Source organism: Deltaproteobacteria bacterium, from assembly GCA_016183175.1.
Taxonomy (GTDB): domain Bacteria; phylum UBA10199; class UBA10199; order UBA10199; family SBBF01; genus JACPFC01.
Map to the genome: position 1 here is coordinate 1 of JACPFC010000037.1, position 42,709 is coordinate 42,709.

34 protein-coding genes, 4 tRNA genes and 1 pseudogene are annotated in these 42,709 nt (G+C 54.8%); 20 read left to right on the forward strand and 19 right to left on the reverse strand.

The window, feature by feature from the left end; translation table 11 throughout:
- Window positions 1-70 precede the first annotated feature (70 nt).
- From HYU99_04395 to HYU99_04445, 11 genes are all read right to left on the reverse strand, one after another.
- Window positions 71-143, reverse strand: a tRNA-Thr gene (locus HYU99_04395).
- Between the two features lie 17 nt (window positions 144-160).
- Window positions 161-233: transfer RNA gene (locus tag HYU99_04400), tRNA-Gly, on the reverse strand.
- Window positions 234-346: 113 nt separating this feature from the next.
- Window positions 347-429 (reverse strand) — tRNA-Tyr (locus HYU99_04405).
- A 104-nt stretch (window positions 430-533) separates the two neighbouring features.
- Window positions 534-606: transfer RNA gene (locus tag HYU99_04410), tRNA-Thr, on the reverse strand.
- Window positions 607-970: 364 nt separating this feature from the next.
- Complete coding sequence (locus tag HYU99_04415) at window positions 971-1,294, reverse strand: hypothetical protein (GenBank protein MBI2339598.1); 324 nt, start codon at window positions 1,292-1,294, stop codon at window positions 971-973.
- A gap of 179 nt (window positions 1,295-1,473) precedes the next feature.
- On the reverse strand, window positions 1,474-2,175 hold the full coding sequence (gene pyrF / locus HYU99_04420; protein MBI2339599.1) for an orotidine-5'-phosphate decarboxylase: 702 nt from the start codon (window positions 2,173-2,175) through the stop codon (window positions 1,474-1,476).
- Between the two features lie 144 nt (window positions 2,176-2,319).
- The gene (gene proS / locus HYU99_04425) at window positions 2,320-3,579 is read right to left on the reverse strand and encodes a proline--tRNA ligase (protein MBI2339600.1); all 1,260 of its coding nucleotides are present in this window, start codon (window positions 3,577-3,579) and stop codon (window positions 2,320-2,322) included.
- Window positions 3,580-3,668: 89 nt separating this feature from the next.
- Complete coding sequence (locus HYU99_04430; protein ID MBI2339601.1) at window positions 3,669-5,120, reverse strand: hypothetical protein; 1,452 nt, start codon at window positions 5,118-5,120, stop codon at window positions 3,669-3,671.
- Window positions 5,078-6,337 carry a hypothetical protein gene (locus tag HYU99_04435; GenBank protein MBI2339602.1) on the reverse strand — a complete coding sequence of 420 codons (1,260 nt, stop codon included), beginning with the start codon at window positions 6,335-6,337 and terminating at the stop codon, window positions 5,078-5,080. The genes HYU99_04430 and HYU99_04435 overlap by 43 nt, the downstream gene beginning before the upstream one ends.
- A gap of 143 nt (window positions 6,338-6,480) precedes the next feature.
- Window positions 6,481-7,923, reverse strand: a complete 1,443-nt coding sequence (locus tag HYU99_04440) for a hypothetical protein (GenBank protein MBI2339603.1) — start codon at window positions 7,921-7,923, stop codon at window positions 6,481-6,483.
- Window positions 7,924-7,925: 2 nt separating this feature from the next.
- A complete protein-coding gene (locus HYU99_04445) occupies window positions 7,926-8,519 on the reverse strand; it encodes a hypothetical protein (protein ID MBI2339604.1) in 594 nt (197 codons plus the stop codon).
- Between the two features lie 109 nt (window positions 8,520-8,628).
- Here HYU99_04445 and HYU99_04450 point away from each other — a divergent pair, with 109 nt between their 5' ends.
- On the forward strand, window positions 8,629-11,451 hold the full coding sequence (locus HYU99_04450) for a PDZ domain-containing protein (GenBank protein ID MBI2339605.1): 2,823 nt from the start codon (window positions 8,629-8,631) through the stop codon (window positions 11,449-11,451).
- Between the two features lie 39 nt (window positions 11,452-11,490).
- On the opposite strand, the gene HYU99_04455 is transcribed toward HYU99_04450, so the two are convergent.
- Window positions 11,491-13,437 carry a tetratricopeptide repeat protein gene (locus HYU99_04455; GenBank protein MBI2339606.1) on the reverse strand — a complete coding sequence of 649 codons (1,947 nt, stop codon included), beginning with the start codon at window positions 13,435-13,437 and terminating at the stop codon, window positions 11,491-11,493.
- A 235-nt stretch (window positions 13,438-13,672) separates the two neighbouring features.
- On the opposite strand from HYU99_04455, the gene HYU99_04460 reads away from it, so the two are divergent.
- Window positions 13,673-14,992 (forward strand): inositol-3-phosphate synthase, encoded by a 1,320-nt coding sequence (locus tag HYU99_04460; GenBank protein MBI2339607.1) that lies wholly within the window; start codon window positions 13,673-13,675, stop codon window positions 14,990-14,992.
- Here the strand turns inward: HYU99_04460 and HYU99_04465 are convergent.
- Both HYU99_04465 and HYU99_04470 read right to left on the reverse strand, forming a co-directional pair.
- The gene (locus tag HYU99_04465) at window positions 14,958-15,554 is read right to left on the reverse strand and encodes a hypothetical protein (GenBank protein MBI2339608.1); all 597 of its coding nucleotides are present in this window, start codon (window positions 15,552-15,554) and stop codon (window positions 14,958-14,960) included. The genes HYU99_04460 and HYU99_04465 overlap by 35 nt on opposite strands.
- Before the next feature lie 3 nt (window positions 15,555-15,557).
- Window positions 15,558-16,313: a nucleotidyl transferase AbiEii/AbiGii toxin family protein gene (locus HYU99_04470; protein MBI2339609.1), complete on the reverse strand. Its 756-nt coding sequence runs from the start codon at window positions 16,311-16,313 to the stop codon at window positions 15,558-15,560.
- A gap of 97 nt (window positions 16,314-16,410) precedes the next feature.
- On the opposite strand from HYU99_04470, the gene HYU99_04475 reads away from it, so the two are divergent.
- The 3 genes and pseudogenes from HYU99_04475 to HYU99_04485 all read left to right on the forward strand — a co-directional run bounded on the left by HYU99_04475 (window position 16,411) and on the right by HYU99_04485 (window position 19,558).
- Window positions 16,411-18,186 (forward strand): AarF/ABC1/UbiB kinase family protein, encoded by a 1,776-nt coding sequence (locus tag HYU99_04475; protein ID MBI2339610.1) that lies wholly within the window; start codon window positions 16,411-16,413, stop codon window positions 18,184-18,186.
- A 4-nt stretch (window positions 18,187-18,190) separates the two neighbouring features.
- Window positions 18,191-18,575 (forward strand): annotated as a pseudogene (locus tag HYU99_04480) (acyl-CoA thioesterase).
- 107 nt (window positions 18,576-18,682) lie between these two features.
- The gene (locus tag HYU99_04485; protein ID MBI2339611.1) at window positions 18,683-19,558 is read left to right on the forward strand and encodes a TonB C-terminal domain-containing protein; all 876 of its coding nucleotides are present in this window, start codon (window positions 18,683-18,685) and stop codon (window positions 19,556-19,558) included.
- 128 nt (window positions 19,559-19,686) lie between these two features.
- On the opposite strand, the gene apaG is transcribed toward HYU99_04485, so the two are convergent.
- Window positions 19,687-20,064 (reverse strand): Co2+/Mg2+ efflux protein ApaG, encoded by a 378-nt coding sequence (gene apaG, locus HYU99_04490; GenBank protein MBI2339612.1) that lies wholly within the window; start codon window positions 20,062-20,064, stop codon window positions 19,687-19,689.
- A gap of 8 nt (window positions 20,065-20,072) precedes the next feature.
- Complete coding sequence (locus HYU99_04495; protein MBI2339613.1) at window positions 20,073-20,426, reverse strand: cytochrome c; 354 nt, start codon at window positions 20,424-20,426, stop codon at window positions 20,073-20,075.
- A gap of 144 nt (window positions 20,427-20,570) precedes the next feature.
- Between HYU99_04495 and HYU99_04500 the strand changes: the two genes are divergently transcribed.
- The 15 genes from HYU99_04500 to HYU99_04570 all read left to right on the forward strand — a co-directional run bounded on the left by HYU99_04500 (window position 20,571) and on the right by HYU99_04570 (window position 38,649).
- On the forward strand, window positions 20,571-21,980 hold the full coding sequence (locus HYU99_04500) for a hypothetical protein (protein MBI2339614.1): 1,410 nt from the start codon (window positions 20,571-20,573) through the stop codon (window positions 21,978-21,980).
- A 1,078-nt stretch (window positions 21,981-23,058) separates the two neighbouring features.
- The gene (locus HYU99_04505; protein ID MBI2339615.1) at window positions 23,059-23,601 is read left to right on the forward strand and encodes a cytochrome c3 family protein; all 543 of its coding nucleotides are present in this window, start codon (window positions 23,059-23,061) and stop codon (window positions 23,599-23,601) included.
- A gap of 10 nt (window positions 23,602-23,611) precedes the next feature.
- Entirely contained in the window at window positions 23,612-26,818 is a 3,207-nt protein-coding gene (locus HYU99_04510) for a TAT-variant-translocated molybdopterin oxidoreductase (protein MBI2339616.1), read from the forward strand.
- 30 nt (window positions 26,819-26,848) lie between these two features.
- On the forward strand, window positions 26,849-28,252 hold the full coding sequence (gene nrfD, locus HYU99_04515; protein MBI2339617.1) for a polysulfide reductase NrfD: 1,404 nt from the start codon (window positions 26,849-26,851) through the stop codon (window positions 28,250-28,252).
- Between the two features lie 3 nt (window positions 28,253-28,255).
- Window positions 28,256-28,792 (forward strand): DUF3341 domain-containing protein, encoded by a 537-nt coding sequence (locus tag HYU99_04520; GenBank protein ID MBI2339618.1) that lies wholly within the window; start codon window positions 28,256-28,258, stop codon window positions 28,790-28,792.
- A complete protein-coding gene (locus tag HYU99_04525; GenBank protein MBI2339619.1) occupies window positions 28,737-29,327 on the forward strand; it encodes a cytochrome c in 591 nt (196 codons plus the stop codon). The genes HYU99_04520 and HYU99_04525 overlap by 56 nt, the downstream gene beginning before the upstream one ends.
- A 17-nt stretch (window positions 29,328-29,344) precedes the next feature.
- Window positions 29,345-30,517 carry a molybdopterin oxidoreductase gene (locus HYU99_04530; GenBank protein MBI2339620.1) on the forward strand — a complete coding sequence of 391 codons (1,173 nt, stop codon included), beginning with the start codon at window positions 29,345-29,347 and terminating at the stop codon, window positions 30,515-30,517.
- Window positions 30,518-30,519: 2 nt separating this feature from the next.
- Window positions 30,520-31,335 (forward strand): SCO family protein, encoded by an 816-nt coding sequence (locus tag HYU99_04535; GenBank protein MBI2339621.1) that lies wholly within the window; start codon window positions 30,520-30,522, stop codon window positions 31,333-31,335.
- A gap of 85 nt (window positions 31,336-31,420) precedes the next feature.
- Window positions 31,421-32,425 carry a cytochrome c oxidase subunit II gene (gene coxB / locus HYU99_04540; protein ID MBI2339622.1) on the forward strand — a complete coding sequence of 335 codons (1,005 nt, stop codon included), beginning with the start codon at window positions 31,421-31,423 and terminating at the stop codon, window positions 32,423-32,425.
- Between the two features lie 3 nt (window positions 32,426-32,428).
- Window positions 32,429-34,042 (forward strand): cytochrome c oxidase subunit I, encoded by a 1,614-nt coding sequence (ctaD, locus tag HYU99_04545; protein ID MBI2339623.1) that lies wholly within the window; start codon window positions 32,429-32,431, stop codon window positions 34,040-34,042.
- A 4-nt stretch (window positions 34,043-34,046) separates the two neighbouring features.
- On the forward strand, window positions 34,047-34,679 hold the full coding sequence (locus HYU99_04550) for a cytochrome c oxidase subunit 3 family protein (GenBank protein MBI2339624.1): 633 nt from the start codon (window positions 34,047-34,049) through the stop codon (window positions 34,677-34,679).
- A 7-nt stretch (window positions 34,680-34,686) separates the two neighbouring features.
- On the forward strand, window positions 34,687-35,457 hold the full coding sequence (locus HYU99_04555) for a cytochrome C oxidase subunit IV family protein (GenBank protein MBI2339625.1): 771 nt from the start codon (window positions 34,687-34,689) through the stop codon (window positions 35,455-35,457).
- Between the two features lie 133 nt (window positions 35,458-35,590).
- Window positions 35,591-36,568: a COX15/CtaA family protein gene (locus HYU99_04560; protein ID MBI2339626.1), complete on the forward strand. Its 978-nt coding sequence runs from the start codon at window positions 35,591-35,593 to the stop codon at window positions 36,566-36,568.
- Window positions 36,569-36,595: 27 nt separating this feature from the next.
- Window positions 36,596-37,450, forward strand: a complete 855-nt coding sequence (gene cyoE / locus HYU99_04565; GenBank protein ID MBI2339627.1) for a protoheme IX farnesyltransferase — start codon at window positions 36,596-36,598, stop codon at window positions 37,448-37,450.
- Window positions 37,450-38,649, forward strand: coding sequence for an MFS transporter (locus HYU99_04570; protein MBI2339628.1), 1,200 nt, complete (start codon window positions 37,450-37,452; stop codon window positions 38,647-38,649). Before cyoE ends, HYU99_04570 begins: the two co-directional genes overlap by 1 nt.
- On the opposite strand, the gene HYU99_04575 is transcribed toward HYU99_04570, so the two are convergent.
- The 3 genes from HYU99_04575 to HYU99_04585 form a co-directional block, all read right to left on the reverse strand.
- On the reverse strand, window positions 38,631-39,818 hold the full coding sequence (locus HYU99_04575; GenBank protein ID MBI2339629.1) for a hypothetical protein: 1,188 nt from the start codon (window positions 39,816-39,818) through the stop codon (window positions 38,631-38,633). The two genes, HYU99_04570 and HYU99_04575, sit on opposite strands and share 19 nt — an antisense overlap.
- 45 nt (window positions 39,819-39,863) lie before the next feature.
- Window positions 39,864-41,498, reverse strand: coding sequence for an Ig-like domain-containing protein (locus HYU99_04580; GenBank protein MBI2339630.1), 1,635 nt, complete (start codon window positions 41,496-41,498; stop codon window positions 39,864-39,866).
- Window positions 41,499-41,582: 84 nt separating this feature from the next.
- Window positions 41,583-42,709: hypothetical protein (locus HYU99_04585; GenBank protein ID MBI2339631.1), on the reverse strand; the 1,127-nt coding region annotated here is incomplete at its 5' end.

The following is a 42,709-nucleotide window of genomic DNA, read 5'->3' on the forward strand; positions in this document are numbered from 1 at the left end:
TAAAGCGTCTCGCATGCGCGAGACGGTAGAGCAACTCCATCTCTAGTCTCTGCCTAAGCAATCTCCCTTGAGCCGATGACCGGAATCGAACCGGTGACCTACTCCTTACCATGGAGTTGCTCTACCAACTGAGCTACATCGGCAAATTCCAACTCCCTTGAGCGGGAGACGAGGCTCGAACTCGCGACCCTCAGCTTGGAAGGCTGATGCTCTACCAACTGAGCTACTCCCGCAGAATCCGCCTCCGGCGGCTTGTTGCTGGTTGATTGTCGATGGTTGATGGAGGAAAAAACCTCTATCGACTATCACCCATCAACGATCAACCATCCCGACATAGTCGGGATTGTGGAGGGGGAAGGATTCGAACCTTCGAAGGCATAAGCCGGCAGATTTACAGTCTGCTCCCTTTGGCCGCTCGGGCACCCCTCCCCTGAACTGCAGGGCGTAGGGTTTAGGGCTTAGAGTTTAGGGAATAAAAAAATTCTGAATCTCTCTACGCCCTAAGCCCTATGCCCTAAACCCTGCCGTTGATGAGCCGACGGCCGGGGTCGAACCGGCGACCTACTGATTACAAATCAGTTGCTCTACCAGCTGAGCTACGTCGGCAAAATCGAAACCCCCGGGTGTCAATCATCTCCGCCCCCACCTCGCTCGAACCAGTGGCGCTCGGCGGGGACCCCCCAGCTGAGCTACGTCGGCAAGCAACTGCAGGGCATAGGGTTTAGAGCGTAGGGCTTAGGGTTTCTCGTATTCCCTAAACCCTATTCCCTAAACCCTGCTTTTAATCACCCTTCCAAATCAAAATCTCAAAGAACAAAAAAATCGCCCAAGACCTCCCCCTACGTGGCAGACATAACCAACCGAATTTATTAATTATTTTTAAATGGCCCTCCGGCCGAATCCGGGTAATGGAAAAAAGTCGGCCGACCTTATTTAAAAAGGGCTTTTATGTCAAGAACAAAGGAGTGATTCAATGAAGTGTAACCGGGGTGATCGCGGGAGAAGAATCGAGAAGGGCATTTTTCTGATCCATGAGCCCTTGTTCGACCTTGCAAAGCTTTTCCGGATTCAGACGTCCCAGCAGTTCGCGGGCCCGAAAATAGACCTTTTTATGCTCGTCAATCTGGTCCAAAAGGGACTGGCGATGGGCAAAAGGAAGGGGCTGTTTGAGATTCAAAATGGCATATTCGAATCCGAACGACGATTTGGTGAGGGTGGCCTCCAACTGCACCGTTAATTCCTCAACCTGTGCCCCATCACTTCCCGCCGACTGAATGTCTCTTTGAAAATTCATCTTTGCCTCTGTACCCCTTAATAGAAGCAAAGACTCGGCCATCCCGCGTTGAATGAAGATTAAATTACATAACTTATTGAATTTATTTATAATTATTAATGTGTCGTGGAACGGAAAATGGGCCAACAAAAGAGGGTTTTGGGGGGTGTACCCCACAATAATAAGTTAAATTTAAAGATTCAGGGTAGTAGACTCGCCATGACATTTTCGATGACTTTTAGAGGACGCTTGGCCTCGATAACGGGGCGGCCAATCACCAGATAATCGCTTCCGTTCTGAAGGGCCTCTGCGGGAGCGAGAATCCTTTTCTGGTCGTCCGATGGACTATCGGGAAGACGAATGCCCGGCGTCACGATGCAAAAATTCCTTCCCGCTTTCTTGCGGATCGCCCCCGCTTCCAGGCCGGAGGCAACCACGCCATCAAGCCCCGATTTTTGTGACAAAGAGGCGAGGGAGGCAACCTGATCGTCAACCGAAAGAGGAATATTCAATTCGTGAAGATCTTCGAAACTTGTCAACACCGTGACGCCGACCGCCAGAGGCGGGGCCATATGCTTTTTTTCGGCTGTTTCCAGAGATGCCTCTTTGGCCCGCCTCATCATTTCGGAACCGCCGGAGGCATGAACATCAAACATCCAGATCCCCATTTTTGTCGCTGTCTCGGCAGAGCGGGCAACGGTATTTGGAATATCGTGAAATTTCAGGTCGAGAAAAACCCGGACCTCCTGGTTGACAATCCGCTCCACAACACGCCGGCCAAACGAAGTAAACAGTTCAAAACCGACCTTGAAGGCGCATCCCGTCACCTTGAGCTTATGAACCAGATTGAGCGCCTTGAGGGAAGACGAGGTGTCGAGGGCAATGATGAGGGGGTTATGCATAAGGCAAATTCCAAATCCCAAATCTCAAATCCCAAATAAACTCCAAAAAAACAAATTCCAATGCCCAAAACAAATGCGTTTTGGAAATTTGAACTTTGAAATTTGGATTTTGTTTGGAATTTGGAATTTGGTCATTGGAATTTATTATACCTGGAGTTTAAAACTTAACAACGATATCGCCTGATCCACCGGCACGACTTCCTTCTTTCCGGTCCGGCGTTCCTTGATTTCCACCTCGTTTTTTTCCAGACCACGGGGACCAATGACAAGCTGGTACGGAATGCCGATGAGATCGGCGTCGTTCAATTTGACCCCCGCCCGTTCGTCCCGTTCATCCCAGAGAACATCCACTCCTTTGGCCCCAAGTTCCTCATAAAATTTTTTCGAGGCCTCCATGACCTTCACATCGGAAGACAAAGAGACGATGTCAACGGCATAAGGGGCGAGGGCCGGCGGCCAGATGATTCCCTTTTCGTCATGGTTCTGCTCGATCGCCGCAGACGCCGTCCGGCCGATGCCGATGCCGTAGCATCCCATGACGATCAATTGCTCCGCCCCTTTTTCGTCGAGATAAATCGCCTTGAGCGCCTTGGAGTATTTTGTGCCGAGGTAAAACACCTGCCCGACTTCAATACCGCGGTGGGCCTCCATGACCCCTTTGGAACACCGGGGGCATTTTTCGCCCTCTTTGGCCTCCGCTTTTTCGATATTGGCGGCGTAGTCGCACTTGTCGCACGAAAAAACGGCGTCTTCTCCGGAGGAGGCCAGGACCTGAAACTCATGTGAAAGGGTCCCGCCGATGACGCCGGTGCCGGCCTCCACGGCGCGGAATTTCAATCCGGAACGCCCGAAAATTTTCCGATAGGCCTCATAGTACCGCTGATAGCTCTTTTTGGCCTCTTCTTCATTCAAGTCGAACGAGTAGCAGTCCTTCATGATAAACTCGCGCCCGCGCATCAGGCCAAAGCGCGGCCTTATCTCGTCGCGGAATTTTGTCTGAATCTGATACAGGCTCAACGGAAGCTGGCGGTACGACCGGATTTCCCTGCGGACCATGTCGGTAATCACCTCCTCGTGCGTGGGGCCGAGGCAAAAATCGCGGTCGTTCCGGTCTTTGACCCGCAGGAGCTCCTTGCCGTAAACATCCCACCGCCCTGTCTCTTTCCAGAGCTCCGCCGGAAGGACCACCGGCAAAAGCACCTCCTGCGCGCCGACAGAGTTCATCTCTTCACGAACGATTTTTTCGATTTTTTGTATGACCCGTAGACCCAAAGGGAGATAGTTGTAGATACCGGAGGCCAGTTTGCGGATAAAGCCGCCGCGGAGCAGGAGCTTGTGGCTTATGACTTCCGCCTCGGCGGGCACCTCGCGGAGCGTGGGCATGAAAAATTGGGAGGCGCGCATGGAGAGAAAGGTTTACCCGACTGTCGGGGAATGTCAAATGTCAAAGTCCAAATTTCAAAAAAATTCCAAAAATACAAAAGACAATGAGTTCATTTGACATTGTCTTTTTTGAGTTTCTTTTGACATTTGAACTTTGACATTTGAACTTTCAGAAAGAGCAAGCCGGCAAGATTCAGCAAGATCAAGATGAGTACCCACTGGCCCAACACCCCAGACCCCCGAGCCCGCTCCAGACTGCAACCGATCAGCTCCTCGCAATTGTCGAAATTCCCGCCGTCACCGCAGGTGGTAGAGGAGCCGGAACTGTCGTCACCATCGCCGCCGGAGGAGGTCCCCCCCGACGATTCGGTGGAAATGGTTCCGAGGTCGGTTGTGCTTCCCGCCGTGCAGTCGGTGACGGTGCCGATTTCTTCCTCCTCAATGCCGGTCAACTGCCCCGACCCGCAGGGACCGACGCTACTGCCGCCAACCCACGAGGAGTCAATCGGCCTGACGGTAATGGTGTAGTCCTTGGCCGGATCGAGACCCCGCAACGTAAAGGCGCCGCAATCGGACAGACATTCCCCATCGCCGTCGGTATAGCTGTCGCCATCGGTATCCTCCGCGGCGGCAAAGGCGCCGGAGACGACGGCGATCGCGTCGGCCTCATCCACCGTCTCGGCCTGCACATCGGCGCACCGCAGATCATTGCCGTCGGTATCCTGAAGAACGCCGGTGACGGCGCAGAGTTCATCTTCCCATGTCGTCACACCGTAGAGCGTCAGCGCGGCCACCTCGTCGTCGCGGGAGGGGGTGATCTGGTCGGGGGAGTCGTAGGCAACCGGGAACATGGTGGGAAGGGCATCGCAGTCGCCATCGCTGTCCGTATCGCATCCCGATTCGGCCAGATCCTGGTTGACCTGCGTGTGGTCGAAGCCGATCATGTGGCCGATTTCGTGAACCATGGTGAAATCGAGATCGTCCTCGGTAAACTCCACCGCGGCATCGGCGCACTCGTCGTCGGTATCGTTGGGATTGTCGGCCAGGCAAAAGCAGTTGAAAAGGGCCTGACCGTCAACAATCTCCGAGCCGTCGTCGTTAAAGGCGTCGGCCCCCGCAAACCCGAGGACATAAAGTTTGTTGGCGCTTCCGAAGACATCCTCCACAATCTCCCCGTCATCGTCGAAGATGACCGGATTGAGGCTGTCGGTCTCCCCCGTGTCTCCGTCAAACAAGACAATAAAATCGGTGTAGTTGGAACCGTCCACCGATCCGATGGCGCCTGTCTCCAGATCGAAGGAGAACTGAATTTTTTCGATGGAACTCCAGTTTTCCAGATTGTCCGAGAGTAGGGTCAGCATCTGGGCATTCGTGAAGGTGGCGCATGCGCCCGATTCGGGGTTGAGTTCCACATCCCCCGAATTGTCCCAGGCGGCGGCCACCCCTTCCTCGTTCACAGCAAGCGGCCCACCGGCGAAAACGGGTGAGGAAAAAAGAATTAAAAAGAAAAGAGGACCGATCAGGCCGAGGATGAATTTTTCTTTCTCTTTAGCAGGGCGCACCGGACATATAGAATACCAGCTATCATCAAAAAAAACATCAAATTTTCTTTTTCACCGGATGAAGGGATCGAACAGCCGCAACCCCCTCCTCCCTCATCGCTTCCGACGCAACCGTCCTCGTCGGGACAGGAGATGGTCGCCACCGCTTCGAGGGCCCGTGTCGATCCTCCCACACAATCCCCCGCGGTCACTTCGTCGATTTCCTCCTCCTCCACATAATCGAGTTGCGCCGAATTGCAGGGGTTGATCCCGGAACCCCCCCTCCATTGCGAATCGATCGGCTTGACGGTGATGGTGTAGCTTTTGGAAGGGTCGAGGCCGCGGAGAATAAAATCGCCACAGTTCGAAAAACATTCGCCGTCGTCTTGCGTGTCGCCGTCGCCGTTTGAGTCTCTCTGCGGCGAGAAGGCCCCCGAGACGACGGCAATGGTATCGGCGGGGGTACCGGTTTCCGCCTGAATATCGGCGCACCGGAGCGGGTCGCCATTGGCATCCTCGAGCGTCCCGGTGACGGTGCAAAAACTTGAGGCGAAGGCCGATCCACCGTACAGCGTCAAAGCGGCCACTTCATCATCCCTCTGCGGGGTGATCTGGTCGGGGGCATCCACCGACTGCGGGTACATGGCAGGAAGGGCGTCGCAATCCCCTTCCGTGTCGGTGTTGCAACTCCCCTCCCCAATCGACTGGTTGACCTGCGTGTGATCCAGCCCCAAAAGGTGGCCGAATTCGTGCATGATGGTGAAATTCAGATCGTCCTCCGTAAAGACAACCCCGCCGGGGCACGAGCCGGAAGGGCTTCCCGTCTGGCACCGGCAGTTGAAAAAGGCCTGCCCTTCCAGGATTTCGGAGCAGTCGTCGTTGAAAATGGCGGGGCCCGCGAAACCAAGGACGGAAAAACGGTTCCCGGCCCCGAAGATGTCGTCCGTAATGGTTCCGTCGTCGTCAAAGACGACCGGGGTGAGGTCATCCCCATCATCGCCGCAGTCGGATGAGGCGGTAAAAAGAGAGGAGTAATTCGAATTATCAATTGAACCGATGATTCCCGTTTCGGGGTCAAACGAAAGGGTAATGTCTGTGATGCCGGACCATTGCGAAAGATTTTCCCCGATCTTTGTCAGCATCGCGCCGTTGTCAAACGAACCGCACGATCCCGATTCGGGGTGATAGGCAATCGCCGCGGAATTATCCCAGGCGGCGGGAACCCCCTCTGTGTTCACCAGAAAGGGGCCGCCCGCCCGGCCGACAGTTGGCGTCAGTAGAAAAAAAGATAGTAAGATAATGACGGAATGTTTTGAACATTGAAATTTGTTTTTTGAAATTTGTTTGGAATTTGGAATTTGAAATTTGAAATTTTGCGCCATCACGGGGTTTTTCGCAGGCGCCATGGTACCATCACCGCAAACGCCAGGATAATGATCCCAATCAGCGGCAAAGGAGAAGAATCCACCGCGCCCATACTGCACCCGAACGCCGACGACACGCTATCATCATCATCATCGTCGCGGTCCCCTTCAACGACACCTCCTTCGGAGGTGGTCTGAATCGTGCCGAGGTCTTCCGTCTCGCCGGCGCCGCAGTTGACACTACCGGCAATCACCTCCTCGTTGATGTCCAACTGCCCATTCGCGCAGGGGCCGACGCTACTGCCGGCGATAAATTCCTCATCGATAGGCCTGACCGTAATTGTATACGTTTTGTCCGGGTCGAGGCCGCGGAGGATGAAATCGCCGCAACCGGAGATACATTCCCCCTCGCCATCGGTGTAGCCGTCGGCCGGGTTGTCATCCTCGGCCTCCGCCAAAGCGCCCGAGACAAACGCAATGGCATCCGCGGGATCCCCCGTTTCCGCCTGCACATCGGCGCACCGGAGGGGATTTCCGTCCACATCGGTCAGACTGCCGGTCACCGTGCAAAAGGAATTGAGACTGGAACCGCCGTACATCGCCAAAAGGGCCACCTCGTCATCCCGCGTCAGCGAGATCTGATCGGCGGCGTCTTCCGAGATGGGATACATGGCGGGGAGATCGTCGCAGTCGCCGTCAGTATCGAGGGAACACCCGTCACCCGTTGTCGCAAGATCGCCGTTCACCTGGGTGTGGTCCAGATTGAGCAGATGGCCTATCTCGTGGGTCATGGTAAAATCCAGGTCGTCCTCGGTGAACTCCGTTTCACCACCGCCGCAAGCAGGCGTAACCGTGCACCCTCCGACACAAAGGCAGTTAAAAATCGCCTGTCCATCGATAATGGATTCGACAATACCGTTGCCGTCGAGCAAAAAACCGTCCGGGCCGGCGCCGCCCAACGTGCCATACTCGTTGCAGGCGCCAAAATAGGCCGAGATGATCTCGCCGGTATCGTCGAAAATGACCGGATTGATTCCATCGTTGATCACATCCACAAATTCTTCGAAATTATCCTCGTCAACCGATCCGAGTTCCCCTTCCACAATGGCAAAGGAAAGGTTGAGGCCGCCGATATCCGACCAGACCGCGATATTTTCGTCGAGCTTGTCGATCGTTTCTGAATTGCTGAAGGCGGCGCAACTCCCCGATTCGGGGTTTAGGGTGATGGGGCTGGAATCGGAGGTCTCCCAGGTGGAGGCCTCGCCGTTCTCGTTGACATACAAGGGGCCGCCGGCCCGGCCCACGGCCGGCGTCAGAAAAAGAAGCGATAAAAAGACAATAATGGCCGGGAAATTCCAAATTCCAAGCGCCAAATTCCAAACGGCATTTTTGGAATTTTTGAATTTGGAATTTGGAATTTGTTTGGAATTTGGAATTTGGAATTTGGAATTTGTATTCATTGTTATTTCTCCAGAATGGCATTGATGACCGATTTGAATTCCTCGTAATCGCCGGATGAACCGGATGAGCCGAGCTTTTTCAGCATCGCGCCCTTGCCGGGAAGTTTTGCCTCCATATTCTTAAAGAGCGTTTTGCGGGTATGCAGGTCGGGAATCGTCCACTTGCCCCCTGTTTTTTCCATCGGGAAATGCCCCTGAAAAACCCCCATGGGCGCCGTCAGGCCGGTCTTGTCCGAGTCGCCCGCCAGAAACAGCAGATATGTCTTCCCCACTTCGTACTCCGGAAGGCCAAAATTGACGCGGGCCATGGAGTTCCCCGAGCTTTCGGTCCCTTGGGCGACCTGTTTGATGGTGAGGTGCTCCGGGCAATCCCCCTTGAGGCATTCAAGCACTTCAAAGGTATACCAGGTGACCGAAAGTCCGCTCTCCGCCTCATCCAGTTCCACCTGTTTATCCTCGCAGGTCACCTGCACAATCCGCGGCGCCATGCGGGTGAGTTGGTCGAGGCTTAGCGGCTTCACGGTGAGCGCCCGCGCAAAGGGGCTTGAAATAAGGACAAAAATAACGCTTAATAGCCAAAGTTTGATCGTTTTCATTCGGATTTTCCTTTCGATTTTTGGAAAGACTTGTAATATTAGCTGGTTGGACCCGGCCAGTCAACGTTTATAGTGGGGCTATCATACCCTAAGTGAAAGAATGATGTCAATGACACCACGAAAAATATCGATTATTGCGGCGGCGCTTTTTGCCCTGTTGATTGTTTCGGGCAAAGGCTCTTCATTCATTTCTATTGTCGGCCCCGGCGGCGAAAATAAAAACCTCGACCAGATCAAAAAAATCACCCGCGCCGTCTATCTGATTCAGCAGAACTATTACGACCCCCGCCGGATTCACCCCGATAAAATGCTCCGCGAGGGGCTTTTTACCCTCTCCAAAAAAATTCCGGAAATGCTGGTTGAATTTCCCGAAACCGGCGTCGGATTGTTTGCCGTTTCCATCGGCAGGGAAAAAACCGAAATCCCCATCCCGGTTGTTCACAAGCTCTTTGACATCCTCCCCCCCGCCGCGGAAACTTTTTCCTTTCTCCAGAAAAATTACCGGGGAAAGGTCACCGTCGATGAGGAGGAATACGCCTTCATCAACGGCATGCTCGAAACGCTCGACCCCCATTCGAACCTTTTGACACCGGAGGTCTTTGACGAATTCAAGACGCAGACCGAGGGGGAATACGGCGGCATCGGCATTGTTGTCGGCATCAAGGACGATGAGCTGACCGTCATCGCCCCGCTGGAGGGAACCCCCGCCATCCGGGCGGGGCTGAAGACGGACGATAAAATCATCCAGATCGACGACCTCCTCACCGTAAACATGTCGCTCTCCGAGGCGGTGGAACGCCTGCGCGGAAAGGTCAGTTCCAGGGTGACCCTTCATCTTGAGCGGAAAAACCACAACCCCTTCGAGGTGACGCTGGTGCGGGAAAAAATAATCATCGAAAGCGTCTGGGGAAAGGCCCTCACTGCGGGAGAAAAAAGGATCGCCTTTTTGAGGGTCCGCAGTTTTCAGGAAGACACGTATGCCGACCTGGAAAAGGAATTTGAGAAAATCAAAGCGGCGGGGCCGGTGGATGGAATCATTCTCGACCTTCGGAACAACCCCGGCGGCCTGCTCGATCAATCGCTTCTCATGGCCGACAAGTTTTTGGACTCGGGCGACATCCTTTTTACCGTCGGCCCCAACAATGCCGATGAGGAAATCACCCGCGCCCAGAGGGGGAATGACGCGACAACGGAACCGCTCGTGGTGCTGGTCGATTCCGGTTCGGCCTCCGCCTCGGAGATCGTGGCCGGAGCCCTCAAGCGAAACGACCGGGCGATGGTGATGGGAATGCAGACCTTCGGAAAGGGCTCGGTGCAGTCGCTGTTCAACCTGAAGGACGGTTCGGCGCTCAAGCTGACCGTGGCCCAGTACTTAACCCCCAAACGGATTTCCATTCAGGCGGTGGGGATCACGCCGGATGTCCTTTTGGCGCCAAGCATTATCGAAGAGGAGGCCTTTGATGTGGTGGAGGGGGAAGGGTTCGGCGAAAAAAGCCTGGAGGAACACCTGGAAAATCCGGAATACATCCAGCAGACAAAGCCCTTTTACAGCTTCCATTTTCTTGACCGCCCGAAAAAAGAGGAGGAGACCGACAAAACCGAATACACCCTCAAGGTGGATGAAAAAAACGACTTCATCCTGGCGCTGGCGCTTAAAGTTCTGGCCCAGACCGGGGAGGTGAACCGCGACAAAATGCTGGAGCAGATCCGGCCGCTTTTGGAAAAAGAGGCGGGGGGGCAGGACCAGTTGATCACGCAGGCGCTCAAGCAGAAAAATATTGATTTTACCCGCGATGGGGGTCCGGAGTCCCATTCGGGCCATCCGGCCGGCGGCCCTGCCGCCCCTGCCGCCCTGGGTTTTTCGTCCCGGTTTCTCGACAAGGCGACAAACAAACCGGCAACGGCAATCAATGCGGGCGATGAGGTGGTCTGGACCGTCACCGCGAAGAACGAGGGCAAAATCGACGCCCTGCGTCTGGTGGGGGTCGTGAAGTCGGAAAATCCGCTGATTGACGGGAGGGAGTTTGTCTTCGGGCGGGTTAAAGGAGGGGAGAGCCGGGAGGCCCGCGTCACGCTTAAAATTCCTGATGACATCATTTCGTTTGCCGAGGACGCAAAGATCGAATTTGTCTCGGACAACAGGGGGGTTATCCCTCCGTTGTCGGTCGTCACGCAATTCGTGGAAAAACCGAAGCCGGTTTTCACCTGGCGGTACCGGCTTTTCGACAACGGCTCCGAGGGGTCGTCGGGAAACGGCAACGGCCTGGTTGAAAAGGGGGAGACGATCGCGTTAATGGTGACCATAAGAAACGAGAGCCCAAACCCGGCCAGCGATGTGGCGGTCAATCTGAAAAACACCGAGAAGAAAAGCCTCATCCCTTTGACCTCGGGCCGGGTCATCCTGCCATCGATCGATCCCTCTGCGGAAAGTCAGGCCAGGCTGGCCTTCCGGATCCCCGCTGATTTTGCCAAAACCGAGGCCGAGTTGGAGCTTTCGGTGAGGGACAAGGCCACGCGGGCGGGATTTGAGGATGAACTGACATTTTTTCTGGGTGGCAGTGCAAAAACGCCGGCTTCTCCCCTCCCGGATACGGCGCAGGTTCTGCCGCACATTCAGATAACCAGCCAGATGTCGGCGGCCAACCGCCAGTTTTTGGATTTAACCGGCCAGGCAGAAGACGACCGGGCGTTAAAGGACCTGATCATCTACGCGGGGGGAAAGAAGATATTCTATCAGGCCAACCCGGTTGATCGGCCGGCCAAAATAATGCCCTTTTCTGCCCGCATCCCCCTTGAAGAGGGGGCTAATTTTATCGCCATCGAGGCGAGAGACAACCGCGATCTTTCCGCCCGAAAGGTCATCTCGGTGATGGGAACCCCCAAAAAGGCTTATGTCAGCCAGTCTCCCCCACAGGCGGACGCCCTTCCGTGAAGATATTTTTACTGTGAGTGCGCCAACCGTTGTCGCCGGCTATTTTGGCCCTTTGCCCCGGCGATTGGCCCTTTCCAGATTTTCCCGCGCCTCGCCGTCGGCCGGGTTCAGCCTCAAGACGGCCTGGTATTCCCTGATGGCCTCCTCCCAGTTTCCCTGGGCGGAGTAGATATTCCCCAGATTGAAGCGGGCATCGATGTCATCGGGTCGCAAACGGACCGCTTTTTTATAGGCCTCGACAGCCTCCTCCGGGCGCCCCTCCGCCCTATAAGCAACACCGAGGTTATTGTAGGCCGAGGCGTAGTCGGGATTCAGGCGAATCGCGGCCTGAAATTCCGCAATCGCCTCCGGGAGACGCCCCTGTTCCTTGTAAACGGCCCCCAGGTTGTTGTGGACCGTGGCGTTGTTTGTGTTGACGAGGAGGCCGCTTGCAAATTTTCGAACGGCCCTCTCCAATCCCGCCTCATCCAGGCGATCGAACATCACGTTGTTGCGGGTAACCGAATAATCCGGACTTGATTGGAGAGCGGCCTGAAATTCCGCGATCGCCTCAGGGAGGCGCCCCTGCTCCTTGTAGACACGGCCGAGGTTGTTGTGCACCTCGGCATAATCCGGCTTCAGGCGAAGGGCGGTTTTATATTCTTCAACCGCCGCTTCCCTCATCCCCCTCTCGGAATAGGCCATCCCCAGGCCATGATGCCCCCTTGCCTTGGCCGGGGATTTTCCGACCACGTCCCGCCAAAAGGTGAGATCGTCCTTCCAGACCTCGTTTCGCCGGTGGGTGGCAACGGCAAATCCGGCAAGGGAAGCACAAACAAAAAGGGCAATCGGGACCCGGGCTTTTTTCCATCGTTCGAACGCGCCGGCGAGTACTACGGCCATCGCCGAAAAAAAACCGACGCTCGGCAAATAAAGCCGGTGTTCAAAAATCACATCCCTGATGGGGACAATCGAGGATTCAATCGAAAGGGTCAGGAAGAACCAGAAGATCCCGAAGGCGATCAGCCTCAAGTGAGGCGAAAGGGGCGATAGCCGGCCGGCGCGCCGCAAAAGATAAAACGCCAGGCCATGGAGAGAGAGCAGGAATAAAAGGGAGCCGAACACCTGCGGGATGAACGGCGAATGAAAGACAGGATAATCATAGTCCGCATTCTGGTTTACGGGCCAAACCAGCAACCGGAGATAGGTGACAATGACACGGAACTGCGTGAAAAGATAATCAAGGCGGCCGATCTCGGCGGTGTCGCGGCCGAATCGCCCTCCCGTCAAATCCCACAGGGCATCCCCTTGGGCCAGCGGAATAAGCGACAGAGTCAGAAAAAACGGAATCAGCGGAGTCCATCGCCTTTTGGCCCCGGATCTGAAAAAAATCCCCTCCACCAGGAAAATCGCAAAGGGAAGGGTAAAACTGTTCTCCTTGGTTTTCATGGCGAGGAGAGTTGCAACTAACGAAGCGATATACCACCCGGCACGGGTCCCAAGCCTCCATTTCAGATAGCAGACCACCGCCAGAAGATAGAAGAAGGCAACCAGCGAGGAAAAACGCTGGACAATGTAGGTGACCGCCTGGGTTTGGACGGGATGCACAATGAAAACGAGGGCGGCAACCAAAGCAATCCACGATCCTCGATCTTCCATCTTCGATCTTCCAATGTTGACCGAAGATCGTTGATCGAAGGTCGAAGATCGAAAGAGAAGCAACACCAGCCAATAAACCAGAAACCCGTTGGCAATATGGACCAACAGATTGACAAGGTGATAGCCGAAAACATTCAAGCCCCAAAAATGGTAGTTGAGGGCAAAAGAGAGATAACCCACGGACCGGGCGCCGGAGAGGCCGAGAAAACGGGAGAAATCCCTGATCCCCGGGTTTTCAACAATGTTGATGACATCATCGAAAAGAAAAGGGCCAAAGAAAGTGTTGGAATAGGTGAAAAATGCCGTCAGGGCAAGGAGGAGGATCGGAAGCGGCCTAATCCGGGTCATTTATACTTGGGGCCCTTTCGGCCCGTTTGTCGCTACTCGCGTCGATCTATTTCGGGCCTCAAATGGCCCCAAACCCCGCGCTCGCCACTGGCAAAGCCAGATGGCTCGCTTTTTTCGCATGTTACGCAACTTCCCCGCAAAATGCAAAGAAGTTGCCGGGTAGTCTTGCCTATTGCCTTTCTTCAATCGTCGGGTTATAGGCCCATCTTTATTATTTCAGGAAGGAATAACAATTATGGACACCAAAAAAGTAACCATTCGCAAACCGGAAGGAAAACTGGGGGTTCTGCTGGTGGGGCTGGGGGCCGTCTCCACCACCTTTGTCGCCGGCGTTGAGGCGGCAAAAAAGCAGGTGAGGAAGCCGATCGGCTCTTTAACCCAGATAGGGCACATCCGGCTGGGCAAGCGCACCGACAATAAAAACCCGCTGGTGAAGGAGCTTGTCCCGCTGGCCGATTTGAACGACCTCGTCTACGGCGCCTGGGACCTTTTTCCGGACAATGGTTACGAGGCGGCTTGCAAGGCCGGCGTCATTCCCCGCGATCTGCTCGACCAGATCAAAACCGACCTTTCCTCCATTGAACCGATAAAGGCGGTTTACGACAAAAACTATCTCCGCAGGCTCGATGGAAAAAACATCAAAACACTTCCGAATAAAATGGACCTGGCGGAGGCCCTCGTCAAGGATATCGAAGACTTCCGGACAAAAAACAGATGTAACCGGCTGGTGATGATCTGGTGCGGCTCGACAGAGGCCTATTGCACCGTTCAAAATGAACATAAGAGCTTGAAGGCCTTTGAAGAGGGCTTAAAAGCCAACAGCGCCAACATCCCCCCCAGCATGATTTACGCCTATGCGGCGATGAAGTCGGGAATCGGCTACGCCAACGGCGCCCCCAATTTGACGGTGGACACCCCCGCCCTTCTGGAACTGGCGCAGGAAAAAAATGTCCCCGTTTCAGGAAAGGATTTTAAAACCGGCCAGACGCTTTTGAAGACAATCATTGCGCCGGGACTGCGGGCCCGTTACCTGGGAATTGCCGGCTGGTATTCGACGAATATTCTCGGCAACCGCGACGGCGAGGTGCTGGACGATCCCGCCAATTTCAAGACCAAGGAAGAGAGCAAACTCTCGGTGCTCGATACAATTTTACAGCCCCATATTTACCCCGACCTCTACGGCAACCTCTACCACAAGGTGCGTATCAACTATTATCCCCCGCGCGGCGACAACAAGGAGGGGTGGGATAACATCGACATCGTCGGCTGGCTGGGTCTGCCGATGCAGTTGAAAATCGATTTCCTCTGCAGAGACTCCATCCTGGCCGCCCCTCTTGTTCTCGACCTCGTTCTTTTTATGGATCTGGCCCACCGGGCGGGGTTGCGCGGCATCCAGGAATGGCTCTCCTTCTACTTCAAGTCGCCCATGACCAAGGAAGGGCTTTACCCCGAACACAATCTCTTCATCCAGGAAATGAAGTTGAAAAACACCCTTCGCTACCTGATGGGCGAGGAGCAGATCACCCACCTCGGGCTGGATTACTACCAGAGTTGACGGCAACCTTGACCCATTCCGGAAAACGCCCGGCAAAATCTTGAAGTCTTTTCCGGTTTAATCCCTTCAGATAAAATTTTTCCGAGACAAGATGTCTCCGCCCCAACCTTCCGCGGATGTAGAGAAGATCGAGCCAGGCCTTTTCGGGAAAGGCGATTCGGCGCGCGTCAAAACCAAAAAAGAGCGACGGCTGAAGGTGAACAAACCGGATGGCGCCAAGGGGCGTTTGGAACCGGCGGGGACGTCCGGTGGCGGCCATGGTCAATTCCCCCCGCGGCGACTGGGACAAAAGGTTGTGGCGATAGAGCGCCGATTCGAAAGAGAGATAAGAGGGGGAAACCAGAGAAAGGCCCACATCGAGAATCTCCGGCGGATCCATCAGATTCAACCAGAGATTACCGACCCGCCCCACAAGCCCCTTTTTGGCCCCTCGGAGAAGGGTCATCGCCGCAGAGGGGCGCGATTCCCCGGCCAAGGCCGCCATTTCCTTGAGCGTAAAAACCCTTTTCTTGTGATCACGGGCGAGGCGGTTTAACTGTTGAATCAGTTCGATGAGTGTCATGGCTTAAGCCCCTTGAAGAAGCCGGCACCGGGCGACAATGTCGTTCAAGACAGCCGGCTTTTGAAAATCAGGCGGCAGATAACGCCTCCACTCCCCGCGCGCCCTTTCGAGGGAGGCTTCCCCGGACAACCGGGACTTAAAGAGCGGCCAGAATTCCCCCCCTTTCAGGGAACGTTCCCTCATTTTCCTTTCCACAAATTCGAAAATAAGGCGGCTCCGCGACATCCAGTCCTCCGATCGGAGCCAGTGAAACCAGAGATCGAAAAGATCCCGTCCCCCCAGATAGCGCCGGCACGCTACGGCGATGATCTTCTCCGCCATAATTTCGTCGATTTCCAGCGCCTCGCAAACAAAGGGGGGAATGGACGGATAGGTGATCACCAGGGGACGGGAGGTATGCGCCGCAAACTTTTGAGAATCGATATGAAGCCGGACCGACTCGGCGCGTCCCATACGGATGGTCAGCCGCCAGGTCCGGCCTCCCCGCTCTGGGGCCAAAAGGGTCACCGGACTTTGAAACCACCCCTCCAACTCCGCGCGGGCCCTGATCAATCCCGCCTTAAGATTTTGGGGATCGGAGACCTGGGTTAGATCCACATCCGGATTGCCGTACCCCAAAACAAGCGCCGTCCCCCCCATAAACCGAGCCAAAGGGTCCGAGAGATGACGGAGCGCCGCCACCTGCATGAAGGTCTGGGCGCTCTCCTTTATGGAAAGGCCCTTCTCACGGGCATAGACCCCTGCCGCTTCCGGATACATAGTTATTTATTAACATAATAGTTAATAAACTACAATATAAAATTAACCGCTTTTTTCTCTCCTTGAATCCCCCCTCCCCGTTGGATAGACTCCCCGCATGTCTTCCCCCAGACCTTCCCGTTTCAGGTTTCTGCGCGCTTACTGGATCACTTTTTTGATCCTTGGGCAGTATCTATTTCTTTTTCTCTTGAGAAAAATCATCTCCGAGGCGCGAACGGAAGGCTTGATGCTCCGGACGCACCAGAAAACGGCCAAGCGGATTGTCGCCAATATTCTAAAACTCAAAGGGCTCTACATTAAAATCGGCCAGACCCTCTCGATGATGACCAACTTTTTGCCGCAGGTATTGACCGAAGGACTTGAGGAACTGCAGGATGCCGTCCCCCCGCACCCTTACGAGGAAATGAAGAAACGTTTTTTTGCCGACTTCGGCAAAAGTCCGGAGGCTATTTTCAAATCGATTGAAAAAACGCCGATCGCCTCCGCCTCGCTGGGGCAGGTGCATGTCGCCCATGCGAAGGACGATGCCCGGCAGGCCGCCACGTGGCAAGCCGCCACGCGGCAGGCCGCCTCGGCCAAACTGGCGGTTAAATTCCAATACCCCGACATTGACCGGATTGTCCGGCAGGATCTGAAAACCATCCGCAAGATTTTCGGACTGATGAATTTTATTTTTCCAAACTACGGCCTCAAAAACATCTACAACGAATGCGCCCAGATGATTTTGCAGGAGCTTGACTTTGAGGCCGAGGGGAAAAATCTGGAGCGGATTCGCGCCAATTTCGGGGCCGATCCCAAATATGTCTTTCCAAAAGTCCATTGGAATTTGTCGAGCAAAAAAATTCTGACGGCGGAATTCATCGACGGGATCAAGGTGACCAATCTGGAGGCTTTGAAGGGGGCCGGCATCGACCCGCAGGAGGTGGCGGTTTCGCTGATCCACTCATACTGCAAACAGATATTCATCGACGGCGTTTTTCACGCCGATCCGCATCCAGGGAATATTATCATTATCCCTGCCTCCCCCTCTCCCGGTCCGCCACAAATACATGGCGGACCACCCTCTCCCCAAAGGGGCGAGGGAAATAATGAAGTGGGCTTTCAGGTGGCCATGGTCGATTTCGGCGCCACGGCAACCCTTTCGCCGCGCATCAAATCGGGCATCGCCCTTTTTGTGGAGGGGCTCATCAAAAAAGACACCCGCGTCATCTCCATGGCGATGAAGGAGATGGGATTTATCACCAAACGGGAAAACGAGGAGACCTTCGACCGTGTGGTGGAGTACTTCTACGGCAAAATCAAGGGGATCAAGATCGACAATTTCCGCGAGATCAACATCTCCCAGTTTCAGCATTTAAGCGACATCATCGAGCTCAAAAAAAAGGATATCAGCCTGCGCGAGTTGACCGGCGCCTTCCATGTTCCGAAAGACTGGATTCTTCTGGAACGGGCGCTTATTTTGATGATGGGCCTTACGGCCTACCTGGCCCCCCAGTTGAACCCGATGGACATCATCCTTCCGTACGTGGAGCAGTTTGTTTTGGGTAAAGACAAAAAGGTGACCGATTTAATTTTGCAGGCCAGCCGGGAACTGATCATCTCTTATATCAGCCTCCCCACCGATCTGCACAAACTGATCCGCAGGCTCGAAGAGGGAAAGATTTCTTTTTACGACAAAAAACAGCGCGAACAGGACGAAAAGCTCTACCGTTCGGCGCATCAGCTCATCTACACCCTTCTTATTATCCTCGGATCGACCATGGCGTATCTAATGCACCGGGAGGGGAATATGGAATGGGTGACACGCCTGAAGTTTGGCACGGGATTTTTTGGACTCGTCTTGTTTTGGAGTTTGTTCAAGAACAGGAGATAGCCGTATGCAACCAAAAGCGCCCTCCGAATCACGCGTGGAAATGACCGAGCTGGTCATGCCCGAGCACACCAATGCCATTGGCACCATCTTTGGCGGGCAGGTCATGGCCTGGATCGACACCTCTGCCGCCATCTGCGCCTTCCGCCACTGCCGAAAGATGTGCGTCACCGCCTCGATGGATGCCGTCGATTTCATCTCGCCCGTCAGGCTGGGACAGATCGTTATCCTGCAGGCAAACGTTAATTACACCGGCCGGACCTCCATGGAAATCGGGGTCCGTGTGACCTCGTTCCGAGGTCCCGCCGCTTTTGATCCGGACAGAGGAGGAGAAAAAGTGGTATAAAGAGGGGGAGGAACGGAGAAAAGCCAGGCTTCAGCAAAAGCAATGAAAAATGTCAAAGTTCAAATGTCAAAGGAATTTCAAAACGACAAGGTCAAATTTGACATTTGAAATTGGTTTTTCCTTTGAACTTTGAGTTTTGTCATTTGACATTTCATGAATTTCTTTATTTCAACAAATCACCGCCGCAAAATCACCTTTTTTCTTTTTACATCCGTCCTTTTCCATCTTCTTCTTTTTTTTCTTCTCCGGAGCGGTCTGGACAAACTCGCCTCGCTAAAGCCGCCGCCCACACCGCCTCCTATTTGGGTCGAGTTGAAAAAAATGGAACTCCCGCAGAGGATCGCCGACATTCCTCAACCGCCAAAAGAGGAAACGCCGGAAAAACCTTCCGCCCAGGCCCTCTACAGCCAGAAAGTTCCGGAGGAGACGGTGAACCCGGCCCCTCCGGCCGCCAGCCCGGCTCGGGCTGTTCCGCAGAAAAAACCGGCTACCGAAAAAAAACCGGCTGAGCCGGTTCGGCCGGCCGAATCGTTCAAGACAAAAGAAGAGCTCTACGCCGCCCGTCAGCCGGATAGAATGAAAGACATTTTCCAGACACCTCCGCCTTCCCGGCATCTGCCGGGGCTTCCCGACGAGGTGATGGATTCCGCCCCTTCGTCGACGGATGATTATTTTCCCGACTACAAAATCGGCGGCAGAACCTACTTAAACACGCTGGGGAATTCCAACATCCGCTATTTTGTGGAGCTCAAAAGGAAGTTCAAGCTCACCTTCAACCCGGCGCCCGCGCTTCGGGGCCGGATCAACGAAATTTCGCGCGGGAAGATCGACGTGGTGCTGGGGGTGAGTGTCGACGGCAACGGAGAACTGGCCGAGCTGATGGTGATCCGCTCATCGGGGATTGAAAGTTACGACAAGGAAGGGATCCGTACCGTCCGCGCCTCGGCTCCCTTTTCCGCCCCGCCGGCCAATCTTCTGGAACAAGACGGCATGATCCACATGGCATGGACGTTTATTGTATATTTGTAAGTGGCCGGAGAGGGGGCATTTTGGCGGAGCAATTTTTGTTCCCCGCCGGACATAGAGCCGGCGAGACAATAAAACTTCGGACGGCTTACAAAAATTGCGTAGCCGGAAGGCCCCCTCTCCGGCCACTGTCACTGTAGCATCCCGGGCATGGCGAGGGTGAACGGGGCGATCGCGGCGTCGAACCGGCCGCCGCCTTCGGCGGCCATTTCGTATGAGCCCTGCATGGTCCCCACCGGCGTGGCGAGCGGGCAAAAGCTGGAATAATGAAAACTCTCGCCGGGATGAAGCAGAGGTTGTTGGCCGATAACCCCCGCCCCGCGGACCTCTTCCTTCTTTCCGTCGGCGTTCGTGATGATCCAGTGCCGGTTGAGCAACTGGACCGTCTCCTCCCCCTGATTGGTTATGGTCACATGGTAGGAGAAAAAATAGTAGTTGTTCTCCGGGACCGACTCGCCGGGGAGGTATTCGGCCTCAACCTGAACACGAACGCCGCGGGTGGTGGCCATGGACATATCTATTTTTTCCCCAAGGTTCGGATATAGGCAATCACGTTGTCGATATCGACATCCGTCATTGCCGTCCCCCAGGCGGGCATTGTGGTCGATAAGCCGACCGCCGCCCCCCCTTCCTTAATCACCTTTTTCAGGTCGGCGTCGGTTTTTTTGCCCATCACGACCGGATCCTGGAAGTTGCGGGGCTTGGGGGTTAACGCCACCGATGCCGCGCCGTCCCCCATCCCTCCGGCGCCATGACAGGTGGCGCAATACATGTCGTATTTCGCCTTGCCCGCTGTGGGGTCGCCCGCCGTCTGCGCCCATGCAGGCAGAGAGGCGAGGAGGAGAAACAGAAGAGAAAAAATGAGATTCATGGTTAGAGCTCCTTTGTTTGATAAGGTTCCGGGTAACGGCGCCATTCTCCGCAACTGAAGGCATCCGTCAAGCGGGTTTTTCGGCGGCATGCCTTAAGTCTTGCCTTTCCCCTTCATCTTCTTTAAGAATTTGCAGGCGTTTATATGCCCGTTTTTTTTACCTTCATCTCCTTTCTTCTTCTTTGCCCCGCCGCATCGGCACAGACAATCATCCCGGGCATCGACCGGGTTGAAATGCTTAAAACCACATCCGATGAAAAAATCATCGTCGCCGGCATTGCCGGGCGGGGAAAAAAGGCCGACTTTGCCGTTGTCCGCTTAAACCGCGATCTGACCGTCGATAGAACCTTCGGACGCGATGGCGTTGTCCGCGTTGATGCCGGGGGAAAGGAATATCTCTACGGTCTGGCCATCCGGCCGGACGGAAAAATCATCATCGCGGGATTCACCCGAAAAGGAAAAAAAGCGGCGGCGTCCCTGGCGTCCGACTTCGCCCTCGCCCGTCTCAACCCCCATGGGGAGTTGGACTTAAACTTTGGAACAAACGGCCTGGTCATCACGGATATCGGCGCCCGGGACGAAATCCACTTTATCGCAACGACGCCAAGTGGCGGCGCCACCGGCGACGGCTCGATTGTTTCAGCCGGATTCACCGAGGAAAACGACGACAGCGACTTTATCATCGCGCGCTATCGCCCCAATGGACTCCCGGATGCAACTTTTGGAAAAAACGGCATTGTGCGGATTGATGAAACGCGCGATGACCGTCTTTACGGTGTGGCCCTTGGATCGGAGAGAAGAATCATCGCCACCGGCTCGGTGCATAATAAAGCCTCCGGGAAGGAAGAATGCATTGTCATCGCCTTAACCGCCGGCGGCCGGCGGGACAAAACGTTCGGCAACAGCGGCATGGCCCGCGTTGGGGCTTTGCGGGAACAGAATATCTGTTCTTCCGTCGTCGTCCAGCCGGATGGGAGGATAGTGGTCGCGGGCTTCGCCCGGCGCGCCGCCGGCGACACCGACTTTCTCATCGCCCGCCTTCGGCCAAACGGAAAACCGGACCGAACCTTCGGCAGTGACGGGATTCAATTTGTCGATTTCAAAAACGGCATCGACGCCGTCCATGCCCTTGCCATCGACACCCGCGGACGCCTTGTGGCGGCGGGTGACGTCCGGTTAGCGGGCGACAGCCAGTCGCAGGGCGACAGCCGCCGGTCAGGGACCGGCTTTATCGCCCTCGCCCGTCTTTTGCCCAACGGCCGCCTCGATTCCCAATTCGGCCGGGAGGGAAAGGCGACAATGTTCTTCGGCGGTCACAGCGGTGGTGAGGTAACCTCGATGACACTTATCGGAACACAAAAAATCGTCGGTGGACAGGCGGGAACAAAAGGAATGATTGCTGTTTTACGCCGCCGGGCGGACGACGGCAAGCCGGATGGCCATGCGGAAATCGGTGTAGAGCCTCTGGGCAATCGTGCGGGCATAAGTCGGCGTGAGACAACAGAGGTAGGCAAAGCCGTCCTGCCCGCCCACCAGCTCGGAGACGATCTTTAAAACCTCGTTCAACTTCTGGATACTGAAATCCATGTTCCTTCCCCGCCTGATTTCATCCACGGCGCCGGATACCGTCTGAAACACCGAATCGCGCGGATTGGAGCCGTAGGCCAGCTCGGTTAAGAAAGCCCGCACCTCCGTCTGGTTCCAGAAAACGGCGTCATCCCGCTTGAGAGACGAATTTCTCCCCGCAATATCCGCCCATTCACTCTCATCGAGCAGGTGGGACAGTTCGTGGTATTCAATCGTTTTTGCGCGAACGGCGGCAAAAGCGCCAATAAAATCGCTCTTATTTTTGGCTGATTGGTAAACGGGAAACCAGGCAGAATACTGAAGCTGGCGTTCGAGTTCTTCCAGATGGGTGAGCAGTATTTTCTTCTGCTCGCCGGTCAACCCGTCCCCCTGTTTGAGACGCTCTTCCGCGTCGGTCAGGACGGCGACAAACTCCGCGAGATCAACCGTCTGATCGGGGGGAAAATCCGGCTTTTTTTCAAAATCCGCAAAAATCTGTTCCGCCTCCTTTCTGAAAAAGGCGCTGTTCAACACCAGCCGGTTTTCCCGGGTTCCCTTCTTGTCGGCATACACATAGGAGGTGCCGTCGTAGCGAACGGTGCTGTTGTTGATGGGAATATAGCGGTACGAAACCGGCCGCCCCCAAAGGGTGGCCGTCTTCATTTTGCCGAGGGTGGCCTCGGCCTTCGCACCCGCGAGCGTCCCGATAAAAAAAATCAAAATGATCAGATATTTCCTCATGGCGTCCATCACCTCTGCACCTATTCTCAAGCAAATTCAGTGCCAAAGCGCCAATAAGGCAGGCGTTTGAAATTATTGATCTTTTCAAAGATCATCCGGCAAAATCTGCCTAATTAATAGGCAGAACTGCCTCTATTTTGGGTGATGAAACCCCAAACGGATGGGGGTTAATGAGCGGGCAAAGAGGAAAGGTTGGCTGAAAAAAACGGGAGAAATCAGCTGACCTGCATCAGCTTTTTTTCTTGCAATCACCCCTGATCGGTGGCAAATGACGGGCACATTTTAAACTGAATTATCATTCATTTTTCAAAACAGGAGCTCCCCGGTGGTTTCCAAACGGTTTCTGGCATTTGGCGGTCTGGTCGCTCTTGTCGCCGTGGGGCTCGTTTTGAAATTTTGGTGGAAACTGGGCAACAACACCGGCTATTCCCCCGAACAGCCGATCCCGTTTTCCCACAAAATCCACGCGGGGGACAACAAGATCCCCTGCCTCTACTGCCACTCGGGCGCTCTGCAGTCGCGCCACGCGGGAGTGCCGAGCATGAATATCTGCATGAACTGCCATGTCGTGGTGAAAACGGACAGCCCGTATATTCAGGAATTGACAAGGCTCTACAAGGAGGGGAAGCCGATCGAGTGGGTGCGCATCCACGATCTGCCGGACCATGCCTTTTTCAACCATAAGAGGCATGTCGCCAAAGAAATCGCCTGCGAGACCTGCCACGGCAATGTGGCGCAGATGGAAAAGATCGTCCAAAAAGAGACCCTGCAGATGGGTTTTTGCGTGAACTGCCACCGGAGGCCCCCCAAGGGGCCGAAAGGGGAGGACATGAAGGGGCCGACCGATTGTTATACGTGTCATAACTAGGGGATGGCGGATGGTGAAAAACATGGAACAAACAGAGAAAAAATATTGGGGGAGCATTGAGGAGCTGGAACGCCTCCCTGCCTATACGATGAGCCTCGGCAAGGAATTTGTCGCCCCGCCGGAAGAACAGGTCGTCACCGAGATGGAACGGCGCTCGTTTCTCAAGGTGATGGGGGCAAGCCTCCTTTTGGCCGGGACCGCCTGTTCGCGCCGTCCGGTGGAAAAGATCATCCCGTACGTGAACCAGCCGGAGGAAATCATCCCCGGAACGGCCGACCATTACGCCTCCACCTGCGGCGAGTGCTCCGCCTCCTGCGGCCTTCTGGTGAAAACCCGCGAGGGGCGGCCGATCAAGCTGGAAGGAAACGACCGGCATCCAATGAATCGGGGGCGCCTCTGCGCCCGCGGCCAGGCCTCCATTCTTAATCTGTATGATCCGGACCGGCTTAAAAATCCGGTGAAAATGCCGCGGGGGAACGGCGCCTTCAGGAACCTTTCATGGGCCGAGGCCGACCGGCAGATCAAAGATCATCTCGCCAAAACCACTCGTGGCGTAACCAAAGACAGCGGAGCAAAAATTTATCTCTTGACCGGAACGATCACCAGTCCCTCCACGCGCCGGCTGATGGCCGATTTTATGGCCTCTGTCGGATCTGCCGACGCCAGTGGCGTTGCCACCCATGTTGAATACGAGGGGGTCGTCCCGGAAGAGGTGGCGCTGGGGCAGGAGGCCGCCTACGGGCAAAAAGTAACCCCCCGTTTTCGCTTCGACCAAGCGAGCGTCATCGTTTCGTTTGGCGCCGATTTTCTTGGCACATGGCTCTCGCCGGTGGAATTTTCTGCCGGTTTTGCAAAAGGCCGGCAGGTGGAAAAAGGACAAATGTCGCGGCTTGTCGTTTTCGAATCGGCATTAAGCCTGACCGGATCGAATGCGGATGAATATTCTGCCGTCACACCGGGAGACGAGTTGAGCATCGCCTTAAGCCTCGCCCATGAGATCATCGTCAAGCGCGGACAATCGAAATATGCGAAACGAACCGATGTCATCCAGGCGTTGAACGGATACGATGTCGCATCGGTTGCGAAAGAAACGGGAATATCCGAAGACTCCCTGCGTCATACCGCGAACAGCCTGTTGAAGGCGCGCGGGCATGGAATTGTTTTGGGCGGAGCAATCAAGGGGGCAAACAGCTTGGCCCTGCAGGTGGCCGTCAATCTGCTTAATTCGGCTCTCGAAAACGACGGCGCTACCATTGATTATTCCGTTGCCCCCTCAAATCAGGCCGAAAGTTCGTTTGCCTCGCTTAAAAATTTGATCGACGAAATGAACGGGGGAACCGTCGGCGCCCTTTTCATCTATAATACGAACCCTCTCTACTCGCTTCCTCCCTCTTTGAATTTTGGAGAGGCGCTCAAAAAAGTGCCGATGGTCGTAACCATTGCCGACCGCATCAACGAAACAGCGCTCGAATCGGACTTTGTCTGTCCGCCGTCGCATTATCTGGAGGCATGGAGCGATGCGAGTCCGCAGAAAGGAATTTTCAGCATCGCCCAGCCGGTTATTGCCCCCCTTTACGACACCCGCTCGTTTCAGGATTCGCTCATCCAGTGGGGTTCCCTCCCTTTTGCAAGCGGTTACGATTATCTGCGTGAATGGTGGCAGGACAACATCTATCCGATGGCGCCCGCCGGTGGTCCTTCTTCTGTAAATTCTGTGCTTTTTTCGGAGAAGTTGGCGGACAGTTTGAAGGCCCATTCGGACCATTTGGTTGGCGGCCCTGCCGCCTTTGAGGGTTTTTGGGAAGAGACTCTCAAGAAAGGGGTCTTTCTCACAGAGCCCCGCGACGGTGAACCGGATCGTCTCGTTCCGCCGCGGGATCTCCTCGACACGGCGACGGCGGTTCTGCCGCGTCGTGAAAGTCTGTCAGACGCCAGGGACGCCGCCACCGCCAGGGACGCCGCCGCTTACGGCCTCGCGCTCTACCCATCCGTTTCGATGTTCGACGGGAGAAGCGCCAACATCGCCTGGTTGCAGGAACTCCCCGATCCGCTCTCAAAAATCACCTGGGATAATTACGTTTCGATGGCGCCGCGGACCGCCAAAGAACTTAAAATTGAAGAAGGGGATGTCGTCGCCCTTCATGGAAAAAATTTTGATATGGAACTCCCCGTTCATCTTCAGCCCAAAATGCACCCGCGGGCGCTGATGGCGGCCATCGGCTATGGGCGGAGAAATGCGGGGCGGGTGGGGGACAACATCGGTGTGGACTTAAGTTCTCTGCAGGAAATCACCGGGGGTTTGCCCCAATGGGGTGTCCTTCCCGTCGATTCGATCCGCAAAACGGGGATACGCCAACGCCTTGCAACCACGCAGGGGCATCCTACGGTTGAGGGGCGGCCGATCATCCGGGAGACCACCTTTGCCGAATATCAAAAGAACCCGCATGCGGGGAATCCGGAGAGAGAAACCCTTCCCAGCCTGTGGCCGAAACATGAATACAAAGATTACCGCTGGGGGATGGCCATCGACATGAACGCCTGCATCGGGTGCAATGCCTGCATGGTCGCCTGCCAGTCGGAAAACAACATCCCTACGGTGGGGAAGGAGCAGGTGCTCAAAGGGCGCGAGATGCACTGGATCCGGGTTGACCGTTACTACGGCGGCGAGGCGGATCAGCCCGAAATGAACTTCCAGCCGATGCTCTGCCAGCACTGCGAAAACGCCCCGTGCGAAACGGTCTGCCCCGTTCTGGCCACCATGCACAACGAGGAGGGGCTGAATGTTCAGGTTTACAACCGCTGTGTGGGGACCCGATACTGCTCCAACAACTGCCCCTACAAGGTGAGGCGCTTCAACTTCCTCGATTTTCGCGGCGCAATTTCTTCTCCCCTCGAGTTGTCGCTGAATCCCGACGTGACGGTGCGGACGCGCGGGGTGATGGAAAAATGCACCTTCTGCATTCAGAGAATCAGAACCGCAAAAGACAAGGCAAAGGACGAGGGACGAAAGCCACCAGGTGGCAAGGTGCGGGATGGGGAAATTCTCACCGCCTGCCAGCAGACCTGCCCCACAAACGCGATTGTTTTCGGCGACATCAACGATCCGGAAAGCCTCGTGTCGAAAATGAAAAAATCGCCGCGCGGCTATCATGTGCTGGAAGATCTGAATGTGGGGCCGCAGGTGACTTATTTGGCGAAGGTGCGGAATAGTGGATAGTGAATCGTAAAAAAACGATCCACGAAATAAATGGAAATCAAGGACGGAAAAATCGTCAAGGAACCTCTCGTCGCACCGGACTTAACGTTGGCGGATGTCAATAAAGACGTCTGCAATCCGCTGGAGACCTTTCCAACCAAAAAATGGTATGTCTGCCTGGTCCTCTCACTCTCGGCGCTCCTTGTGGGGGGGGTGATGGTTTGGGGCCTTATCGGCAAAGGGATCGGCGTCACGGGCTTGAATCAACCGGTGGGATGGGGGGCCTTCGACATCACCAACTTCGTCTTCTGGATCGGTATCGGCCATGCGGGGACGCTGATCTCCGCCATCCTCTACCTCTTCCGCCAAAAATGGCGGACCGCCATCAACCGTTCCGCCGAGGCGATGACCATCTTTGCCGTGATGACCGCCGGGCTTTTTCCCCTGCTTCATGTAGGGCGGCAATGGTACGCCTTCTGGCTCCTCCCTTATCCAAACCAGCGCGAACTCTGGGTCAACTTCCGCTCACCCCTTTTGTGGGATGTCTTCGCCGTCTCCACCTATTTCACCATCTCGCTTTTGTTCTGGTATACGGGGCTGGTGCCCGACCTCGCCTCGGTGCGCGACCGGTGCAAAAACCGGATTCGAAAATTCGTCTACACAATTCTCTCTCTCGGCTGGCGTGGGCAGGCCAGGCAGTGGAACCACTACGAGATGGTCTATCTCCTTTTGGCCGCCTTGAGCACCCCGCTGGTTCTTTCGGTGCACTCGATTGTAAGTTTTGATTTCGCGGTTTCCATCCTGCCCGGATGGCACACGACCATCTTTCCCCCCTATTTCGTGGCGGGGGCCATTTTTTCCGGGTTCGCCATGGTGGTGACCCTTCTGGTCATCGCGCGGGAGGTATTCAAGCTCAAGAAATACATCACCCTCTATCATCTGGAAAACATGAACAAGATCATGCTCCTCACCGGAATGATGGTGGGCTATGCCTACCTGATGGAGCTGTTCATCGCCTGGTATTCGGGAAATCTCTACGAGCGTTTTATTTTTTTAAACCGTGTTTCGGGGCCGTTTGCGTGGGCCTACTGGATCATGATGAGTTGCAACGTGTTGACGCCGCAGATATTCTGGGTGAAAAAATGGCGGAGGTCGGTGCCGGTGATGTTTGTCGCTTCACTTTTGGTCAATATCGGCATGTGGTTTGAGCGCTTCACCATCATCGTCACCTCGCTCAACAACGACTTTCTGCCGTCGAGCTGGGACTCCTATTATCCCACGCGCTACGACTGGGGAATCACCCTCGGCGCCTTCGGATTCTTTTTTACCTTTTTTCTCCTGTTTTGCCGGTTCATGCCGACGATTGCCATGTTTGAGGTGAAGTCGATCATGAAAATCGGCCGGAAAGAGGCGCGGGCCGAAATGTACGCGGGAGTTGTCGCAAGGACGGATTAGCTTATGGAAAAAGGACTACTAGCCATCTTCGACCACCCCGACGGCCTTTTGTCTGCGGTGAAAAAGGTCCGTCATCTGGGAGTGAAGAAACTCGACGCCTTTACGCCCTACGCCGTTCACGGCCTGGAACAGGCGGTGGGGCTCAAGCGTTCGTGGATCCCTTATGCCACTCTTGGTCTGGGGTTGACCGGCTGGTGCCTCGGTTTTCTTTTTCAGGCCTGGACCTCGGCTGTCGACTGGCCGCTCAATGTCGGCGGCAAACCGCTTATCTCATGGCCGGCCTTTATTCCCATTACCTTTGAATCCATGGTGTTGATCGGCGGTGTCTTGACCACGCTCATCCTGTTTGCCGCCTGTCGACTGCCGAACATGAGCCGGGCGGCGCTCGATCCGCGCCTGACGGACGACCGTTTCGGCCTTTTCGTGGACGAAACCGATCCCTGTTTCGACGAAGCCATCCTTCGCCGTCTTTTAAAGGAGTGCCATGTCGAGGAGATTAAAAATATTGCCGGCGCTCGTGCTGGCTGGTTTGGCCGCTAGCGGCGTGGCCGCCTGTAGCGACCGGTCCAAACCGACGTTCGAATTCATGCCGAACATGATGGATTCGCCCGCCGTCAAGGCCTACGAGGAGCCGATGCGCCTCCCGCCGGAGGGGGCCATTCCGCGGGGGTTTGCCCCTTATCCTTATTCGGTGGGGGAGGGGGAGACGGCGGGGCTGGAACTAAAAAATCCCCTGCCGTTCACCAAAGAAAATATCATGAAGGGACAGAAGGTGTACAACAACACCTGCATTGTCTGCCATGGGGCGAAGGGGGATGGAAACGGCTCGATTGTTCCCAAGTTTCCGCGGCCGCCGGCGCTCACCTCCGACAAGGTTGCAAACTGGCCCGACGGACGGATTTTCCATGTCATCACCCGCGGGCAAAATCTGATGGGATCCTACGCCTCCCAGATCCCGCCGGACGACCGTTGGGCGGCGATCCATTATGTACGTGCTCTCCGGCGCGCGGCGCACCCGACCGGGGAGGATGTGGAGGCGTTGAAGAAGGAATTGCGGGAAGGGACATATCCGTAAGAAGGAGTAACTCCCCTATGATTCCAAAGCCACAATCGTTTGAACTGTCTGCAAAACTCAAGGCCCTGTTCGCCCTCCTCGTTGTCGTCGGCGCCGTCGCCTTCATCACCGGCCTCAAAATCGACGCCGACCGGGCCTGGTCCAATTACCTTCTCAACTATTTTTACTGGCTCTGCCTCGGACTGGCCGGGGTCTTCTTTGCCGCTCTTCAGCATATCACCGCCTCGTACTGGAGCGTGACGGTGCGTCGGGTGGGTGAGGCGTTCATTGCGTATCTCCCCGTGGCGGCTGTTTTGTTTATTGTCCTCCTCTTCGGCAGTCACCACCTCTACGAATGGACCCATCCCCATATTATGGAAGAAGATCCTCTCCTGGGCCTCAAGAAGGCCTACCTCAATGTCCCGTTTTTCGTCATCCGCGCGGTCTTGCTTTTTGCCGTCGCCTTGGGGCTTGGAGGCTGGATGGTCAAAAACTCCGTTCAACAGGACAAAAATGGCGAGGCCCGCCTCACGCTGTTAAACACAAAAATTTCCGCGCCTTTTCTTCTTTTGTTTGCCATTGCCTTTACCCTTGTTGCCGTCGATTTGATGATGTCGCTTGCCCCCCACTGGTTTTCCACCATCTTCGGCGTCTACTGCTGGGCCGGTCTTTTCTACAGCGGGCTGGCAATGATCGCGATCTGGACCATCGCTTTAAGGAAAAAAGGGATCCTCGCCCCCTTTGTGACCGACGACCACCTTCACGATCTGGGCAAACTGATGTTTGCCTTTCTGGTTTTTTGGGGTTACATCGCCTTTTCCCAGTACATGCTTATCTGGTATGCCAACCTGCCGGAAGAAACCCCCTACATGATCGCCCGGACTCAAGGGGCCTGGAAGCCGGTGTCGGTGGCGTTGATGCTGGTTAAATTTGTCATTCCGTTTTTCCTGCTGGTTTCCCGTCCGGCCAAACGAAAAGAAAATTGGCTGATGTTTATTGCCTTTTGGTTTTTGGGGGCCCAGTGGCTGGACATCTACTGGATGGTCTTTCCAGCCCATTTCGACAAGCCGGTGTTCGGGTTCATGGAAATCGGGATGTTTCTGGGGTTTGCCGGAATCTTTTTCTTGAGTGTCGGCGGTTTCCTGCGCAAGGTCAACGTGGTTCCCGTGCAGGATCCCTGGCTTGAACAGTGCTTGCATCATCATCAATAATTATGAAGTTGCATCATCTATTTTTTGCCCTGTTCTTTGTCCTGGTCTCCATAAGCGCCTTCGCGGCGGAGTCACTCCCCGTGGAGTTGGAGGGCGTGGGGATTACGGAACATCCTGGCAAATCAATTTCCCTGGATGTCCCGTTCACGGATGAAGAAGGCAATGAGCTCCCGCTCTCCACCTATTTCGACGGCAAACGGCCGGTCATCCTGATTTTCGCCTATTATGAATGTCCGAATCTTTGCGGCCTCCTGTTGAACGGTTTTTCACAGACGTTGAGCCAAATGCTCTGGACGGTGGGAGACAAATTTCAGGTGGTAACCCTAAGCATCGATCCCAAGGAGACGTCCGATCTGGCCGGGGCGAAAAAGAAGGCCTATCTCGAGAAATATGGACGCCCGCAGGCGGCGAACGGCTGGCATTTTCTCACGGGGCAGGAGGAGAACATAAGGAAAATCGCCGATCAGGCCGGCTTCGGGTTCAAATACGACGCCGACCAGAAGCAGTTTGCGCACGGGGCGGGGATTTTTGTCTTGACCCCCGACGGAAAAATTTCGCGGACGCTCTACGGGATTGAATTCAATCCGCGCGATGTGAAGCTGGCCCTACTCGAGGCGGCCAACGGAAAAATTGGAAATGTGGTTGATAAGCTTTTGCTCTTTTGCTACCACTACGACCCCAAAGGCCGCAAATACGCGCTGTTTGCGACAAGTCTGATGAAGGCGGGCGGCGGAGTGACGGTGCTTGCACTCGGCCTGTTTGTTGCAAATCTGGTGCGAAAAAAAAATGTCAAAGGCCAAATTTCAAATGCCAAATGAAGTTCAAATATCAAAAAAACAAATTAGTCATTTGAACTTTGTTGTTTGATTTGACATTTGACCTTTGGAATTTGACATTTCTCTTATGGTTGACTTCTTCAAAATCTTCCAGCTTCCCCAGGCCTCCACGATGGCCCCCAAGGTTGACGCCCTCTACGACTTCATCCACTGGGTAAGCGTTGTCAGCTTTGTCATTATTGTCGGCGGCATGGTTTACTTCATCTGGAAATTCCGGCGGCGCCGCGAAGGCGAGCCGACTCCCTACATCACCGGGCATACCCCCACCGAACTGTCGGTTGCGGGCGTTCTGTTCATCATCGTCATGGTGATTTTCTACTGGGGGTGGAAGGATTATTCCAAAATTATTCAATCGTCCCCTAATGCCCTCGAAATCAACGTCATGGCCAGGCAGTGGCTGTGGGAATTCGAGTACACCAACGGCAGAAAGATCGTCAATGAGCTGGTTGTTCCCAAGGGGACGCCGGTGCGTCTGATTATGGGCTCGGCGGATGTTCTGCACAGTTTTTACGTCCCGAATTTCCGGCTCAAGCAGGATGTGGTCCCCGGCGCCTACACGAAGCTTGATTTTACCGCCACCAGCGTGGGGGAACAGCAGGTTTTCTGCGCCGAATATTGTGGAACCGCCCACTCCAAAATGCTGGCCAAACTGAAGGTGATGGAACCCAAAGACTATCAGCGCTGGCAGACCACCTGGGAGGTGGAACAGAGTCTGGGCATTCAGCCTGCGGGGGCCGCCGAAACGACGGCAGGACAAGCTCCCGAAACCGTGGTGGAAAATCCGGTGGAACGGGGCAAAAAACTCTTTGCCGAAAAGGGATGCACCGCGTGTCATTCGGTGTCGGGACAGGTTCTGGTCGGCCCCTCACTTAAAGAAGTCTTCGGTCACGAAGTCGAACTGGCCGACGGATCGAAAGTGATGGCCGATGAAAACTACATCCGTGAATCGTTGATGGAGCCCCAGCTCAAACTAGTGAAAGGCTTCCCGCCGGTCATGCCGACGTACAAGGGAACTTTGAAGGATGATGAGATCAACGCGCTCGTCACGTACATCAAATCGCTTAGGAATTAATTTATGGCTTACGATTCAAACGATCATCACAAGAATTATATCAATGCAGAAAAGGGAATCTGGTCTTGGATGACCACCCTCGATCACAAGCGGATCGGGGTCATGTACCTGTTTGCAACCATGTTCTTTTTCGCCGTCGGCGGGATTTTTGCCATGCTTGTCCGGCTCGAATTGTTTAAGCCGGGCCCCTTCTTCTCGCCCGACACCTACAACAAATTTTTTACCCTTCACGGGGCCATCATGGTGTTCATGTTTATCATCCCGATTATTCCGGCCGCGCTGGGAAATTTCTTCCTTCCCATCCAGATCGGCGCCAAGGATGTCGCCTTCCCGCGGCTCAACCTCCTAAGCTGGTATATCTTTGTCACCGGGTCCCTGCTTTTGGTTTTCTCGATTGTCAGCGGCGGCGTGGATACCGGATGGACCTTCTACACCCCCTACAGCATTCGCACCGCCACCAGTGTCATTCTGGCGACTCTTGGCGTTTTCGTTTTGGGCTTTTCGGGTATTTTAACGGGGCTTAATTTTGTCACCACCATTCACAAACTGCGGGCTCCGGGGATGACTTTTCACCGGATGCCACTGTTTTTGTGGGCCATTTACGCCACCGCGATTATTCAGGTGCTGGCCACCCCCGTGATCGGCATCACCACCGCTCTTTTGGTGATGGAGCGGGTTTTGCACATCGGATTTTTCGACCCCAAGCTGGGGGGGGACCCGGTTTTGTTCCAGCACTTTTTCTGGTTTTATTCCCACCCGGCCGTCTACATCATGATCCTTCCCGGCATGGGCATCGTCAGCGAGGTCATCACCGCTTTTTCGAAAAAGCACATCTTCGGCTATCACGCCGTGGCCTATTCGAGCCTCGCCATCGCCGGCATCAGTTTCATCGTCTGGGGGCATCACATGTTTGTTTCCAGCCAGTCGCCGCTGGCCAATTTTCTTTTTTCGCTTTTGACCATGCTTGTGGCCATTCCCACCGCCATCAAGGTTTTCAACTGGACAGCGACCATGTACAAAGGCTCCATCTCGCTAAAGACGCCGATGCTTTATGCGCTTTCTTTTCTCTTCCTGTTTACGATCGGCGGCCTCACCGGACTTTTCCTGGCGGCCATTTCGGTTGACGTTCACCTGCACGATACCTATTTTATCGTGGCCCATTTCCATTATGTGATGATGGGGGGGACGGTCATGGGGTTGCTGGCCGGCCTTCACTACTGGTGGCCCAAGATGTTCGGGAGAATGTATCCGGAGAAGTGGGGAAAGCTTTCCTGTGCGCTCACTTTCATCGGATTCAACCTGACCTTCTTTACGCAGTTCTGGCTGGGCAAGATGGGGATGCCGCGGCGCTATCACGATTATCTCCCCGAATATACGCCGTTGAACATCGCTTCGACCGTCGGTTCATGGTTTATCGGCGCCGGAATGCTGATTATGTTCATCTACTTCATCTGGTCGCTCTTCAAGGGGAAAAGGGCCTCGGAGAACCCCTGGGGGGGAAAGACGCTGGAGTGGACCATCGAGTCCCCTCCCACGACGCATAACTTTCACAAAGAGCCGGTCATCACCACGGGACCCTACGAATACGGTGAGTTAAAAACAACAGGAGAAGCTTAAACTTATGGCCGAACATGTCGTCCCCCATCATTTCCACAGTGCCGAACAGGCCTTTGAATCGTCCAAGCTCGGCCTCTGGCTTTTTTTGGTGACCGAAATTCTTCTCTTCGGCGGGCTTTTTGTGACCTACATCATTTACCGGGCGATGTATCCCGACATGTTTCACGAGGCAAGCCATCATTTAAATCGCCCCCTCGGTTTCGTTAATACGCTGGTCCTTATCTGCTCCAGCTTCACCATGGCCATGGCGGTCAATAAAACCCAGCACAACAAAAGCAACCGGGCCAGCCAGTATCTCCTGCTGACGCTGATGTTTGCCGCCACGTTCATGGTGATCAAGTATTTTGAGTACATGCACAAGTTTCATGACGGTCTTCTTCCCGGCGCGCATTTTACCAATACCGAAATCACGCATCCCAAGGCCGACCTCTTCTTCTCGCTTTATTTCATGATGACCGGCCTTCACGGAACGCACGTTTTGGTCGGCATGGGGTTGATTCTCTGGGTGCTGATTCGTTCGAACCGGGGGCATTTTGGAAGCCACTATTCAACCCCGGTGGAACTGACCGGAATTTACTGGCATTTGGTGGACCTGATCTGGATTTATCTGTTTCCCTTGCTGTATTTGATTGGATAAAAAAACCATGACTCAACAACACCACGCAGACCACAAAAAATCGTATGTCGCCGTCTGGATTATTCTTCTCATCCTTTCCGCTATCACCGTTTGGGTCGCCTATCACAATTACGGCATCTTCAACATCGTTGTCGCCATGGGGATTGCGACCATCAAGGCAACGCTCGTCTGCCTCTACTTCATGCATTTGAAATACGACAACCGGGTCAACCAGGTTGTTTTTGCCGCGGCCTTTGTTTTTCTGGGAATTTTTGTCGGCCTGACTGCCAGCGACGAACTCTTTCGGCCGACGGAGGCGGCGGCGCCGGTTACGGCGGTGCAGGCGCCTGCCGGCAATCAGGCCGGCCTGATGGAAAAACTGCGTCACTCAACAGCCGAGCAGATTGCCAAGGGAAAGGAAATTTACATGGCGCAGTGCATGGCCTGCCATGGCGCGGGCGGAAAAGGGGACGGCCCGGCGGGGGTTGCGCTTAATCCAAGGCCGCGTGATTTTACTTCCGGTTATTGGAAACAGGGAGGCGCCCCGGCACAGGTCTTCAAAACGGTGAGCGAAGGAATTGCCGGGACACCGATGCCCCCATTTAACAGCCTGTCGATCCCGGATCGTTGGGCGCTTGTCCACTTTGTCCGTTCTCTCTCGCCCAATACTCCTTCCGACACTCCGGATACCTTGAAACTGATCGGTCTGGGCGAAGGGGCTTCCGCGGCATCGTCACAGGCCTTGCCGGAGATTCCCGTGGATTTCGCGATCGACCGGATGGTGAAGGAAAAACAGTAGCAAACAAAGAGAGGCCGTTTGACGAAGTAATTTTCGTTCCCGCCAGCCACATCTACCGGCGAGACAATCCAACTCTTAAGCGGCTTACGAAAATTGCGAAGACAAAGGGACTCTCTTTGTTTGCCGGATAGATATGAGACACCTTTTTTTCACTGCCACCATCCTCGCCCTTGTCGTCGTAATCCTCGGCGCCTACACCCGTCTGACCGACTCCGGTCTTGGATGTCCCGACTGGCCGGGGTGTTATGGGCAGATGATTCCAAGGGTCATGGGTCACGAGTCACGAGTCACGAGTTACGAGTCACCGATTGACATAAAAAAAGCATGGACCGAAATGATCCATCGCTATTTTGCCGGCACGCTCGGTCTTTTCATCCTGGTTATCGCGATCATTTCAATCAAACGGCGACGCCAACCGGGGCAACCCTTCCTTCTCCCTCTTCTTCTCTTGGGCGCCGTTATTTTTCAGGCACTACTCGGCATGTGGACCGTCACTCTGTTGCTCAATCCGCTGGTGGTAATGGGGCATCTGCTGGGGGGGATGACGACGCTGGGATTGTGCTGGTGGTTGACGTTGACATGTAGGGGCGGCCCCCTGTGGCCGCCCGACATGCAGGGCAACCACAGGGGGTTGCCCCTACCGTTTGCACCCATTGCCGCCCTTATCATCCTCATCCTCCAAATCGCCCTCGGCGGCTGGGTGTCGGCCAACTATGCGGCGTTGGCCTGTCCCGATTTTCCCACCTGCATGGGAAGCTGGTGGCCCCAAATGAACTGGGCCCATGCCTTTGATCCGTGGAAAAGTTTGGGGGCTATCGACAACGAGGCCCGCGTGGCCATTCATATTCTGCACCGCCTTGGGGCGGTCGTGACTTTTTTGGTTCTGGGATTTTTGGCGGTCAAAGGTCTGACCGGGGCTGAAGATAAAAGCGTCAAGGCGACCTCTATTATAATGATACTGCTTCTGATCGCCCAGGTGACTTTGGGAATCTCCACCGTTCTCTTCATCCGCCCGCTTGAAATCGCAACGGCTCACAATGCGGTGGCCGCCTTATTGCTTCTCACGGTGATTGCATTGAATGACCAAATCGCAAGGCGATTGACGTCTTGAGGAATAAAATTTATAAGCCTCGGTCGGATGCTTGCCTATTTAAACCTCACTAAACCGCGGATCAGCCTCCTGTTTGCCGTTACGGGCCTGGCCGCTCTCATCATGGAGGGAAGCCTGCGAGCCAAACCGGCAACGATGTGGTTGCTCGTGGCCGCGATTTTCATGATCGGCGGTTCGGCCAATGCCTTTAATCAATATTTTGAACGGGACATTGATAAAATGATGGTAAGAACAGCCAAAAAACGCCCTCTTCCGCAGGGGAAAATCAAGCCGGTTGCCGCCCTTATCTTCAGCGTCGTCATCGGGGCGATTGGGACTTGTCTCCTCTGGCACTGGGGCACACCTCTTGCCGCCCTTCTCGGCCTCGGGACGATCGTCTTTTACAGCTTCTATTACACATTGTGGCTCAAACCCCGAACTCCTTACAACATCGTCATCGGAGGAGCCGCCGGTGCGACCGGGCCTTTAATCGGCTGGGCCGCGGCCACTGGCCTCCTTTCGTGGGCCGCCGTCGTGATGTTTGCAATCGTCTTTTTCTGGACACCGCCCCATTTCTGGTCGCTGGCCCTCTGCTGTAAGGAGGACTATGCGAAGGTCAATTATCCGATGTTTCCACTCGTTGCCGGCGATGCGGCGACGCGCAAACAGATTCTTTTCTACTCCATGACGCTTTTGCCGCTCTCGGCCAGTTTGTATTTTTTAAAAGCCGCCGGGATGGTTTATCTGATCAGTGCCCTGATCTTAAGCGCCTTTTTTATGTGGGAGGCGGTGCAGATTTACCGAAAGAAAACCATTCGCTCGTATTGGCAACTATTCGGCTATTCGATTGCCTATTTGCTTCTGCTGTTTGTGATTCTGATTGTCGATCATTTGATTTCCTGATGAAAAAAAATCCCCTCATCTCCATCTTCCTCGTCGTCTTCATCGATCTGGTCGGCTTCGGAATTGTGATTCCGATTCTTCCCTATTATGCCAAATCATTCGGCGCACAGGCGACAACCCTTGGCTGGCTGATGATGTGCTACTCCGGGATGCAATTTCTCTTTTCCCCCTTTTGGGGAAGCCTTTCCGACCGGATCGGACGGCGGCCGGTTATCCTTACCTGCCTGGTCGGGATCTCGGCCTCGATGGCCCTTTTGGGTTTTGCCAAATCGCTCGTCTGGCTTTTTGCCGCGCGTCTTTTGGCCGGGTTTTTTGGGGCGAACATTTCAACCGCCGCCGCCTACATTGCCGACATCACAAAACCGGAGGATCGCGCCAAAGGGATGGGGATGATCGGCGCCGCCTTTGGCCTTGGGTTTCTGTTTGGTCCGGCCCTGGGGGGAATTCTTTCGCGCTGGGGATATGGAGCGGCGGGATATGCCGCTGGAGTTCTGGCGCTTTTGAATTTTCTTTTTGCCCTCAAAGTCCTTAAGGAACCCCCCTTAAGCACCGAAATCCGGGCCGTGCATCGTTCCCATCTCTCATGGACGGCGTGGAGAAAAACGGTGACAACGCCGCAAACCGGGCTGGCGGTTCTTCTCTTTTTTGTGGTCACCATGGGAATTGCCCAGCTCGAAACTTCGTTTGCCCTTTTTCTGCTTGCCCGTTTTCATCTGGATGCCGTTCATGCCGGCTTGATCCTTGCCCTGATGGCCCTGGCGCTGGTGGGGATTCAGGGGGGGGCGATTGGAAGGCTGGTACGATGGATGGGGGAGGCCCGTTTGGTCCTCGCGGGGTGCGGCATCATGGCGGTGACTCTCTTTTCTGCGGCTTTAAGCCACGCCATCGCGCCCTTTATTATTTTTCTTTTATTGCAGTCGGTCGGCTACGCGATCACCAATCCTTCGCTCTCCAGCCTTGTTTCGCGCCATGCCCCGCGGGAGGTTCAGGGGTCAACGATGGGAATCTATCAATCGGCCGGAAGCCTCGCCCGCGTTTTTGGGCCGGTGGCGGCGGGGGTGTTGTTTGACCACATCGGCATCACCGCCCCATTTGTCGCGGCAGGCATCCTCTTTACCGCCGCGCTGGTTCTTGTCGCCCTCGGCAAACAGGTGTGGAATGGCAAGGAGCCAGCTGTCGCCTATTCCCAAGTTGCCTGATAACAATTGATTTGCGAATAGATTAGCCCTTCAGCGCTGATATCGGTTCCCGAAGCGCCGTCGCAGTAAACATTGCCGCTCAACAGGACCGGTGAAATCCCGAACTGAACCGGCCCTGTCGTTTGAACGACTTCATGATCTCCACTGTCGGGATCCATCAATAAGGTTTCGGTATACGATTGAGTCACATTAAACAGGAGCGACGATCCCACAAACTGGGCATTGGCGACATAGACCTGAAAACCGTCCGGCAGGTCGACTTCCTGAACCTCATCATCGGCCGATAAAAGAGCCAGCGAGCGACCGTCGGCATTGCTCCCCGTAAAGAGATGCCTCCCGTCCGTAGATGCCGGGACATTGCCGTTTAATCCGACGCCATCCGGGATGTTCAAAACCGGATTGATCTCATCCGTAGCAGGATCCACAAAAACCAGAAAGCTCGTCCCGCTGGAATCGTCCAACGTGTTGTTGGCCGCCGCAACGACCAGTTGGCCGTCTTTCAGGGCCATGGCGCTGGCATTTTTAAAGCTTGCGAGCGGGATCAGGCGATAACCTGAATTTTCGCTCAACGGTTCGGCGATCTCAACGATTGCCGAAGAACCGAAATCGACCGTGTCGTATTCGGAGGATACGTCACCCTGATTGTTGATGAGGACATAAAGCCGGCCGGTATCCGGATCCACAACCGACGCGCTCGGGCCCCTCGCTTCCAAGGCGCCGTAGAGATCGTGATCGGCAAGCAGATTGCCGTCGGTATCAAACAAGATAATCCCATGATGCGTTCCATCCTGCGAATGATAGCCGGTATTGCTCTGATAGATGGCCGCAATCACGTCCTCCCCTGCTATTTTAAGCGGACCGGTCCAGCCGTAACTCCGCTGATCGGCATGGGGAAGAGAAGGGATTGTTTTGTCGCTATCAAGGTTTTGAACATCGACCCGTTCCTCAACACCGTATTGGCCGGAAAAGTAACTGATGGCCCAGAGAGAATCGTCAGCCGAAAAAAGGGTCTGCAGTTCCCCCGCCACCTGATAAGAATCGACAAGATCAAATCCGCTCGGCGGCGCCGGCGGTTGCGAATCATCCGGTTGAGCGGAGGTCGTTTGCCCCTCTTCTTTATTGCCGGCACAACCAACCACACCACGCCCCGCCAAAATTAAAGCCCACATAGTCTTCTCCTTGTTTGTAGGGGCGTCCGCCTGAGGCGGACGCCCTCATTCGTTCACTCCGTTGATAATCGCCATCGCGTCGAGATCAAAGCCCTGCTCGCCGCTTATGCCACACAATGCATCCCCGTTCAAGTCGTAATAAGTCGGGTCGTCGGGGGAGCAGGTGTCCATGTCGACGATCAAAATATATTTCGCCTGCGCGAGGCCGACATCCTCCAGGTCGAACGAATCCCCGCCGGAGACTTCCGGATCGAGGGGATTTTCCGCGGCATTCACCGGCGTGACCCCGGCACATCCGGAATAGATTTCGTCCGGATCGTCATCGTCGCAGGGGAAGAAAAAATAATCATCGTCGTCCGCGCTCACATACACCTGCGCCCGCTCGGCGAAGTTGCCGTACATATCCGACTGGATGGCATTTTCAAAAACGGTGAAATCAACTCCCGGCCCGTCGACCACGACGTAATTGTTCAAGACAACCAGAAAATAGCCCCCGCCGCCAAACGAGACCACATGCGTCCCTCCGGTCTGCGGCATGCCGTAGACAATCTCCGGAAAAAGGTGGCTCGAATAACCGCCGTTTGTCCCATATTCAATAATGAATTCGTCATTGTCGCTTAAAAACCGGTCGGCATCCTCTGTGGAATCTTCCGGGGACATATGAACATAAACTCGCTCCGCATCGGCATAATCCTGATATCGCGCTGTAACAATCGCTTCTCCATAGGCCAAAAGCTCCGCCTTCCCTTCGCTGATTGCAAGAATCCCCCCGTCCGAACTGGACCACTCGACCTCCCCGCTGTTGCCCGACGGGGTCACAAAGAAAGTGGAAACACCGCTCACCGTCCCGGTGTTAAAGGCCACCTCGGCCTTGAGCGTCCGGGTCTCTCCCACCACCCAGTTGGAAGAATCGACCGTCACTTTTATCGACTCAACCAATTCCTCTTCGGCTTCTTCCCGCTCCGGAAGACCGCTGATTCGGACGGTCATGGCGTCGCGAAATCCGCCGCACTCCACCTTCATCGCCACATTCCCCTCGGCGACCGGCCAGACTTCCCCCTCCTGTGTGATCAAGGCAACGTCTTTTTTGACGGAGGAGAAAACCACGTCGCAGTCAGCCAACGCCATGACCGTTTCGGCTGACGCCCCGTCGGTTGACGAACCGTCCGAAAAAGCGGCGTCCAGAGTCAGGACAAAGGGGTCCCAGGCAGAGACTTCAACCAGTTGGTCGTGAAATTGAAGCGCCGACAAGGTGACGGTTTTCGATTCGACCACAATAGATAGGCCGGCGCTTTTGACCCCAAGGGTCGCCTTGATGCCGGTCGTCCCTTCCCCGACGGCTGTCAGGATGCCTTCATCCGACACTTGCACAACATCCTCATTATTTGAAAACCAGGCAATGCTTCCATCCAGACTGTCTCCCGGGCCGTCAAACTTATCCGTCACATCCGAATAGGCAACGGCGTTGGAGAGAATAACCGATAGCTTGAGCTGTTTTACTTCGCCCGTGTCGAGTAAAATGGTGGAATCTTCTTGAAACGAAATTTCCCGAATGGACACTTCCCCTCCGTCGCTTTCACCGGCCGAACTGCCGCCTGTTGATGAAAAGGAAAACCGTTCGCCCTCGCCGCAGGCGCTGGCGGCAAGACAGACAACAATCAAACATGTTCTTCTGTCCATTTGATTAATCCGTCATTCCCGCGTAAGCGGGAATCCATAATTCCCCAAAAACACTTAGACCCCCGCTTTCGCGGGGGTGACAACTTATATTTCCCCTATCGCAATCGATGTCGCCGGCGTCTCGGGTTCCATTGTTTCACCGATCAGATTGCCGGTTTCCAGATCGAACACGTCCACCTGCGGATTCGAGGCGGAGCCGTCGTCGGCCGAAATGCGGCGGCGCGAGACCCAAAGGCGGTTATTGCCGTCGGTTGAAATCTCGCGGACATCGGAGCTTCCTTCGACAAATACCGAGGCCTCATCCGCGCTTTCGGCCCCGTCAGACATCGAGAGAATCTCGGAGGTGAATTCAAAAGTGGTCGAATCCATCTCCGAGACCACAATAAACAGCGTATCGTCAGAGACGGCCAGACGTTCGATGTATCCCCCCAGGCCGGGTCGGCCCCCCAGATCCTCGTCGGCCAAAAGAATGGTATCTTCCGGATCGGCCAGAGGAACAATCTCAACCCCGCCATAGGCGTTGGAGGTGTCAAAATTCCCCAGCGTGTAATCGTAGGGGGCCTGAAGGGCGACAAACAATTTGTTTTCATCCCCGGAATAAACAACATCCACCGGGTTTCTTCCCTGAAGCGTGATCGCCCCTTCCACTTCATCCGTTGATGTATTGACAATGCCGATTTTGCCGGAGGTGTTGTGCTCGAAGGAATCCCCCTCCAAATCCTGCAGACAGAAATAAATCAAACCATCCGCCAAAACCATCGACGCCGCACGGGCGGTGCGGTTGCCGTCATCGTTCAAGAAATCAAAAAAACTCAAGCGCTTTTCAATTTCACCGGTCTCGATATTCATGACAACGACATCGCCGGGATTTCCCTCTCCATCGATATTGTCTGCGTCATTTTCCGGATTGTAGAGGGAAATATAGGCCTTGTCTCCAATCACCACCACATCCTGCGGGTTGGTGCCGTTGCCGGTGGACCATTGGCCGATCGTTTCAAAGCCGTTTGCCGGGTCAAGAATCTGGATGTTGTCGGAGCTGGCGATGGAAAAACCGTCGTGAAGAACATAAAGCAGTCCGTCAAACAGCCGGATGACGGCGCTTGAACCAAGGCCGGTGACTCCTGTATTGGACAGATCGGCGGCCTCCTCATACTCGGCCGTATAAAGCTGTCCGGACGAGGCAAAATCGGTGCCGAACAAAAAAATAGCCG

Coding starts and splice junctions, on each gene's coding strand:
- HYU99_04415 (MBI2339598.1), bottom strand. CDS start 1,294: ATGAATTTTCAAAGAGACATTCAGTCGGCGGGAAGTGATGGGGCACAG.
- pyrF (MBI2339599.1), bottom strand. CDS start 2,175: ATGCATAACCCCCTCATCATTGCCCTCGACACCTCGTCTTCCCTCAAG.
- proS (MBI2339600.1), bottom strand. CDS start 3,579: ATGCGCGCCTCCCAATTTTTCATGCCCACGCTCCGCGAGGTGCCCGCC.
- HYU99_04440 (MBI2339603.1), bottom strand. CDS start 7,923: ATGAATACAAATTCCAAATTCCAAATTCCAAATTCCAAACAAATTCCA.
- HYU99_04445 (MBI2339604.1), bottom strand. CDS start 8,519: ATGAAAACGATCAAACTTTGGCTATTAAGCGTTATTTTTGTCCTTATT.
- HYU99_04450 (MBI2339605.1), top strand. CDS start 8,629: ATGACACCACGAAAAATATCGATTATTGCGGCGGCGCTTTTTGCCCTG.
- HYU99_04455 (MBI2339606.1), bottom strand. CDS start 13,437: ATGACCCGGATTAGGCCGCTTCCGATCCTCCTCCTTGCCCTGACGGCA.
- HYU99_04460 (MBI2339607.1), top strand. CDS start 13,673: ATGGACACCAAAAAAGTAACCATTCGCAAACCGGAAGGAAAACTGGGG.
- HYU99_04465 (MBI2339608.1), bottom strand. CDS start 15,554: ATGACACTCATCGAACTGATTCAACAGTTAAACCGCCTCGCCCGTGAT.
- HYU99_04470 (MBI2339609.1), bottom strand. CDS start 16,313: ATGTATCCGGAAGCGGCAGGGGTCTATGCCCGTGAGAAGGGCCTTTCC.
- HYU99_04475 (MBI2339610.1), top strand. CDS start 16,411: ATGTCTTCCCCCAGACCTTCCCGTTTCAGGTTTCTGCGCGCTTACTGG.
- HYU99_04485 (MBI2339611.1), top strand. CDS start 18,683: ATGAATTTCTTTATTTCAACAAATCACCGCCGCAAAATCACCTTTTTT.
- apaG (MBI2339612.1), bottom strand. CDS start 20,064: ATGGCCACCACCCGCGGCGTTCGTGTTCAGGTTGAGGCCGAATACCTC.
- HYU99_04495 (MBI2339613.1), bottom strand. CDS start 20,426: ATGAATCTCATTTTTTCTCTTCTGTTTCTCCTCCTCGCCTCTCTGCCT.
- HYU99_04500 (MBI2339614.1), top strand. CDS start 20,571: ATGCCCGTTTTTTTTACCTTCATCTCCTTTCTTCTTCTTTGCCCCGCC.
- HYU99_04510 (MBI2339616.1), top strand. CDS start 23,612: ATGGTGAAAAACATGGAACAAACAGAGAAAAAATATTGGGGGAGCATT.
- nrfD (MBI2339617.1), top strand. CDS start 26,849: ATGGAAATCAAGGACGGAAAAATCGTCAAGGAACCTCTCGTCGCACCG.
- HYU99_04520 (MBI2339618.1), top strand. CDS start 28,256: ATGGAAAAAGGACTACTAGCCATCTTCGACCACCCCGACGGCCTTTTG.
- HYU99_04525 (MBI2339619.1), top strand. CDS start 28,737: ATGTCGAGGAGATTAAAAATATTGCCGGCGCTCGTGCTGGCTGGTTTG.
- HYU99_04530 (MBI2339620.1), top strand. CDS start 29,345: ATGATTCCAAAGCCACAATCGTTTGAACTGTCTGCAAAACTCAAGGCC.
- HYU99_04535 (MBI2339621.1), top strand. CDS start 30,520: ATGAAGTTGCATCATCTATTTTTTGCCCTGTTCTTTGTCCTGGTCTCC.
- coxB (MBI2339622.1), top strand. CDS start 31,421: ATGGTTGACTTCTTCAAAATCTTCCAGCTTCCCCAGGCCTCCACGATG.
- ctaD (MBI2339623.1), top strand. CDS start 32,429: ATGGCTTACGATTCAAACGATCATCACAAGAATTATATCAATGCAGAA.
- HYU99_04550 (MBI2339624.1), top strand. CDS start 34,047: ATGGCCGAACATGTCGTCCCCCATCATTTCCACAGTGCCGAACAGGCC.
- HYU99_04555 (MBI2339625.1), top strand. CDS start 34,687: ATGACTCAACAACACCACGCAGACCACAAAAAATCGTATGTCGCCGTC.
- HYU99_04560 (MBI2339626.1), top strand. CDS start 35,591: ATGAGACACCTTTTTTTCACTGCCACCATCCTCGCCCTTGTCGTCGTA.
- cyoE (MBI2339627.1), top strand. CDS start 36,596: ATGCTTGCCTATTTAAACCTCACTAAACCGCGGATCAGCCTCCTGTTT.
- HYU99_04570 (MBI2339628.1), top strand. CDS start 37,450: ATGAAAAAAAATCCCCTCATCTCCATCTTCCTCGTCGTCTTCATCGAT.
- HYU99_04575 (MBI2339629.1), bottom strand. CDS start 39,818: ATGTGGGCTTTAATTTTGGCGGGGCGTGGTGTGGTTGGTTGTGCCGGC.
- HYU99_04580 (MBI2339630.1), bottom strand. CDS start 41,498: ATGGACAGAAGAACATGTTTGATTGTTGTCTGTCTTGCCGCCAGCGCC.